Here is a 57,027-nt window from a genome sequence, read left to right as displayed (position 1 = left end):
TCAGCTTCTCGTCGGCCTTCTTGAAGAAGACGCCGCCGACGAGCGGGACCTCCTCCTCGAAGGTGCCGTCGGGGCGGACCGGGTTCACGACCGGCAGGCCGTAGGCGCGGCAGACCGCGAGGTCGTCGGCGCCGAAGGCGGGGGACTGGTGGACCAGACCGGTGCCGTCCTCGGTCGTGACGTACTCGGCGTTGACGACGTAGTGGGCGGGCTCCGGGAATTCCACGAGGGAGAACGGGCGCTCGTACGTCCAGCGCTCCATCTCCTTGCCGGTGAAGGTCCGGCCGGTGGCCTCCCAGCCCTCGCCGAGGGCCTTCTCCAGCAGCGGCTGGGCGACTACGAGGTTCTCCTCGCCGTTCGTGGCGACGACGTACGTGACCTCCGGGTGCGCGGCCACGGCCGTGTTGGAGACCAGGGTCCAGGGGGTCGTCGTCCAGACCAGGAGGGCCGCCTCGCCGGCCAGCGGGCCGGAGGTCAGCGGGAAGCGGACGAAGACCGAGGGGTCGACGACCGTCTCGTAGCCCTGGGCGAGCTCGTGGTCCGAGAGGCCGGTGCCGCAGCGCGGGCACCAGGGGGCGACGCGGTGGTCCTGGGTGAGCAGGCCCTTCTTGAAGATCTCCTTCAGCGACCACCACACGGACTCGACGTACTCGGGGTCCATGGTCCGGTAGGCGTCGTCCAGGTCGACCCAGTAGCCCATCCGGGTCGTGAGCTCGGTGAACGCGTCGGTGTGGCGGGTCACGGACTCGCGGCACTTCGCGTTGAACTCGGCGATGCCGTACGCCTCGATGTCCTGCTTGCCGTTGAAGCCGAGCTCCTTCTCGACGGCGAGCTCGACGGGCAGGCCGTGGCAGTCCCAGCCGGCCTTGCGGGCCACGTGGTAGCCGCGCATGGTGCGGAAGCGGGGGAAGACGTCCTTGAAGACGCGGGCCTCGATGTGGTGCGCGCCGGGCATGCCGTTCGCGGTCGGCGGGCCCTCGTAGAAGACCCACTCGGGGCGGCCCTCGGACTGCTCCAGGGTCTTGGCGAAGGTCTTGCTCTCGCGCCAGAAGTCGAGGACGGCGTGCTCCAGGGCAGGCAGGTCGACCTGGGCGGGGACCGGGCGGTACTGCGGCGGTGTGGTCATGAGGCTGAACTCTTCCTCCGGCGGGGTGTCACTTCCGTCCGGAGGGACGAGAGCCGACTGCTGCTCCCGCGGTACCACCCTCCTTGGCCTCCGGACGCGTCCGGTGGCCCCCTCATTGGGGTGCGAAGCCGGTTCTACTGGCCCTACGGGGACCCGTGCGGGCCCGTGCGGCTTTCTTCCGGCGGCTCCGGGGTGATCCTTCGCATCGCGCTCGCCCCCGGGCTCTCACCGTCCCCGGGTCGCTCCTGGCTGCGTCCGACGCTACTCGTCCCCATCCATGCCTCTCGCTGGGGCCAGTGTACGGGCCCGGGCGGCACGAGGCAGACCGGTTTACGGGGGCCCGTGGCGGGCCCGCCGGCCCGGCGTGGCGGGGTGCGCGGGGCGGGCGGCGCGTGACCCGGATGGTCCGATGCGCCCGTACGGAATCCAGTGGGGCGGGTGGGGCGGATTACCGGGGCTCCTGATGGGCACAACGGATGCAGGTTGGCCTCGACGGATGCGTGCCCCGTTGCCGTGGGACTGGAGTCGATTTATCGTTCCGGCACGATTCGCGAGCAATGATCACAGTATGTGAAGGGGCCGCGGCCATGGTGGCGAAGAAGACCGCCGGGAGTACTGCGCAGAAGGCCGTCAAGGCTGCCGAGAAGGGCACGCCGAGGGGCACGGCGAAGGGCGCAGCGAAGGCCGCGGGGAAGGCGCCCGGGAAGGCCACGGCGGCCGCCACGGCGGCCGCGACGGCGGCCGTGGACGCGGTTCCGGCCCCGGCCGCGGCCAAGAAGGCGACCGCTGTCGGGACAGCCGGGAAGAAGGCTGCCGCGACCAAGGCGCCGGCCAGGAAGGCGACCGCCGCGAAGGCGCCGGCCAAGAAGGCGACCGCGAGGAAGACCCCGGCCAAGAAGGCCGTGGCCGAGGGGGCGGCGCAGGCCGCGAAGAAGACGGGAGTCCGCAAAGTGGTTGCCAAGAAGAGCACCGGTACGGCGAGGAAGACGGCGGCGGCCGCCACCAGCGGGCTGCCCAAGGCGCGCGCCACGGCGGCCCTCACGCCCGGAGAACTCGCCGTACGGCCCGGAGAGGACCCCTGGACGGCCGAGGAGGTCGCGGAGGCCCGTGCGGAGCTGTCCTCGGAGGTCCTGCGGCTGCGCATGGAGCTGGACGCATCGGAGACCGCCATCACGGACCTGATGCGGGACTCCGGCGACGGCGCGGGCGACGACCAGGCCGATACGGGCACCAAGAACATCACCCGGGAGTCCGAGCTGGCCCTCGCGGCGAACGCCAGCTCGATGCTGGAGCAGACCGAGCGGGCCCTGGAACGGCTGGAGGCGGGCACGTACGGGCTCTGCGAGAACTGCGGGCAGCCCATCGGCAAGGCGCGGATGCAGGCCTTCCCGCGGGCCACGCTGTGCGTGGACTGCAAGCAGAAGCAGGAGCGCCGGCACTAGTCGGCACCGGCCGACGGCCGGCGGACATCCCTTGAACGGGGACCCTGACGTACTCTCGTGTCTCGTCAGGGTCCAGGAGGAGCCTGGTTCGAACGAGTTCGAGGGACTGACGTGGCAGAGGCGGAGCGCATCATCGGTACGCCGGAGGTCGGGGACGAAGCCCAGCCGGAGTCCGCCGAGCCCAAGGGGCATCGGCGGATCGTGGCGCTGCTCGTCGTGGCGGTCCTCGCCTACCTGCTGGACCTCGGCAGCAAGATGCTGGTCGTGGCGAAGCTGGAGCACCAGCCCCCGATCGAGATCATCGGCGATCTGCTGAAGTTCGAGGCGGTCCGCAACCCCGGCGCCGCCTTCGGCATCGGCGAGGCCTTCACGATCATCTTCACCTGCATCGCTGCCACCGTGATCGTGGTGATCGTCCGGCTCGCCCGCAAGCTCTACAGCCTGCCGTGGGCCATCGCGCTGGGCCTGCTGCTCGGCGGGGCGCTGGGCAATCTGACCGACCGGATCTTCCGCTCGCCCGGCGTGTTCCAGGGGGCGGTCGTGGACTTCATTGCGCCGGCCCACTTCGCCGTCTTCAACCTGGCCGACTCGGCGATCGTGTGCGGCGGCATCCTGATCGTCCTGCTGTCCTTCAAGGGTCTGGACCCGGACGGGACCGTCCACAAGGACTGATCGCGGACTGATCGCGGGAATGGTCTTCTGCCGAGTCCTGCATACTCGACAGGTGAGTACGATTCCCGAGATCCGCACCCTGCCCGTTCCCGATGGCCTCGAGGGCGAGCGCGTCGACGCCGCCATCGCCCGCATGTTCGGATTTTCCCGGACGAAGGCGGCCGAGATCGCGGCTGCGGGAAAGGTGACGGTCGACGGCAGCGTCGTCGGGAAGTCCGAGCGCGTCCATGGCGGTGCCTGGCTCGAGGTCGAGATGCCCGCGCCGCCGAGGCCGGTCGAGGTCGTGGCCGAGCCCGTCCCCGGCATGGAGATCGTCCATGATGACGACGACATCGTCGTCATCATGAAGCCGGTGGGCGTCGCCGCCCACCCGAGCCCCGGCTGGACCGGCACCACCGTCATCGGCGGCCTCGCCGCCGCCGGCTACCGGATCTCCACCTCCGGCGCGTCCGAGCGCCAGGGCATCGTGCACCGCCTCGACGTCGGCACGTCCGGCCTGATGGCCGTCGCGAAGTCGGAGCGCGCGTACACCTCGCTGAAGAACCAGTTCCGCGAGCGGGTCGTCGACAAGCGCTACCACGCGCTGGTGCAGGGGCACCCGGACCCGATGAGCGGCACGATCGACGCGCCGATCGGGCGCCACCCGAGCGCGGACTACAAGTGGGCCGTGACGCAGGACGGCAAGGCGTCGGTCACGCACTACGACCTGATCGAGGCCTTCCGGGCCGCCTCGCTGCTGGACATCAAGCTGGAGACCGGGCGTACGCACCAGATCCGCGTGCACATGTCCGCGCACCGCCACCCGTGCGTCGGCGACCTCACGTACGGGGCCGACCCGACGGTGGCGAAGCGGCTGGGGCTGACCCGGCAGTGGCTGCACGCGGTGCGGCTGGGCTTCGAGCACCCGGCCGACGGGCAGTGGGTGGAGTTCGAGAGCAACTACCCGGCGGACCTGCAGCACGCGCTGGACGTCATCCGGGCGGAGAGCGAGTGACGGCTCTCACCGTCACTGTGAGAGTGGCGGAGGGGGACGCCGACCGGGCGGCCTGCTTCGCGGTGCGGGCCGAGGTGTTCGTGGCCGAGCAGTCCGTGCCGGAGTCGATCGAGTACGACGCGTATGACGCGGACGCGGTGCACGTGCTGGCCGTCGGGCCGGCCGGGGCGGCGCTCGGCACGGGCCGACTGCTGCACGGCGCTGCCGCGCTGGCCAAGACGGGTTCGCCGGGCGTCGGCTCGCTGGGCCGGCTGGCCGTTCGCGCTGCCGCGCGGGGGCTGGGGGTCGGGGTGGCGCTGGTCCGCGCGATCGAGGCCGAGGCTTTGCGGCTCGGGTTGTCGGCGGTGGATCTGGGTGCGCAGACGCATGCGCTGGGCTTCTACGAGCGGCTGGGGTACCTGGCCTACGGCCCGGAGTTCCAGGACGCGGGCATTCCGCACCGGGCCATGCGGAAGCCTTTGCCGTAGCCCTGGCCTGGGTGCGGCGCCGCTGCGGGGGCTCCGCCCCCGAACCCCCGCGCCTCAAACGCCGGCGGGGCTGGGTTGTGCTGCGGCTGGGTTTGCCCCTGCGGCTTGGAGATCGGGGCGGAGCCTCGATCCTTGAGCCGCGCCGGGGTCGGGCGGAGTCCGACAGGGGGAGGTCGGCCCGTCGCCGCCGAAGCCGAGCGCAGCGGACTGGCAGGGTGGGGGAGTGGATCAGCTTGCCCTGCTGTTCGTGCTGCTGCTCGGCGCAGTCGTCACCGTGCCGCTCGGGGATCGGCTCGGGCTGCCCGCGCCCGTGTTGATGACCATCGGGGGAGTCGCGCTCGCGCTCGTTCCGGTCGTGCCGAACGTCGACATCCCGCCCGAGTACATCCTGCCGCTCGTGCTGCCGCCGCTGCTGTACGCCTCCGTGCAGCGCACCTCCTGGCGGCAGTTCGCGGCCAATGTCCGGCCGATCCTGCTGCTGGCCGTGGCGCTGGTCTTCGTGACCACCGCCGCCGTGGCCGCCGTCGCGCACGCCGTCGTGCCGGGGCTGCCGATCGCCGCCGCCGTCGCGCTCGGCGCGCTCGTCGCCCCGCCCGACCCGGTCGCCGCCACCGCCGTCGCCGGGACGCTCGGGCTGCCCCGGCGCATGGTGTCCATCCTGGAGGGCGAAGGGCTCTTCAATGACGTGACCGCCATCGTGCTCTATCACGTGGCCATCGCCGCTGCCGTCAGCGGCAGCTTTTCGCTGCCTGACGCGCTGGGGGAGTTCGTGCTGTCGGCCGTGGTGGCCGTGGCCGTCGGGCTTGCGCTGGGGTGGGCCGCCCATCGGCTCATGGGGCGGCTCGGCGATGCCACCCTGCAGATCGGGCTGACGCTGCTGGTGCCGTTCGTGGCGTACGTGGTGGCCGAGGAGCTCCGGGGGTCGGGGGTGCTGGCTGTTTTGACCACGGCTCTCTTCCTCGCCGAGTACGCGAACGACGCCGACGACGTGCTCGGGCGGCTCGCCGGGCACACCTTCTGGGAGGTCGTCGACGTGCTGGTGACGGGGGTGGCGTTCGGGCTCATCGGGCTGGAGCTCCACAACGTCTTCGGTACGGCCGCGGGGCGCGAGTGGGAGATGACCGGGTGGGCCGTGGCCGTGATCGGGGTGGTGGTGGGGGTGCGGCTGGTGTGGCTGCTGCCGGCCGGCTGGCTCGCCAAGAAGCTGCACAACCGGTGGCGCGACTTTGATGAGGAGGTCCCGCTGAGCTGGCGGGAGAGCGTGGTGATGTGGTGGGCCGGGATGCGGGGGGTCGCGTCGGTGGCGCTGGCCCTTGCCATTCCGTTTCGGACGGATTCGGGTGAGGCGTTTCCCGCGCGGGACGAGATCGTTTTTGTCGCCTTTGCCGTGATCATGGCGACGCTGGTGGTGCAGGGGCTGACGCTGCCGTGGCTGGTGCGGAGGCTGGGGGTGGAGGCGGACACGGACGCGGAGCGGGAGACCCAGCGGCAGCTTGCGATCCGCGCGGCGAAGGCCGCGAAGCGGAGGCTGAAGGAGATCGAGGAGGTGGAGGACCTTCCCGAGGATTTGGTGGAGACCCTGTACCGGCGGGCGTATGACGTGGGGGCTCGCATCAGCCCCGACATGGTGGACGAGGAGCGGCGGGAGGCGTACGCGCAGCGGGTGGAACGGATCCGGGACGTCCAGCGGATCCAGCGCGAGATGATGTCGGCCGCTCGGCACGAGGTCCTCGCGGCGCGCAGCGAACCCGGTGCCGATCCGGAGATCGTGGACCGGGTGCTGCGGTTTCTGGACGTGCGGAGTTTGCGGAGCCCGTAGGCTCCGCCGGGCCTCGCGAGTGGGGGGCCGGGGCGGGGTGGGGTGTCGTCCGGGACGGGCTTCGATGTTCGGCGCCCCCGCGGTGGTTGTGCGCCATCTGCGGGGCGGGGAACCGCTGCCGCCGCATGCCGAGGACCTCGCCGAGGAGTGCGCGGCCGCGCTGCTCTACACCGCGTAGCGGTCCGGGGCGAAGAGGTGGAGGGTTCGCCGCGATCCAGTCCGAGGTGCGGCTCAGGCCTTCGGAGAGGGAGACCTCCGGCTTCCAGCCAGCCCATTCGCGGGCGCGGGAGTTGTCCGAGAGGAGGCGGTGGACCTCGCTGCCCGAGGGGCGCAGGCGGGACTGGTCCACGACTACCTCTGCGTTCTTGCCCGAGGCCTCGATCAGGGCTTGGGCCAGGGCGCCGATGGAGATTTCCTCGCCGGTGCCGAGGTTCACCACTTCGCCCAGGGCCCGGTCGCACCCGGCTGCCGCGAGGAAGCCCGCCGCCGTGTCCGTGACGTACGTGAAGTCGCGGGTGGGGGTGGTGGAGCCGAGGCGGATCTCCCGGGAGCCCGCGTGGAGCTGGGCGAGGATCGTGGGGATGACCGCGCGCGCCGCGGCGGCGCCCTGTTCCGCCTGACGTTCTGACCGGCAGGCGCCCGGGTCAGGGGGTCGGGCGGGGGGTGGCCTCGGCCGTCGTGATGCGGGGGAGGGCGTACGGGTGGTGGGTGACCAGCCAGGTGATCAGGCGTTCGCGGACCGCGCAGCGGACCGTCCACAGGTCGTCCGCGTCCTTCGCCGTCACCGACGCCCGCACCTGCACCGTGTGCGGTGTGGTGTCCGTCACGGCCAGGCCGCCACCCCTCCCGTCCCACTCCGGGATGTCCTCCAGGATCTCCTGGAGCCGCTGCCGCATCAGGTCGATCGGCGCGCTGTGGTCCAGGTGCCAGAAGACCGTGCCGGTCATCTGGGCGCCGCCGCGCGACCAGTTCTCGTACGGCTTGCTCGTGAAGTACGACACCGGCATCGTGATGCGCCGCTCGTCCCAGGTCCGGACCGTGAGGAAGGTCAGGGTGATCTCCTCCACCCTGCCCCACTCCTGGTCGACGACCACCGTGTCGCCGATGCGGACGGTGTCGCCGAAGGCGATCTGGAGGCCCGCGAACAGGTTGCCCAGGGAGGCCTGGGCGGCGATGCCCGCCACGATGCCGAGGATCCCCGCGGAGGCCAGCATCGAGGCGCCGACCGTGCGCATCGCCGGGAAGGTCAGCAGTATGGCCGAGGCGGCGACCACGACCACCACCGCCGTGACCACCCGGTGGATCAGCGTGACCTGGGTGCGGACCCGGCGGACCCGGGCCTCGTCCTCGGTCACCGCGGCGTAGCGCGCGTAGGTGGAGTCGACGGCGGCCGTCGCGATCCGCACGGCCAGCCAGGCCGCGGAGGCGATCAGTACGAGGGTGAGGAAGCGGCCGATGGCGGAGTAGTGGTCGGGGAGGATGCGCGTCTCTCGGTAGGAGCCGCTGAGCAGCGAGGTGCACAGCACCACCTGGAACGGCACGCCGCAGCGGCGCAGCAGACCCCACAGGGGGGTCTCGGTGTGACGGGTGTCGGCCCGGCGCAGCAGCAGGTCCAGCAGCCACCCGGCGATCAGGGTGACGACCAGCGAGCCGCCGATCACGGTGACGGGGCGCAGGACGGTCTCCATCTCCATGGCAATGAACGTAACCGGAAGCAGCCCGGCGACCCCCCATATTCACCGAATGGCACGATGGGGGGCATGAACATCATGCTCTTCCATTCGACGTACGGGCTGCGGCCCGCGGTGCACGCGGCGGCCGACCGGCTGCGCGCGGCCGGGCACCAGGTCCAGGTGCCGGATCTCTTCGAGGGACGCACCTTCGAGACCGTCGAGGAGGGCATGGCCCACCGGGACGAGATCGGCCGTGACGAGCTGCTCAAGCGCGCGGTACTGGCCGCCGCCCCTTACTCCGACCAGGGCCTGGTCTACGCCGGTTTCTCCTTCGGTGGCTCCGTCGCGCAGCACCTGGCGATGGCCGACGAGAAGGCGCGCGGGCTGCTGCTCCTGCACGGGACGGCGGACCTGGAGGACGGCGTCACGGTGGACGACCTGCCCGTGCAGCTGCACATCGCCGACCCGGACCCCTTCGAGACGCACGACTGGCTGACGGCCTGGTACCTGCGGATGCAGCGGGCCGGTGCCGATGTGGAGGTCCACACCTACCCGGGGGCCGGGCACCTGTTCACCGATCCGGAGCTGGACGACTACGACGCCGAGGCCGCCGAGCAGGCCTGGAAGGTCGCGATCGGCTTCCTCGACACCCTCTAGACGGGCTTCAGGAACCGGGGCGCGGCGCCGGTTTCGGGGGCAGGGCCGGCGGCGGGCCGAAACGGCCGGTGGTCCGGGTCCGGGGTCCTGGTACGGCGTCCGCCACGGTGGGCGGCGGGGCGGCCGCCCCGCCGCGGGCGACGGCGGCGAGCCGGGCGTCCAGGTCCTCGGGGTCGGGCCGCGCCGCCGGGTCGCGGACCAGCAGGTCCGCCAGTACGGGGGCCAGGGCGCCGGCCCGCAGCGGTGGCGGGACGGGGTCCTCCAGGACGGCGGCCAGCGTGGCCAGGCCGGTGGCCCGGCGCATCGGGCTGACCCCCTCGACGCACACGTACAGCAGCACGCCCAGCGACCACAGGTCGGAGGCGGGCAGATCGGCGCCCCGCAGCCGCTCCGGCGCCAGGTATTCGGGGGTCCCGACGACGTCGCCGGGCGGGGTCAGCGCGGGGGCGTCCTGGATCGCGGCGATGCCGAAGTCGGTCAGGACGGCGGAACCGTCCTTCCGCAGCAGGACGTTGGCGGGTTTCACGTCCCGGTGGCGGATCTCGGCGGCGTGGGCGGCGCGGAGTCCGGCGAGCACCTCGCGGACGATCCGGGCCGTCTCGGCCGGGTCCAGCGGGCCCCGGTCCAGCCGGTGTTGGAGGGACTCGCCGGGGAGCAGCTCCATGACCAGCCAGGGGTGCGGGTCCTCGTCCACGATGTGGTGGATGGCCACCACGTGGGGGTGGTTGATCCGGGCCTGGGCGCGGGCCTCGCGCAGGACGCGTTCGCGCAGCAGCCGCGCGGCCCCGCCCGTCTCGTGGCCGGCTGGCGCCCGGACCTCCTTGAGGGCCACGTCGCGGTGCAGGGCACGGTCCAGCGCGCGCCAGACCGTGCCCATGCCTCCGCTGCCGAGCTTTTCGATCAGCTCGAACCGTCCGTCGATCACGTCCCCCGGCGCGCTCATGGCGCCAGGGTAGGCGAGCGGGGCCGTTCTTACCCGGTGGTTCAGCCCGCGCGGTAGGCGGTCCAGCTGCTCGTCATACGAGCGACCTGGCCGGCGGTGAACTGGTACATGCAGGAGTCGTACGTGTAGTCCATGAAGTTGTGGATCGGGTCCACGCCGGACTTGCTGGCGCAGCTGTCGCGGCCGGTCGGGCACTCGAAGGCCGCGCTCTTCTCGGCCGGGGTGTCCGAGACGTAGTCGCCGTTGCCCGTGCAGCCGCCCTGGAAGGTGTGGTAGAGCCCCATCCAGTGGCCGACCTCGTGGGTCGCGGTGTCACCCTCGTTGTAGTTGGTGGCGGCGCCGCCGGGCAGCGAGGAGTCGAGCACGACCACGCCGTCCATCTTGGGGCTGGAGGCGTAGGAGGTCGGGAAGGTCGCCCAGCCGAGGAGGCCGCCGGAGAGGTTGGCGGTGTAGAAGTTCAGCGCGCCCGGTCCGCCCTTGCGCAGCGTGTTCTTCATGTCCTTCTCGGCCTGGGAGCCGTCGGCCAGGTTGTACCAGGACGCGTTGTCCGTGTAGTCGGTCCCGGCCAGGGTGAACTGGAAGTTGGTGTTCACATTGCCGGTGCCCTGGCCGCCGTAGGCCGCGTTGAGGACCGCGATCTGCTTGCCGATGTCGGTGGACGTCAGCTTTCCGGTGGTGCCGGAGTGGATCACGTGGAAGTACACCGGGATGCTCGTGACGGCCTCGGCGGCGCGCAGGCTGCGCTGCGGCTGGTTCTTGAGGGCCTTGTCCAGCTTCGAGCCGAGGTCGCTGTCCATGGCCTTGGCCTGGGCCTCGGTGAGCTCGTTCGGCTCGGCCGCGTGCTGCTCCTGGGGGCGGGCGACACGGGCGTTGGCGGCTCCGGTGGCCCCTTCGGCGCACACCTCGGCGGGGGTCTTGGCGGCGGCGATCGTCGTGGGGGCGGTGAGCGGGGTGAACGCCAGGGTTCCGGCCAGTACTGCCGTGCCCATGAGGCGGCGGCGAAGAAGGGGGGATATGCGGGCAATCGCGCGCACGTGTGCTCCTCGCGTGGGGGGTTATCGGCCGAAGGATCTCCTCGGTTGGCGCGAAGCTTATGGGTTCATGTCATATACAGGTCAAGCATCTGACGTAAAAGATTTGTTGCTTCTGATGTCAAAGGGGCTCCTGGTCTGCACCAGGAGCCCCTTCGGACAGCAGAATTGACGGTCAATCAGCGAACCGGCTGGTAGACCCGTTCCACCTTCTGGGTGCCGTTCAGCGTGTGGTACGAGCGGGTCCACGCGGCCGTCGCGTCCTGCCGCCGCTTGTCGGACACCACGTAGTAGTCCATCTGCGAGCGCTCGGCCGTCACGTCGAGCACGCCGTAGCCGTGCGCGTCCATGTCCAGCCACTTCACGTGCCAGTTGGCGGCCTTGACGGCCGATTCGGCGACCAGCGAGGCGGTGTCGGCCGGCACGTGCAGGATGTCGTCGAGGTTGTCCGAGGTCACCGAGGTGACCACGAACTCGGTGGCCGCCGTTCCCGAGCCCGGGTACGTGGCCATGTTCACCGGGACCTCGTTGGCCCACGCCATGTGGATGTCGCCGGTCAGGAACACGGTGTTCTTGATGCCGCGGTCCTTCAGGTGTCCCAGCAGCTCCTTGCGGTCGTCCGTGTAGCCGTCCCACTGGTCCACGTTGACGGCTATGCCGCCCTCGGGCAGGCCGAGCAGCTTGGCGAGCGGGGCCAGCAGGTGCACGGGCAGCGAGGCGAAGGCCACCGGCGAGATCATCACCGAGGTGCCGACCAGCTTCCAGGTCGCGTCCGAGCCCGCGAGGCCGGACTTGAGCCAGTCCAGCTGGGCGCGCCCGGTGATGGTGCGCTCCGGGTCGTCCACCGAGCCGCTGCCGACCTTGGCCTGCTGCGAGCGGAAGGAGCGCAGGTCCAGAAGGTGCAGGTCGGCCAGGGTGCCGAAGCGCAGCCGCCGGTAGACGGTGCCCGCGATGGAGGCGCGCACGGGCATCCATTCGAAGTACGCCTGCTTGGCGGCGGCCGCGCGGGCCGCCCACTCGCCCTCGGCGCCGGGCGTGTGGTTCTCGGCGCCGCCCGCCCAGGCGTCGTTGGCGAACTCGTGGTCGTCCCAGATGGCGATGACCGGGTGCGCGTGGTGCAGGGCCTGGAGGTCGGCGTCCGTCTTGTACTTGCCGTGCCGGGTGCGGTAGTCGGCGAGCGAGACGATCTCGTGCTTCGGCTCGTGCGGGCGTACGACGTACTTCGCCTCCGGGTACCCCCCGGACTGGTACTCGTAGATGTAGTCGCCCAGGTGCAGGATCGCGTCGAGGTCGGTACGGGCCGCCAGGTGCCGGTACGCCGAGAAGTAGCCGGACTCCCAGTTGGCGCAGGAGACCACGCCGAAGCGGACCCCCGCGGTGCTCGCCTCGTGGGCCGGGGTGGTCAGGGTGCGGCCGACGGGGGAGGTGGTGGTGCCCGCCGTGAACCGGTACCAGTACGGCGTGTGTGGCTGGAGTCCGCGCACGTCCACCTTGACGGTGTGGTCGGTGGCGGCGCTCGCGGTGGCGGTGCCGCGGGCCACGATGCGGGAGAAGGCCTTGTCCCCGGCCACCTCCCAGTCCACCTGGACGACGGGGCCGATGCCGGAGCCGGGCACGGCCTCGGGGGTCGGGGTGACGCGGGTCCACAGCAGGATCCCGTCGGGCAGCGGGTCGCCGGAGGCGACGCCGTGCAGGAAGGCCGGCGCGCTGCCGGCGGCGTGGGCGGCCGAGGCGCCCAGGGCGGTCATCGGGGCGAGCGCGGCGGTGGCGGCCGCGGCCAGGACGACCGTACGGCGGCGCGGGGTCGCGGCGCGCGCCGAAGGCTGGGAGGAAGAGGAGAGATGACTGGTCACGGATGATCATATTACTGGCGGGTATGGCCGCTGGTACATCCCTCTGAAAGCAACGGGCGGGCGAACTCTGGGAGTTCGCCCGCCCGGTCGACGGCATATGGCCGGAAATCAGCCGGCGATGGCCTTGTCGATCGCCGCCGTGAACTGCTCCGGCGTCTGCGGGGTGTCGATCTTCTTGCCGTCCATCTTCAGCGTCGGCGTGCCCGTCACACCGGACTTGTTGAAGGCCTTCGACATTTCCAGCGCCCACCGGTCGTAGGTGCCGTCCTCGACGGCCTTCTTGAACTCGGCGTTGCCCTTGAGCGCCGGGACGGTGTCCGCGACCTTCAGCAGGTAGTCGTCCTTGGCGAAGCTGTCGACGGTCTCCTCGGGGTGCAGCTCCTTGGAGTACAGCGCGGCCTTGTAGTCGAGGAAGGCCTCCGGGCTGACGTTCAGGGCTGCGCCCAGCGCGCTCAGCGCGTTCTTCGAGCCCTCGCCCTTGGCGGCGTTGTCGATGAAGGTGGCGCCGAAGTACCGGAGCTTGTACTTGCCGGCGTCGACGTCCTTCTTGACCTGCCCGCCGACCGCCTGCTCGAAGCCGGCGCAGGCCGGGCAGCGCGAGTCCTCGTAGAGCTCCAGGGTCTTCTTCGCGTCGGCCTTGCCGATGACGACGGTGAGGCCGTCCTCGCCCTCGGTGTTCTTCGGCTTGACCAGCTCGGCCTTGGCGGCCTTGTCCCAGTAGGACGGCTCGTTGAGCTTCATGACCCCGTAGCCGATGCCGCCGGCGAGGGCGAGGACGGCGACGACCGCGCCGCCCACGAGCAGCTGCCGGCGGGTCTTGTCCTTCTTGGCCTGCGCCTCGCGCTCGGCGCGCAGCCGCTCGCGGGCGGCCGCCTTGTTCTGCTGGCTGTTGCGTGCGCTCATGGTGATCTCCGTGGGAGGGAAAGGAAGGTGAGGGGGACTGTCGTACGTGCGTCAGGCGCGGGCGAGCGCGCCGAGCACGGGAGGTCCCCGCCGTCCCACGGAGTGCGCGGGGAATCGCGTACGGGCCCCGGCGCCCGGAAGGACCGGCCGAAGCGCCCGCCGCACGGGCCCCGTGACGGCGGCCCCGGCGGCCACCGCCAGCAGCAGCGGCCGGAACGCGAGGGCGGCCACCGCCCGCAGCAGCCGGCCCAGTGCCCGCTCGCCGTGGCCCAGCCACGCGGCGGCGAGCAGCCCGACGCAGACGTGCGCGGAGAGCAGCAGCCAGGGCGCCCACGGCCCTTGCGCGGCCAGCAGTGCGGCCGGATCGGCGGCCGGTCCGGCCACCTCGGTCAGCGGGCCGCCCACCGGGATGCCGCCGCACAGCTCGTCCAGGCCCATCGCGCGCAGCGGGCCCGAGACCGGGCCGCCCGCCGGGCCGTAGCAGACGTGCTGCCCGGCGGTGAAGACGGTGTCGGCGGCCAGCTCCAGCGGCACGAGCAGCCCGGCGATGGGGCCGAAGCCCCGCTCGCGGCCCGCCAGCGCGAAGGAGAGGGCGAACACGGCCGCGAAGGCCCCGCCCACCAGCGCGGGCGGCAGCGGCACCCGCGACATGAGGACGTGCGAGCCGGCCGAGAGCAGCACGACGAGCGCGCTGAACAGCGCGGCCCGCAGCCCTCGAAGTCTCACCCCTGATATGTCCATCGCCGCGAGTGTGCCATGACTCCCTGTGAAGCCGGGCCCCAGGTCCCGACTATGGCGTGAGCCGGCCGTTGCGGAAGAGGTCCACGAAGATCTGGTGGTCGGCGCGGGCCCGGGCCCCGTAGGCGTGCGCGAAGTCCACGAGCAGCTCGGCGAAGCCCGCCTCGTCGGCCGCGATCGCCGCGTCGATGGCCCGCTCGGTGGAGAAGGGGACCAGCGTCTGGCCGCTCTCGTCGGCGTCCGCCGCCCCGTGCATGGTCGCGGTGGCCCGGCCCAGGTCCGCGACCACGGCCGCGATCTCCTCCGGGTCGTCCAGGTCCGACCAGTCCAGGTCCACCGCGTACGGGGAGACCTCGGCCACCAGCTGCCCGGCTCCGTCCAGCTCCGTCCAGCCGAGCCAGGGGTCGGCGTGGGCCTGGAGGGCGCGCTGGGAGATCACCGTGCGGTGCCCCTCGTGGTGGAAGTACTCCCGCACCGCCCGGTCGGTGATGTGCCGGGAGACCGCCGGGGTCTGCGCCTGCTTGAGGTAGATGACGACGTCGTTCTCCAGGGCGTCGCTGTGGCCCTCCAGCAGGATGTTGTAGGAGGGCAGGCCGGCGGAGCCTATGCCGACGCCCCGGCGGCCCACGACGTCCTTGACCCGGTAGGAGTCGGGGCGGACGAGGGACTCGTCGGGGAGGGTCTCCAGGTATCCGTCGAAGGCGGCCAGCACCTTGTAACGGGTGGCCGCGTCCAGCTCGATGGTCCCGGCGCCGGGCGCGAAGCGGCGCTCGAAGTCGCGGATCTCCGTCATCGAGTCCAGCAGCGAGAAGCGGGTGCGGGAGCGGGCGGCGCGCAGCGCGCCCAGCAGCGGCCCCTCGGCGGTCTCCAGGGTGAAGGAGGGCACCTCGTCGTTCTTCGCCCCAGTGGCCAGGGCGTGGATCCGCTCGCGGTAGGCGGCCGCGTAGACCCGCACCAGCTCGCTGATCTGGTCGTCGCTGAGCGCCTTGGTGTAGCCGATCAGGGCGACGGAGGCGGCGAACCGCTTCAGGTCCCAGGTGAAGGGGCCGACGTAGGCCTCGTCGAAGTCGTTGACGTTGAAGATCAGCCGGCCGTTGGAGTCCATGTACGTGCCGAAGTTCTCCGCGTGGAGGTCCCCGTGGATCCACACCCGGCCGGTCCGCTCGTCCAGGTACGGGCCGCCGTGCCGGTCGCGCTCCAGGTCCGCGTAGAAGAGGCAGGCCGTGCCCCGGTAGAAGGCGAAGGCCGAGGCCGCCATCTTCCGGAATTTGACCTGGAAGGCGGCGGGGTCTGCGGCGAGCAGCTCACCGAACGCGGTGTCGAACACGTCGAGTATCTGCTCGGCGCGCTGCTCGTCGGTCGTCTCGGTAACCGCCATGGCGGATGCCTCCTGGTGGTGCGGGGCCGATCTGGGGTGGATCGCTTTTCGGACAGTCGTCCTTGGTTCTGCAACGCATGACCGTACCGGTCGGTGCCCCGTTTCTGTCACCCGGCCGACGTAGGATTCGTAGCTGCCGCCCCTCTCTCCCTCCGGAGGCCCCCACCGTGACCAAGACGCCGTTCACGCACCTGCACGTCCACACCCAGTACTCGCTGCTGGACGGTGCCGCGCGGCTGAAGGACATGTTCAACGCGTGCAACGAGATGGGCATGACGCACATCGCCATGTCCGACCACGGCAACCTGCACGGTGCCTATGACTTCTTCCACACCGCCCAGAAGTCCGGCATCACGCCGATCATCGGCATCGAGGCGTACGTCGCCCCCGAGTCCCGGCGCAACAAGCGCCGCATCCAGTGGGGCCAGCCCCACCAGAAGCGCGACGACGTGTCCGGTTCCGGTGGTTACACCCACAAGACGATCTGGGCGGCGAACGCCACCGGCCTGCACAACCTCTTCCGGCTGTCCTCCGACGCGTACGCCGAGGGCTGGCTCACGAAGTGGCCGCGCATGGACAAGGAGACCATCTCCAAGTGGTCGGAGGGCCTGATCGCCTCCACCGGCTGCCCCTCCGGCGAGCTCCAGACGCGCCTTCGCCTCGGCCAGTTCGACGAGGCCCTGAAGTCGGCCTCCGAGTACCAGGACATCTTCGGCAAGGACCGCTACTTCCTGGAGCTGATGGACCACGGCATCGAGATCGAGCGCCGGGTCCGCGACGGCCTGCTGGAGATCGGCAAGAAGCTCGGCATCCCGCCGCTGGTGACGAACGACTCGCACTACACCTACGCCAGCGAGGCCGGCGCGCACGACGCCCTGCTCTGCATCCAGACCGGCAAGAACCTCTCGGACCCCGACCGCTTCCGCTTCGACGGCTCCGGCTACTACCTGAAGTCGACCGACGAGATGTACGCCATCGACTCCTCGGACGCCTGGCAGGAGGGCTGCGCCAACACGAAGCTGGTCGCGGACCAGATCGACACCGAGGGCATGTTCAAGTTCCGGAACCTGATGCCGAAGTTCGACATCCCGGACGGCTACACCGAGGTCACCTGGTTCCGCGAGGAGACCATGCGCGGCATGCACCGCCGCTTCCCCGGGGGCATCCCCGAGGACCGCATGAAGCAGGTCGAGTACGAGATGGACACGATCATCTCGATGGGCTTCCCCGGCTACTTCCTCGTGGTCGCCGACTTCATCATGTGGGCCAAGAACCAGGGCATCGCGGTCGGCCCCGGCCGAGGCTCCGCGGCCGGCTCGATCGTCGCGTACGCCATGGGCATCACCGACCTCGACCCGATCCCGCACGGCCTGATCTTCGAGCGCTTCCTGAACCCCGAGCGCGTCTCCATGCCCGATGTCGACATCGACTTCGACGAGCGCAGGCGCGTCGAGGTGATCCGGTACGTGACCGAGAAGTACGGCCAGGACAAGGTCGCCATGATCGGCACCTACGGCACCATCAAGGCCAAGAACGCGATCAAGGACTCGGCGCGCGTCCTGGGCTACCCGTACGCCATGGGCGACCGGCTCACCAAGGCCATGCCCGCCGACGTCCTCGGCAAGGGCATCCCGCTCTCCGGCATCCTCGACCCCTCGCACCCCCGCTACAGCGAGGCCGGCGAGATCCGAGGCATGTACGAGAACGAGCCGGACGTCAAGAAGGTCATCGACACCGCCCGCGGCGTGGAGGGCCTGGTCCGCCAGATGGGCGTGCACGCCGCCGGCGTGATCATGTCCAGCGAGACGATCACCGACCACGTGCCCGTCTGGGTGCGGCACACCGACGGCGTCACCATCACCCAGTGGGACTACCCGAGCTGCGAGTCGCTCGGCCTGCTGAAGATGGACTTCCTGGGCCTGCGCAACCTCACGATCATGGACGACGCCGTCAAGATGGTGAAGGCCAACAAGGGGATCGACATCGATCTCCTGGCCCTCCCGCTCGACGACCCCAAGACCTTCGAACTGCTCGGCCGCGGTGACACCCTCGGCGTCTTCCAGTTCGACGGCGGGCCCATGCGCTCCCTGCTGCGCCTGATGAAGCCCGACAACTTCGAAGACATCTCCGCCGTGTCCGCGCTCTACCGCCCGGGCCCGATGGGCATGAACTCGCACACGAACTACGCCCTGCGCAAGAACAAGCAGCAGGAGATCACCCCGATCCACCCCGAGCTGGAGAAGCCGCTCGAAGAGGTGCTCGCGGTCACCTACGGCCTGATCGTCTACCAGGAGCAGGTGCAGAAGGCCGCCCAGATCATCGCCGGGTACTCCCTCGGCGAAGCCGACATCCTCCGCCGCGTCATGGGCAAGAAGAAGCCCGAGGAACTGGCGAAGAACTTCACCATCTTCCAGGCCGGCGCCCGCAAGAACGGCTACACCGACGAGGCGATCCAGAAGCTCTGGGACGTCCTGGTCCCCTTCGCCGGCTACGCCTTCAACAAGGCCCACTCGGCCGCGTACGGGCTCGTCTCCTACTGGACCGCCTACCTCAAGGCGAACTACCCGGCCGAGTACATGGCCGGACTGCTCACCTCGGTCAAGGACGACAAGGACAAGTCCGCGATCTACCTGAACGAGTGCCGGCGCATGGGCATCAAGGTGCTCCCGCCGAACGTGAACGAGTCCGAGCCGAACTTCGCCGCCCAGGGCGACGACGTGATCCTCTTCGGCCTCACCGCGGTGCGCAACGTCGGCCAGAACGTCGTCGAGTCGATCATCAAGACCAGGAAGGCCAAGGGGAAGTTCTCCTCCTTCCCCGACTTCCTGGACAAGGTCGAGGCCGTCGTCTGCAACAAGCGGACCGTCGAGTCGCTGATCAAGGCCGGCGCCTACGACGAGATGGGCCACACCCGCAAGGGCCTGGTCGCCCATCACGAGTCGATGATCGACAACGTGGTCGCCGTCAAGCGCAAGGAGGCCGAGGGACAGTTCGACCTCTTCGGCGGAATGGGCGACGAGGGCGGCGGCGACGAGCCCGGCTTCGGCCTCGACGTCGAGTTCTCCGACGTCGAGTGGGAGAAGTCCTACCTGCTCGCCCAGGAGCGCGAGATGCTCGGGCTCTACGTCTCCGACCACCCGCTCTTCGGCCTGGAACACGTCCTGTCCGACAAGACCGACGCCGGCATCTCCCAGCTGACCGGCGGCGAGCACTCCGACGGCGCCGTCGTCACCATCGGCGGCATCATCTCCGGCCTCCAGCGCAAGATGACCAAGCAGGGCAACGCCTGGGCCATCGCCACCGTCGAGGACCTGGCCGGCTCCATCGAGTGCATGTTCTTCCCGGCCACCTACCAGCTCGTCTCCACCCAGCTGGTCGAGGACACCGTCGTCTTCGTCAAGGGCCGCCTCGACAAGCGCGAGGACGTCCCGCGTCTCGTCGCCATGGAGATGATGGTCCCCGACCTCTCCTCGGCCGGGACGAACGCGCCCGTCGTCCTCACCATCCCCACCGTCAAGGTGACCCCGCCGATGGTCACCCGGTTGGGCGAGATCCTGCGCCACCACAAGGGCAACACCGAGGTGCGGATCAAGCTCCAGGGGCCGCGGACCACCACCGTGCTGCGCCTCGACCGGCACCGCGTCCAGCCCGACCCGGCCCTCTTCGGCGACCTCAAGGTGCTGCTCGGCCCGTCCTGCCTGGCCGGATAGCGCCGGTAGGCACGCGTACCGAAGGGCCTGCCCGGCATCGCCGGGCAGGCCCTTCGGTCACTCGACGCTCCGGCGTCAGTTGTGACCGAACTTCTTCTGCTTGCTCTTGTGGGCCAGGTCCATCGGACTCGGCGCCTGCGAGGACTGTTCGGGCGAGGTGTCCGACGAGCTCCGCGACGGGTCCTGTCCGGACTGGCGGGCCTGCTGCTTCGGCTGCTTCTGCTGCTTGTTCTTGGCCATGGTGGAGCCTCCGTGAGGGTCTAGGGGCCAGGACCGCCTTCACACTCACACAACGCCAGAAACCGCGCATTTTGGATCATTACTGCGCGTAGCCGGTAGAACCAAAAGATCCGCCACGCCGATGATCGAGTTCCGGCCGTCAACACCCTTGCGGTCGGGCAGACTCGGGGGACCCGCCGCATCACACAGGATCCCCAGGGAAGAGGGTGGAACGCGTGGACCGCTGCGTCGTCCTGGTGGACGCCGGCTATCTGCTGGGCGCCGCCGCGAGCCTCCTCGCAGGGGAGCCTTCCCGCTCCCGCATCACCGTCGACCATGCCGCCCTCATCCAGGGCCTGCGCGAGCGGGCCGAGGCCGACACCGAGCAGCCCCTGCTGCGCATCTACTGGTTCGACGGCGCACCCGACCGGGTGCCCCAGCCCGAACACCGGCGGCTGCGCGTCATGCCCCGGGTCACCGTCCGCCTCGGCGCCCTGACCCGCAGCGACGGCCGCTGGGCGCAGAAGGGCGTCGACGCCGCCATGCACGCGGAACTCACCGAGCTGGCCCGCAACCGCGCCTGCTCCGACGTGGTCCTCGTGACCGGCGACGGCGACCTGCTGCCCGGCCTGATGTCCGCCAAGGAACACGGGGTCGCCGTCCACCTGTGGGCCGTCCAGGCCGCCGACGGGGACTACAACCAGTCCGAGGACCTCGTCGCGGAAGCCGACGAGCGCCGCGTCCTCGACCGCGCCTGGATCACCCGGGCCGTCCGCGCCAAGGACCTCACCGGGCTGTGCTCCCCGCCGCCCGCGCCGCGCCCCGACATCGCCGCGATCCTCTCCGCCCCGCTGCCCGAGGCCGCGCTCGCCGAGGCCGCCCGCAACGGCGCGCCCGCCGCCGGTCAGGAGGAGGGCGACGGGGTCCCCGTACCCGCTCCGGCCACCGGCGGGGGCCGCAGCGTCCCCACGCCCAAGGACCTCGCCGGCGCGCTGCGCGCCCCCGGCCAGCAGGCCGGACCGCAGCCCGCCGCGCAGAACACCGGCCAGCCCCCGGCCGGCAGCGCCCTGCGCTGGTCCTCCGACAAGGGCTGGATCGACCGGGCCGGACCGCTCGGCGAACCCGCCGAGACCGCCTCGCTGCCCACCCTCGCCCAGCTCACCAGCGCCGAGCAGCGCTGGGCCGACCGGGAAGAGGACATCACCACCGTCGGCGGGGACCCGTTCGAGGTGGGACAGGTGTTCGCCCGGCGCTGGATGGAACGGCTCCCCGAGACCGTGCACCTGCAGAAGCTGGCCACCATGTACCCGCGGATCCCGCACCGCATCGACGGCGAGCTGCTGCGCTACGCCGCCCGGTTCGGGCTGCTCGCGCACAAGGACGACCAGATCGACGAACACGACCGCTACGCCATCCGCGCCGGATTCTGGCGGGAGATCGACGTCCGGGCCGCCGCCGAACACGTGGTCGCCGTACCGGCAGCGCCGCCCGGAGCGGCGCCCCTGGCGCCCGTGGCCCCGGCCACCCCGGCGGCCGAGTAGGGGTGGGGGTACCTCCCGGCGGTAGCCGGGGGAGAAGCCGCGTAGGCTGCTCCCTCGTGAGTACGGGCACAGCACAGGCGCAGGACAGTACGGCGGCGGCCGCGGGAGCGGCTTCCGACGTCGTCTGCGAGGTGCGTGACCTGGTCAAGACGTACCCCGCCGTACGGGGCCGGCGCGGCGCCCCCGCGCTGCCCGAGACCCGCGCCAACGACGGCATCCGCCTCGACGTGCGGCGCGGCGAGATCTTCGGCCTGCTCGGCCCCAACGGCGCCGGCAAGTCCACCCTGGTCCGCCAGCTCACCGGGCTGATGCGGCCCGACGCGGGCTCCGTGACCCTGCTCGGCCACGACCTCGTACGCCACCCCGAGCGGGCGGCGCGCCTGCTGGCCTACCTCGGGCAGGAGTCCACCGCGCTGGACGAGCTCACGGTGGCGCTGGCCGCCGAGACCACCGGGCGGCTGCGCGGGCTCGGCGTACGGGAGGCTCGGGCCGCGCGCGACGCCGTACTGGAGGAGCTCGGGCTCACCGCGCTCGCCGGGCGGCCCCTGAAGAAGCTCTCGGGCGGGCAGCGCAGGCTGGCCTGCTTCGCCGCCGCGCTCGTGGGCGAGCGGCCCCTCCTGGTCCTCGACGAACCCACCACCGGCATGGACCCGGTGGCCCGGCGGGCGGTGTGGTCGGCCGTGGACCGGCGCCGCTCGCGGCACGGGGCCACCGTCCTGCTCGTCACGCACAACGTCATCGAGGCCGAGACCGTCCTCGACCGGGTCGCCGTCATCGACCAGGGCAAGGTCATCGCCTGCGACACCCCGGCCGGGCTCAAGGCCAGGGTCTCGGGCGAGGTCCGGCTGGAACTGGTGTGGCGGGAGGCCGCTCCGACGGGTGTGCCGGAGGTCGACGCGCTGCGCGCGAACGCGGTCGAGTCCGGGCGCCGATGGGTGCTGCGGATGGGACCGGGCGAGGCACGGGCGGCCGTCGCCGCGGTCACGGGCGGGCCGGCGTTCGCCGCCCTCGACGACTTCACGCTGGCCACGCCGAGCCTGGAGGACGTGTACCTCGCGCTCGGCGGCAAGACGAACGGACTGGTGAAGTCGTGACCACCGCTGCCGTGACCACCGCTGCCGTGGGCGCCGCGGGCGCCCTTGCCGTCGGCGCCGCGTGCGCTCCCGCCGAGCTGGCTCCGAAGGCGCGGTTCCTGCCCGCGCTCGCCGCCGTCTACCGGGCGCAGCTGTCCCGGGCGCGGGTGGCTCGGATCCCGCTGCTGTTCGTGGCCACCTTCCAGTCCGTCGGGATCATGATCCTCATGCGGGGGGTGGTGGACGGGGGCTCCGAGGCCCGGGCCGTCGTGGCCGGCTCCTCCGTCCTCGTCGTCGCCTTCGTCGCGCTGAACCTGCTCGCGCAGTACTTCGGGCAGCTGCGGGCGGGCGGCGGGCTCGACCACTACGCCACCCTGCCGGTGCCGCCCGCGTCGGTGGTGCTGGGCGCGGCCGCCGCGTACGCCTCCTTCACGCTGCCGGGGACGCTTGTCACGGCGGTCTTCGGGTGCGTGCTGTTCGGGCTGCCGATGGGCGGGCTGTGGATCCTGGCCGCGGTGGTGCCGCTGGCCGGGGCCGCGCTGGCCGGGCTCGGCGCGGCGCTGGGGCTGCTGGCGCCGCGGCAGGAGCTGGCCACGCTGGCCGGGCAGCTCGGCATGTCGGCCGCGCTGCTGCTGGGGGTGCTGCCGCCCGAGCGGATGCCGGAGGTGATCGTGTGGGCGCGGGACCTGCTGCCGTCCACGTACGGGGTGGAGGCCTTCGCGCGGACCTTCGCGCCGGATCCGGACTGGGCGGCCGTGGCGTTCGACCTCGGGGTGTGCGGGGCCGTCGGGGTCCTCTCGCTGGCCGTCGCGACCTGGGCGTACCGGCGGGCCGCGGTCCGCTGACGCCGCTGCCGGGCACACCTGGCACGATGTGGGGGTGACCGAAGCCGTGACCCCGCCGATCCCGCCGTCCCCCTTCGACCCTCCGGGGTCTCCGCCGGAGAGGATCACCCCCGCGGACGTCCGTGACGGGGCCGCCGTCGCGCTGGCCGTGGGCGTGGCCGGTCTGCTCCTCGGGGCACTGTGGGTGTGGCTGGCGCCGCGGGTGCAGTACGTCTCCAACGGGGAGGCGGTGTTCCTGCGCAACAGCGAGGGCGAGGCCCGGATAGGGGCCGACGGCACCTTCTTCCTGCTGGCGGTGGGGCTGGGGCTGCTGAGCGGGGTCGGCGCGTTCCTGTGGCGGCGGCGCGGTGGCGTGCCGCTGGTCATCGGGCTGGCGGTCGGGTCCGGCTTCGCCGCGCTGGTGGGGTGGCGGTTCGGGCTGTGGCTGGGGCCGTCCTCGAATCTGACGGCCGCCGCGCTGAAGGCGGGCAAGGGGGTTCCGTTCGACGCGCCGCTCCAGCTGCTGGCCCATGGAGCGCTGCTGGCCTGGCCGATGGTCGCGGTCCTGGTCCACCTCGGCCTCACGGCCCTGTGGTCCCCCCGGGACCCCGCCCCGACCAAGGAATGGCCGGGCGTCTACCCACCGCCCCACGTCCACGCCAACCCGGAACCCCCGCGTCCGTAGCCTCCGGCGGGGCTGGATTCGCCTGATGCCGCAGATGGTTATGAGCGGGCGATGGGGGCCGGCACCGCCCCGGTGAGCGCGGCCAGGTCCGCGGGGGAGAGTTCGACCTCCAGGCCCCGGCGGCCGGCCGAGACGCAGATCGTGGCGTGGGCACTGGCAGAGGCGTCCAGGACCGTGCGCAGCCGCTTGCGCTGGCCCAGGGGGGAGATGCCGCCCAGGACGTAGCCGGTGGTGCGTTCCGCGGCGGCGGGGTCCGCCATCACGGCCCGCTTGCCGCCGACCGCCGCGGCCAGGGCCTTCAGGTCCAGCGAGCCCGAGACCGGGACCACCGCCACCGTCAGGACCCCGTCCACGTCCGCGACCAGCGTCTTGAAGATCTGGGCCGGGGAGATGCCGAGGGCCTCGGCCGCCTCCTCGCCGTACGAGGGGTGCGCCGGGTCGTGCTCGTACGCGTGCGTCGAGAAGGGGACGCCCGCCGCCGTGAGGGCCACGATCGCCGGGGTTCCGGCCGCCTGCTTCGTCTTCTTCGCCATCGCCGTCAGTTCGGGCTCGTCGGGGCTCGGGTCAGGTCCACCGCCGGCAGCGACGGGAGGTGGCGGATCACCGCCGTCTCCGCGCGGAGGAGTTTCAGTTCCTCCGCCAGGCGGGTCGCCGTGTCCGGGGCTTGGAGGAGCCGCTGCTTCGACGGGATGTCCAGCACCGCCGCCGCTGCCACCAGGTAGGACACCACCGACGGCTCGTCGGGGAGCTCCGCACCCGTCAGCGAGCGTTCCCGCGCTCCGGCCAGCCGCTTCTGGTACGCACGGAAGGCGCGCAGCACCCCCTCCGCCAGGGCCCCCGCGCCCTCGCCCGCGTCCTCCGGGAGTTCCTCCAGCTCCGCCGTGAGGAAGGGCCCCGACGCGTCCACCGACAGCAGCCGGACCCGCGACGTGCCGGTCGCCAGGACCTCGAAGCTGCCGTCCTCCCGCTCCCGGATGGTCGCCGCGTCCGCGATGCAGCCCACCCGGTGGAAGGCCTGCACCGGGTCCGCGCCGAAGCCCGCGGCCGGGCCGCGCTCGGGCAGGGCCGTCTGGTCCGGCAGCCCGGGCGCCGTCGGCGCGACCTCCCGGCCGTCGCGGATGGCGACGACCGCGAAGCGGCGCGGCTCGTCCTCGCCCGACTTCAGCAGCTCGCGCATCATGGCGCGATAACGCTCCTCGAAGACGTTCAGCGGGAGGACGAGTCCCGGGAACAGCACCGAGTTCAGCGGGAAGAGGGGCAGGCGAACGGTGGTCACGAGGCACAGGGTAGTGGCCCGGCGGCCGAGCCCGTCACCCCCGCCTCAGCAGCCGCGACGCGCCCGCCGCCACCGTCGTGGCCAGGATCCATCCCAGGATCACCAGGGTCGCCGCCCCCCACTGCCAGCCGCCCTTCACCATCCACTGGTCCTCCTGGCCGAGGTCGATCACCGGCAGCAGCAGGTCCAGGGCGTACAGGGAGGCGTTCCACTGCGGGTGCTCGTCCTCCTTGATCGGCGGCGGCTCGTGCCGGGAGAACAGCAGCGCACCCGCCGCCCACAGGACCACCATCCACAGCGCCGCCCGGCCCGGCCGGTACCCGTAGACCACCGTCCAGTCCTGGAGGTAGCCCCACGCCTTGGCCGCCGGCGACAGGGTGGCCCGGCGGCGCCGCTGCTTCGCCAGGAGGACCTCCCGGGCGTCCGCGTCCTCGCCGCTGGCCCGCAGCACGGCGGCGAGCCGCTCGTACGGCTCCGGGGAGTACTCCACGGTCGCCGCCTCGACCCAGGCCAGCCGCCGCTCCAGCGGGAAGTGGCCGCGGGGCGCGAGGTTCTCGTAGACGAAGCCCTCGATCGACACCCCGCCCGGGCCCGGCCAGCTGGTGGAGGTGTCCACGAGCTTGACCACCTTGGCCCCGGACACCACGACCCGCCCCCGCTCCGGCCGCTCGCCCACGAAGCGGAACTCCGGGGTCTGGATCCGGCGCAGGGAGATCTCCTGCTCGTCGGTGAGCACGAAGCGGGCCCCGTAGAAGTCGATGGCGTCGCCGAAGCGGCCGTCGTCCAGACGCAACCCGCCCCGGCACTCGAAGCGCTGCGCCCGCTGCCCGCGCGTCGGCGTCTGGCCCAGCCCGTACGGGGGAGTGGACGAGCCCGAGCCGCCCGGGCCGTAGTCCAGCGCGATCGAGGTCAGGTACAGGGTCCGCTCGACGGTCAGCTGCGGGGCGTTCAGCGCGTGCCGGCCGTACGGGTTGCGCAGGCGGGCCCCGCGCAGGTTCATCGACACGCCGACCTTCGCCCCGCGCAGGCTCACCTCCCCGTACGTCTCCAGCAGCTCGCCCTGGAGGTCCTGGGCCACCGACATCCCGTCGGCGGCGATCGCCCGCCCCTTGGTGTCCCTCTGCACCACTGCCTGGCTGATCAGCAGGTCGGTGCCTATCTGCGCGTCGGTCAGCCGGATGCCCCGGGCCACCCGGCAGCGCGGCATGTGCAGATCGCCCTCGGTGTGCAGGCGGGCCGCCTCCAGCCGGGGTATCGCGCAGTTGATCAGGCGCAGCGTCCCGAAGCGGGTCTCGGAGAGCTGCACCTCGCTGTCGAAGCGGCAGGACTGGAGCTCCACGTACGGGCTCACCGTGCCGCCGGACAGGTCGAGCCTCCCGGTGATCCGGACGCCGCGCAGCTTGAGCGAGGCCACCCGGCCCGGCACCGGCGGCGGCCCGTGGAGCAGCAGCAGGGCCACCACGCTCGCGCGGACGCTCCGCTCGGGGCCCCAGGCGTGGTCGCCGTGCGGATCGTCCCGGTCGGCGGCGCGGAGGCTCAGGTCGCAGATGCTGCCCGTGCGGTACGCCTCCCACATGCGGTGCTCGGCGGCGGTGAGATCCGCCGGTTCCTCGCCCGGACGTGCCTCGGTCATGGCGGCCCCCCTCCGCTTCACCTATGTGTAGATCAAAGCTATCGGGGGGCTGTGACAACCGGGGCGTGTATCAGCCAGTGATACGGGCGAACGGTGGCGGTGGGCGGTCTGAGAGAATTGGGGGGTGATCTCTCGTATCGACCTGCGCGGTGACGCCCTCCCCGAGGGTGGCGCCCTGCGCGATCTGCTGCCCCGTGCCGAGTTCGACGTAGAAGCTGCCCTGGAGAAGGTGCGGCCCATCTGCGAGGACGTCCATCATCGTGGCACGGCGGCGCTGATCGAGTACGCGCAGAAGTTCGACGGGGTCGAGCTCTCCCAGGTCCGGGTGCCCGCGGAGGCCATCAAGGCCGCCCTGGAGCAGCTGGACCCGGCCGTCCGTGCCGCCCTCGAGGAGTCGATCAGGCGCGCCCGGATCGTGCACCGGAACCAGCGCCGCGGCGAGCACACCACCCAGGTGGTCCCGGGCGGCACGGTGACCGAGAAGTGGGTTCCGGTGGAGCGCGTGGGGCTTTACGCCCCGGGCGGCCGCTCGGTGTACCCGTCCTCCGTCGTGATGAACGTCGTACCGGCGCAGGAGGCGGGCGTCGAGTCGATCGCGCTCGCGTCCCCGCCGCAGAAGGAGTTCGACGGTCTGCCGCACCCGACGATCCTCGCCGCGTGCGCGCTGCTCGGCGTGGACGAGGTCTACGCGGCCGGCGGGGCCCAGGCCGTGGCGATGTTCGCGTACGGGACGGAAGAGTGCCCGCCCGCGAACATGGTGACCGGCCCCGGCAACGTCTGGGTCGCCGCCGCCAAGCGCTACTTCACCGGGAAGATCGGCATCGACACCGAGGCCGGCCCGACCGAGATCGCGGTCCTCGCGGACTCCACGGCGGACCCGGTGCACGTCGCCGCCGACCTGATCAGCCAGGCCGAGCACGACCCGCTGGCCGCCGCCGTCCTCGTCACGGATTCCGCGGAGCTCGCGGACGCCGTGGAGAAGGAGCTGGAGCCGCAGGTCGCCGCGACCAAGCACGTCGAGGACCGGATCAAGCCGGCGCTCGCGGGCAAGCAGTCCGCGATCGTGCTGGTCGACAGCCTGGAGGACGGCCTCAAGGTCGTCGACGCGTACGGCGCCGAGCACCTGGAGATCCAGACCGCCGACGCCGCCGCCTGGGCCGCCCGCGTGCGCAACGCCGGTGCGATCTTCGTCGGCCCGTGGGCCCCGGTCTCCCTCGGCGACTACTGCGCCGGGTCGAACCACGTGCTGCCCACCGGCGGATGCGCCTGCCACTCCTCCGGCCTGTCCGTGCAGTCCTTCCTGCGCGGCATCCACATCGTCGACTACACGCGCGACGCCCTCGCCGAGGTCACCCACCACGTGGTGACGCTTGCCGAGGCCGAGGACCTGCCGGCGCACGGCGCCGCCCTGAAGGCGCGCTTCGGCTGGAAGGTGCCGACCGTATGACGACCATCGGCATCGACGACCTCCCCATCCGGGACGAGCTGCGCGGCAAGACGCCGTACGGCGCCCCGCAGCTCGACGTGCCCGTCCAGCTGAACACCAACGAGAACCCGTACGAGCTCCCCGCGGAGCTCGTCGCGCGGATCGCCGAGCGCGTGGCCGAGGCCGCCCGCACCCTCAACCGCTACCCCGACCGGGACGCGGTCGAGCTGCGCACCGAGCTCGCCGCCTACCTCACCCGTACGGGCAAGCACCCGGTCGCCAAGGAGAACGTCTGGGCCGCCAACGGCTCCAACGAGGTCCTCCAGCAGCTGCTCCAGACCTTCGGCGGTCCGGGCCGCACCGCGATCGGCTTCGAGCCCTCGTACTCGATGCACGCGCTGATCGCCCGCGGCACCGGGACGGGCTGGATCTCCGGCCCGCGCCGCGAGGACTTCACGATCGACGTGGAGGCGGCGGAGCAGGCGATCGCCGAGAACGCCCCCGACGTCGTCTTCATCACCTCGCCCAACAACCCCACGGGAACCGCGGTCGAGGCGCGGACCGTCCTCGCCCTCTACGAGGCAGCGCAGGCGGCCAAGCCCTCGCTGGTGATCGTGGACGAGGCCTACGTGGAGTTCAGCCACCGGGACTCGCTGCTGCCCCTCATCGAGGGGCGGCCGAACCTGGTGATCTCCCGGACCATGTCCAAGGCCTTCGGCGCGGCCGGCCTGCGCCTGGGCTACCTGGCCGCGCACCCCGCCGTGGTCGACGCCGTCCAGCTGGTGCGCCTGCCGTACCACCTGTCGGCCGTCACCCAGGCGACCGCGCTGGCCGCCCTGGAGCACACCGACACCCTGCTCGGCTACGTCGAGCAGCTCAAGGCCGAACGCGACCGCCTCGTCATCGAGCTGCGGTCCATCGGCTACGAGGTCACCGAGTCCGACGCGAACTTCATCCAGTTCGGGAAGTTCGCGGACTCCCACACCGCTTGGCAGAAGATCCTCGACCGGGGCGTCCTGGTCCGGGACAACGGCGTACCGGGCTGGCTGCGGGTCACCGCCGGCACCCCGGCCGAGAACGACGCGTTCCTGGAAGCGGTTCGCGCACTGAAGAAGGAGCAGCACGCATGAGCCGCATCGGACGGGTCGAACGGACCACGAAGGAGACCTCGGTCCTCGTCGAGATAAACCTCGACGGCACCGGCAAGGTCGACGTCTCGACGGGCGTGGGCTTCTACGACCACATGCTCGACCAGCTCGGCCGCCACGGCCTCTTCGACCTCACGGTCAAGACGGACGGCGACCTGCACATCGACAGCCACCACACCATCGAGGACACCGCCCTCGCGCTCGGCGCCGCCTTCAAGCAGGCCCTCGGCGACAAGGTCGGCATCTACCGCTTCGGCAACTGCACCGTGCCGCTCGACGAGTCCCTCGCCCAGGTGACCGTCGACCTGTCCGGCCGCCCCTACCTCGTGCACACCGAGCCCGAGAACATGGCGCCGATGATCGGCGAGTACGACACGACGATGACCCGGCACATCTTCGAGTCCTTCGTCGCGCAGGCCCAGATCGCGCTGCACATCCACGTCCCGTACGGCCGCAACGCCCACCACATCGTGGAGTGCCAGTTCAAGGCCCTCGCCCGAGCCCTGCGGTACGCCGCGGAGTTCGACCCGCGCGCGGCCGGAATCCTTCCCTCCACGAAGGGCGCGCTCTAACCGTGACCGGTCTTTCGACCATCCTGATCGTCGTCGGCCTCTTCCTGGCCGGCGGCGTCTACTCCTTCCAGAAGCAGCAGATGCCCAAGTCGGTCGTCATCCTGCTCGCCATCGGCTCCGCGATGTGTCTGGTCGCCGGAGTCCTGCGGATCCAAGGAATCTGGGAATGAGCGCACCCACCAAGACGGTCGTCGTCTTCGACTACGGCTTCGGGAACGTCCGCTCCGCCGAGCGCGCCCTCGCACGCGTCGGCGCGGACGTCGAGATCACCTGCGACTACGACAAGGCCATGGACGCCGACGGACTCCTCGTCCCCGGCGTCGGCGCCTTCTCCGCCTGCATGAAGGGCCTCAAGGACGTCCGCGGCGACTGGATCATCGGCCGCCGGCTCTCCGGCGGACGCCCGGTCATGGGCATCTGCGTCGGCATGCAGATCCTCTTCGAGCGGGGCATCGAGCACGGAGTCGAGACCGAGGGCCTCGACGAGTGGCCCGGCACGGTCGGCCCGCTCAAGGCCCCCGTCGTCCCCCACATGGGCTGGAACACCGTCGAGGCCCCCGCCGACAGCCAGGCCTTCGCCGGCCTGGACGCCGACGCCCGGTTCTACTTCGTGCACTCCTACGCGGCGCACGACTGGAACCTGGAAGTCACCAACCCGGTCATCCGCGCCCCCAAGGTCACCTGGGCCACCCACGGCGAGCGCTTCGTCGCGGCGGTGGAGAACGGGGCCCTGTGGGCCACGCAGTTCCACCCGGAGAAGTCCGGCGACGCCGGAGCCCAGCTCCTCACCAACTGGATCGAGACCCTCTGATGACTTCGACGCAGAAGACGCTTGAGCTCCTCCCCGCGGTCGACGTCCGCGACGGGCAGGCCGTCCGCCTCGTGCACGGGGTGTCCGGCAGCGAGACCTCCTACGGCTCCCCGCTGGAGGCGGCCCTCGCCTGGCAGCGCTCCGGCGCCGAATGGCTGCACCTGGTCGACCTGGACGCCGCCTTCGGCACCGGCGACAACCGCGCCCTGGTCGCCGAGATCACCCGCGCCATGGACATCAAGGTCGAGCTGTCCGGCGGCATCCGCGACGACGCCACGCTCGCCGCGGCCCTCGCCACCGGCTGCACCCGCGTCAACCTCGGCACCGCCGCCCTGGAGACCCCCGAGTGGGCTGCCAAGGCCATCGCCGAGCACGGCGACAAGATCGCCATCGGCCTCGACGTCCGCGGCACCACCCTCAAGGGGCGCGGCTGGACCAGCGAGGGCGGCGACCTCTACGAGACCCTCGCCCGCCTCGACTCCGAGGGCTGCTCCCGCTACGTCGTCACCGACATCGGCAAGGACGGCACGCTCACCGGTCCCAACCTGGAGCTGCTGAGGAACGTCTGCGCCGCCACAGACCGGCCCGTCGTGGCCTCCGGCGGCATCTCCTCCCTCGACGACCTGCGGGCGCTGTCCGAGCTGGTCCCGCTCGGCGTCGAGGGCGCGATCGTCGGCAAGGCCCTGTACGCCAAGGCCTTCACCCTGGAAGAAGCCCTGAAGGTGGTCTCCGCATGAGCTCGTCCGACGCCGTACGCCGTATCTCCTCCGGCGGCCCCTACGAGGACGTGATCGCCTACTCCCGCGCCGTGGCCCTGCCCAACGGGCTGGTCCTCGTCTCCGGCTGCACCGCGGCCGGCGAAAGCGGCCCGTACGACCAGGCGATCACCGCCTTCGGCGTCGCCTTCAAGGCCCTGGCGCAGGCCGGTCTCGGCCCCGAGCACGTCGTCCGTACGCGGATGTACCTCACGCACGCCCGGGACGTGGACGAGGTGGGCCGCGCGCACAAGGTGCTGTTCGACGAGGTCCGCCCCGCCGCATCCATGATCATCGTCTCCGGCTTCGTCGACCCCAGCATGGTCGTCGAGGTGGAGGTCGAGGCGTACAAGGGAGACGTGGCATGACCCTCGCCGTACGCGTGATCCCCTGCCTGGACGTGGACAACGGCCGGGTCGTCAAGGGCGTCAACTTCCAGAACCTGCGCGACGCGGGCGACCCGGTGGAGATGGCCAAGCTGTACGACGCCGAGGGCGCCGACGAGCTGACCTTCCTCGACATCACCGCGTCCTCCGGGAACCGCGAGACCACGTACGACGTGGTGCGCAGGACCGCCGAGCAGGTCTTCATCCCGCTGACCGTGGGCGGCGGCGTCCGCACCGCGGACGACGTGGACAAGCTGCTGCGGGCCGGTGCGGACAAGGTGGGCGTGAACACGGCCGCCATCGCCCGCCCCGAGCTGATCCAGGAGATCGCGGAGCGGTTCGGGCGGCAGGTGCTGGTGCTGTCGGTCGACGCGCGCCGCACCGCCTCCGGGTCCTTCGAGGTCACCACGCACGGCGGCCGCCAGGGCACGGGCATCGACGCGGTCGAGTGGGCGCACCGGGCGGCCGAGCTGGGCGCGGGCGAGATCCTGCTCAACTCCATGGACGCCGACGGCACCAAGGACGGCTACGACGTGGAGATGATCGCGGCGGTGCGCAAGCACGTGACGGTGCCGGTGATCGCGTCGGGTGGTGCCGGGAAGCTGGAGCACTTCCCGCCGGCGATCGCGGCGGGCGCGGACGCGGTCCTGGCCGCCTCGGTGTTCCACTTCGGCGACCTCCGCATCTCCGAGGTCAAGAACGCGCTGAGGGAGGCGGGCCACCCGGTCCGCTGACGCTCGGCTTCCTGGGGCTCCGCCCCGGACCCCGGGTCCCCCCGCGGTAGCTGGGGGAGGGTCCGGGGGCGGAGCCCCTGGCAGGGGCGCTGCAGCGGCTAAATGCCCAGCTTCGCTGACGTCAGCTGGGCCACCGCCACCTTGTCGCCCTCCAGCGAGACATCGGCGGCGGCCTGCCGCCCGAAGCAGAACAGGGTCAGCTCGCCCGGCTCCCCGGTCACCGTCACCACCGGCGTCCCGCGATGGGCAACGGCGGTCTGGCCGTTCGGGCGGCGCAGGACCAGGCCCACCGGGGCGCGCCGGCCCGTCAGGCGGGCCAGCTTCTCCAGCCGGGACCACAGCGCGTCCGAGAACACCGGGTCCAGCTCCCGCGGGGACCAGTCCGGCTGGGCCCGCCGCACGTCCTCCGCGTGGACGTAGAACTCCACCGCGTTCGCGGCCTCGTCGATCTGCTTCAGGGAGTAGACCGACAGCTTCGGCGGGCCGGTGCGGATCAGCTGGATGAGTTCCTCGTACGGCTTGGCCGTGTACTCCTCCATCGCCTTGTCCAGCCGGGCCTTCAGCACGTTCAGCAGCAGGCCCCCCGCCGCGTCCGGGCGTCGCTCCCGGACCACCACGTGCGCCGCCAGTTCCCGGCAGGTCCAGCCGTCGCACAGCGTCGGCGCCTCCGGCCCGGCCGCCTCCAACAGGTCCGCCAGCAGCAGTCGTTCGCGCTTCGCATGGGTAGACATGCGGGCCAGCCTACGGCCGGATCACGCCGTGTGCCTGCTCATCAGGCGGACAGTGATCTCTATCCGGCATTCGCGCCCGGCACAATGGCCGCATGAGTACGTCCCCCCGCCCCGGCAACCTCGATCCCGCCATCGCCGCGCGCCTCAAGCGCTCCGCCGACGGCCTGGTACCGGCCATCGCCCAGCAGTACGACACCGGTGAGGTGCTGATGCTCGGCTGGATGGACGACGAGGCCCTGCACCGCACCCTGACCACCGGCCGCTGTACGTACTGGTCCCGCAGCCGACAGGAGTACTGGGTGAAGGGGGATACTTCCGGCCACTTCCAGCACGTGAAGTCCGTCGCCCTCGACTGTGATGCCGACACCGTGCTCGTCAAGGTCGACCAGGTCGGAGCCGCCTGCCACACCGGCGCCCGTACCTGCTTCGACGACGATGTCCTCCTCCGCGACGCCGACTAGGTAGGGTGCCACGCCATGGATCTTGAGACGTTCCGCAAGCTCGCGGCCGACCGCCGCGTCATCCCCGTGAGCCGCAAGCTGCTGGCCGACGGGGACACCCCCGTCGGGCTCTACCGCAAGCTGGCCGCCGAACGCCCCGGCACCTTCCTGCTGGAGTCCGCCGAGAACGGTCGCTCCTGGTCCCGGTACTCCTTCGTCGGCGTACGCAGCGACTCGACGCTGACCGTCAAGGACGGCCAGGCGCACTGGATCGGCACCCCGCCCGTCTGCGTACCCACCGAGGGCGACCCGCTCGACGCCCTGCGCGCCACCGTCGAGGCCCTGCACACCCCCCGCGACCTCGCGGGCGGCATGCCCCCCTTCACCGGCGGCATGGTCGGCTACCTCGGCTACGACATCGTGCGCCGCCTGGAGCGCATCGGCGACCACACCGCCGACGACCTCGAACTGCCCGAGCTGACCATGCTCCTCACCTCCGACCTGGCGGTCCTCGACCACTGGGACGGCACGGTCCAGCTCATCGCCAACGCCATCAACCACAACGACCTGGACACGGGCGTGGACGAGGCCTACGCGGACGCCGTGGCCCGCCTCGACGCCATGGAGGCCGACCTCGGGCGGCCCGCCCCGTACGCCCCGTCCGTGCTGCCCCCCTCCGAGCTGCCCCAGTTCTCCGCGCTGTGGGGCGGCGAGAAGTACCAGGCCGCCGTCGAGGACATCAAGGAGCGGATCCGGGCCGGCGAGGCCTTCCAGGTGGTGCCCTCCCAGCGGTTCGAGACCCCCTGCGAGGCCTCCGCGCTCGACGTCTACCGGGTGCTGCGGGCCACCAACCCGTCCCCGTACATGTACCTCTTCCGCTTCGAGAACGGCTTCGACGTGGTCGGCTCCAGCCCCGAGGCGCTGGTCAAGGTCGAGGACGGGCGGGCCATGGTCCACCCCATCGCCGGCACCCGGCACCGCGGCGCCACCCCGCAGGAGGACCACGACCTCGCCGAGGAGCTGCTGGCCGACCCCAAGGAGCGCGCCGAGCACCTGATGCTCGTCGACCTGGGCCGCAACGACCTCGGCCGGGTCTGCGAGCCGGGATCGGTGGAGGTCGTCGACTTCATGTCGATCGAGCGCTACTCGCACGTCATGCACATCGTGTCCACCGTCACCGGGCGGGTCGCCGAGGGCAAGACCGCCTTCGACGTGCTCACCGCCTGCTTCCCGGCCGGCACCCTCTCCGGCGCGCCCAAGCCGCGCGCCATGCAGATCATCGAGGAGCTGGAGCCCTCCCGGCGCGGCCTGTACGGCGGCTGCGTGGGCTACCTGGACTTCGCCGGGGACTCCGACACGGCCATCGCCATCCGCACCGCGCTGCTGCGCGACGGGACGGCGTACGTGCAGGCCGGAGCCGGTGTCGTCGCCGACTCGGTGCCCGAGCTGGAGGACCGGGAGTGCCGCAACAAGGCGGCCGCGGTGCTGCGCGCGGTGGGAGCCGCGAACCGCCTCCACCGCTCCTGAGGGCGTAGGGGATAGTGGGGTACGTGAGTGCCGTACCCCCGCCCCGAACCCATGCCGAAGCCCCCGAGAACAAGGGCGGCCGCCGCAGCGTGGCCGTCGCCCTGCTGCTCGGCACGCTCGGCGCCACCGTCGTCCTGCTCGCCTCCGGCCGCATCTGGGCCCGGGGCACCACCCCCTTCGGCGGCGACTCGCTCGCGCTGACCGCGGACGGGCGGGCCGTCACCGGGCTTCCCGCGGCCCTGGCCATCGTGGGGCTCGCCGCCCTGGTCGCCGTCTTCGCCGTACGCGGCAAGGGCCGGCTGCTGGTGTCCGGACTGCTGGCGATCAGCGGCCTCGGCGCGGCGCTGACCGCGCTCTTCGCCGACGACGGCCGCCGGGCCCTGGACGCGGAGGCCGCCCGTACGACGGCGGACACCGCGGCCCACGTGGCGGGGCTGACCCACACGGCGTGGCCGTACGTCACGGCCGCCGGCGCGGTCCTGATCCTGGCCGCCGGGCTGCTGGCCCTGCGCTTCGGCCGGAGCTGGCCGGCGATGGGCGGCCGCTACGAGCGCGACGGCAGCCCGCGTACCCGTAAGGCCGCGGCGGTGGATCCGGACCGGCCGGAGGATCTGTGGAAGGCTCTGGACCGGGGCGAGGACCCCACCCGCTGAGCCGACCGGCCGACCCCCGTGGACGGCAGGCTCGCCCGGTGCGGGACAATGACACCGAGCATTCGACACAGCATGTGCGACAGAGCAAAACGAGGAGCAACTCATGGCGGGCACTAGCCACGGACACACCCCGGCCGCCTGGACCGGTGTCATCATCGCCTTCATCGGTTTCTGCATCTCCGGCGCCTTCATGGTGATCGCGAACCCGTGGGGCTTCTGGGCCGGTCTCGTCGTCGTCGCGATCGGCGGTGTCGTCGGCATGGCGATGAAGGCCGCGGGCATGGGTGCGCCGAAGCCCGCCCACAAGGACCTCGCCGAGGTCATCGCCGCCTCCAAGGTCCCCGCCAAGGTCTGAGCGGTACCGAGGATCCGAAAGGCGCGGCCCCGTCGGGCTGCGCCTTTTGTCATGAGCGGAGAGAATCGCCCGGTGGACCCCTCCAGCACTCCCGATGTCGTCCCGCCGCCGGCGGTGCCCGCCTCCCGGGCCCGGCGGCTGGCCGCCCCCGCGCTCACGCTGGCCGCGGCCGTGTCCGCCTTCGCGTACGTGGGGGCCGTGGACCCCAACGAGCCGGGCCACTACCCGGTCTGCCCGCTCTTCCGACTGACCGGAATCCTGTGCCCCGGATGTGGCGGCCTGCGCAGCGCGCACGCGTTCGCCCACGGCGATCTGATCGCAGCTTTCGGGGCAAATGCCCTCGCCGTCGTCGGCTACTTCGTCTTCGCCGGTTTCATGGCACTGTGCCTTGTTCGGGCCTTCCGGGGCGGGCCCGCCCCCCGGTTCGTCCTGAAGGCGCCGTACTGGTGGGCGATCGGCGCCGTGGCCCTGGTTTTCGCCGTTGTCCGGAATCTTTCTTTCGGCTCCGCACTGGCCCCCTGAGGCCCGTATCCAGGCCGAATGAAGCCCTGATTCCGAATGTCCAGTTACTGGGACGGCGTCAATCGCGTGCGGAGTGCAAGGCCACCTGCGGATACCATTTGATTGCTGACCTTGCAGTTGTACGTGTCTGCAAGGCGGCCGACCGTCATCGACCCGGAAGGGGGCCGCTCGCGTGAGTGTGCTCGACGAGATCATCGAAGGGGTCCGCGAAGACCTTGCCGAACGGCAGGCCCGCGTGAGCCTCGACGAGCTCAAGGAGCGTGCCGCCAAGGCGCCCCAGGCCAAGGACGGCGTCGCCGCCCTGCGCGGCGACAGCGTCAAGGTGATCTGCGAGGTCAAGCGCTCCAGCCCGTCCAAGGGCGCGCTGGCCGCGATCGCCGATCCGGCCGGGCTCGCCGCCGACTACGAGGCGGGCGGTGCGGCGGTCATCTCCGTCCTCACCGAACAGCGCCGCTTCGGTGGCTCGCTGGCCGACCTGGAGGCCGTCCGCGCACGCGTGGACATCCCGATCCTGCGCAAGGACTTCATCGTCACGGCGTACCAGCTCTGGGAGGCCCGCGCCTACGGCGCCGACCTCGCGCTGCTGATCGTCGCGGCCCTGGAACAGGAGGCCCTCGTCTCCCTCATCGAGCGGGCCGAGTCCATCGGGCTGACCCCGCTCGTCGAGGTCCACGACGAGGAGGAGATCGAGCGGGCCGTCGCCGCCGGCGCCAAGATCATCGGCGTCAACGCCCGCAACCTCAAGGACCTCAAGGTCGACCGCTCCACCTTCGAGCGGATCGTCGGCGAGATCCCGCCCCACATCGTCAAGGTCGCCGAGTCCGGCATCCGCGGGCCGCACGACCTGATCGCCTACGCCAACGAGGGCGCCGACGCCGTCCTGGTAGGGGAGTCCCTGGTCACCGGCCGCGACCCGAAGGCGGCCGTGGCCGACCTCGTCGCCGCCGGCGCCCACCCCGCCCTGCGCCACGGGCGGAGCTGACCCGTCCCCATGGCCCACGACCGCCCCTCCGTCCGCACCCGACCCGGCCGCCCCGGCCCGGTCGGCGTGCCGACGGCGCACGCGCCCCTGGCGCGCGGCTGCCGCCCCCGCGGCTGCCGCGCCCCGGCCCGGCGCGTGCACGGGCGGCGGGTCCGGTACGTGATCGGCTCCGAGCCCGGTCAGGTCAACGGCATGCGATGGCGCCGCGGAGGCGCGCTGTAACGAGGAGTCCCGCGCGGCGGCTGTGCCGCGCCGTGCTCCCGTATGGCCTGACGCCCGGGCCGACAGGCTCGGGGCGCGGGCCGACCCGTACCTGTACGCGCGGCATGCCCCAGCGGGGTGTGCGCTCGTCTTGCGGGCGGCGCAATACGGTGAATCCACCCGGCCGTACATCGCACCTGTAGGAGCACTGGACATGTCCAGCGAGTTCTTCATTCCGGACCCGGAGGGTCACGTTCCGAACGCCGAGGGTTACTTCGGCGACTTCGGAGGCAAGTTCATCCCGGAGGCGCTCGTCGCCGCCGTGGACGAGGTCGCCGTCGAGTACGAGAAGGCCAAGGGCGACCCCGCCTTCGCGGCCGAGCTGAACGACCTCATGGTCAACTACACCGGCCGGCCCAGTGCCCTCACCGAGGTTCCCCGGTTCGCCGAGCACGCCGGCGGCGCGCGGATCTTCCTCAAGCGCGAGGACCTCAACCACACCGGCTCGCACAAGATCAACAACGTGCTGGGCCAGGCGCTGCTCACCAAGCGCATGGGCAAGACCCGCGTCATCGCCGAGACCGGCGCCGGCCAGCACGGTGTCGCCACCGCCACCGCCTGCGCCCTCTTCGGCCTCGAGTGCGTCATCTACATGGGCGAGATCGACACCCAGCGCCAGGCGCTGAACGTCGCCCGCATGCGCATGCTGGGCGCCGAGGTCATCGCGGTGAAGTCCGGCTCCCGGACGCTGAAGGACGCCATCAACGAGGCGTTCCGCGACTGGGTCGCCAACGTGGACCGCACCCACTACCTCTTCGGCACCGTCGCGGGACCGCACCCCTTCCCGGCCATGGTCCGCGACTTCCACCGCGTCATCGGCGTCGAGGCCCGCCGCCAGATCCTGGAGCGCGCCGGCCGGCTGCCCGACGCCGTCGCGGCCTGCGTCGGCGGCGGCTCCAACGCCATCGGCCTCTTCCACGCCTTCATCCCGGACACCGACGTCCGCCTGGTCGGCTTCGAGCCCGCCGGGCACGGCGTCGAGACCGGCGAGCACGCGGCCACGCTGACCGCCGGCGAGCCCGGGATCCTGCACGGCTCCCGCTCCTACGTCCTGCAGGACGAGGAGGGCCAGATCACCGAGCCGTACTCCATCTCGGCCGGTCTGGACTACCCGGGCATCGGCCCGGAGCACTCCTACCTGAAGGACAGCGGCCGCGGCGAGTACCGCGCGGTCACCGACGACGCCGCGATGCAGGCCCTGCGCCTGCTCTCCCGTACGGAGGGCATCATCCCGGCGATCGAGTCGGCGCACGCCCTCGCCGGCGCGCTCGACCTGGGCAAGGAGCTGGGCAAGGACGGCCTGCTGGTCGTCAACCTGTCCGGCCGCGGTGACAAGGACATGGACACGGCCGCCCGCTACTTCGGGCTGTACGACACCGAAGGGGAGTCGAAGTGAGCAAGGCCGGCGAAAAGACTGGGCGTATCCAGCTGCTGAGCGACACCCTCGCCAAGGCGAAGTCCGAGGACCGCGCGGCCCTCGTCGCCTACCTCCCCGCGGGCTTCCCGACCGTCGACGGCGGCATCGAGGCGGTCAAGGCCGTCATCGCGGGCGGCGCGGACGTGGTCGAGGTCGGCCTCCCGCACAGCGACCCGGTCCTGGACGGCGCGATCATCCAGACCGCCGACGACATCGCCCTGCGCGGCGGCGTCAAGATCGCCGACGTGATGCGCACGGTCCGCGAGGCGCACGAGGCGACCGGGGCCCCGGTCCTGGTGATGACGTACTGGAACCCCATCGACCGCTACGGCGTCGAGCGGTTCACCGCCGAGCTGGCGGCGGCGGGCGGCGCGGGCTGCATCCTGCCCGACCTGCCGGTCCAGGAGTCCGCGCTGTGGCGCGAGCACGCGGACAAGCACGGTCTGGCGACCGTCTTCGTCGTGGCCCCCAGCAGCAAGGACGAGCGCCTGGCCACCATCACGGCGGCCGGCTCCGGCTTCGTCTACGCGGCCTCCCTCATGGGCGTCACCGGCACCCGCGAGTCGGTGGGCAACGAGGCCCAGGCACTGGTCGGACGCACCCGCGCCACCACGGACCTCCCGGTCTGCGTCGGCCTCGGGGTCTCCAACGCCGCCCAGGCCAAGGAGGTCGCGGGCTTCGCCGACGGCGTGATCGTCGGCTCCGCCTTCGTGAAGCTCCTGCTGGACGCGCCGGACCTGCCCGCGGGGCTGGCCGCCGTGCGGGCGCTGGCGGGCGAGCTTGCGGAAGGCGTACGCAGGTCCTGACGCCGGACGGGTCCCGGTAGGGGTTCTGTAGCCCGATCGGGTGGAAGTGGGAGCAGGGGGGCACGCGAGTGCCTCCCTGCTTCGTTTGGCCGAACGTGAGCGAGAAGAACGACGGTGCGAACCGCGAAGCGAAACGATCGGCCCGCGAGCGACTTGCTGTGGAGCGGGAGCGGCAGAAGTCCCGGGAGAAGCGACGGAGGACCCTCCTCGTGGCGTCGGCGGTGGTCGGCGTCCTCGGCCTGGCCACCATCGTCGGCGTGATCGCGGCCAACACCGGCAAGGGCGACAAGTCCGCCAAGGAGGGCCCGGTGGTCGCGCCCTCCGGGGCCACCGGCAAGGACGCCCTCGCCATCCGGACGGGCAAGGACGAGGCCAAGTCCACCCTGACCGTGTGGGAGGACTTCCGCTGCCCCGCCTGCAAGGCCTTCGAGGACAACTACCGGACCACCATCCACGACCTGGAGGCCAAGGGGCTGCTCAAGGTCGACTACCACCTGGTCACGCTCATCGACGGCAACATGGGCGGCAGCGGATCGCTGAAGGGCGCGAACGCGGCGGCCTGCGCGCAGGACGCCGGCAAGTTCTCCGCGTACCACGACGTCCTCTTCCAGAACCAGCCGCAGGAGGTCGACGACGCCTACGGCAAGAACGCCAGGATGCTGGAACTGGCCGGCAAGGTGGAAGGGCTCGACACCCCGGCGTTCCGCTCGTGCGTCGAGGACGGCACCCACAACAGCTGGGTGGCCAAATCGCACGAGGCCTTCCGCGCCGGCAAGTTCCGGGGCACGCCGAGTGTGCTGCTCGACGGCAAGGACATCTTCTCCGACCAGGCCAATCCGCTGACCCCGCAGAAGCTGAAGGAGCAGGTGGAGGGCGCGGCCAAGGGCGCCTCCGGCGCCCCGGTGGCCAAGGCCCCGGCGTCGGCCACGCCGTCCGCCTCGCCTTCTGCGCGGGCGACGAGGTCACCGTCGAAGAGCGGATCGACGAGCGGATCGGCGGGCGCGGGGCAGGGCTGAGAGCCCTCCGGGCGCTTGCGTCCATGTGTGGATTTGGTTGCGGCTTGCCGGGCGGGTTGCGGTCTGTACCGCCCGGCAGGGTAGCGTCGGGTCTGCCATGGACATTGCTTACATCCCCAGTCCGTCGACCGGCGTGATCCATCTCGGACCGATCCCGCTCCGCGGCTACGCGTTCTGCATCATCATCGGCGTCTTCGTCGCAGTCTGGCTCGGCAACAAGCGCTGGATCGCGCGCGGCGGAAAGCCGGGCACGGTCGCGGACATCGCCGTGTGGGCGGTGCCGTTCGGCCTTGTCGGCGGTCGCCTCTACCACGTGATCACCGACTACCAGCTCTACTTCGGCGAGGGCCGCAACTGGGTCGACGCCTTCAAGATCTGGGAGGGCGGCCTCGGCATCTGGGGCGCCATCGCGCTCGGCGCGGTGGGCGCCTGGATCGGCTGCAGGCTCCGGGGCATTCCGCTCCCGGCCTGGGCGGACGCCCTGGCCCCCGGCATCGCGCTGGCCCAGGCCTGCGGGCGCTGGGGCAACTGGTTCAACCAGGAGCTGTACGGGCGGCCCACCGACCTGCCGTGGGCGCTGGAGATCAGCGAGGGCCCGAACCGGGTCGCGGGCACCTACCACCCGACCTTCCTGTACGAGTCGCTGTGGTGCGTCGGCGTCGCGCTGCTGGTCATCTGGGCCGACCGCCGCTTCAAGCTCGGGCACGGGCGGGCGTTCGCGCTGTACGTGGCCGGGTACTGCCTGGGCCGCGGCTGGATCGAGTACATGCGGGTCGACGAGGCGCACCATGTCCTGGGGCTGCGGCTGAACGTGTGGACCGCGATCGTGGTCTTCGTGCTGGCGGTGGTCTACCTGGTGCTGTCGGCGAAGCTGAGGCCGGGGCGCGAGGAGGTCGTGGAACCGGACCGGGACCCGGCCGCTTCCGCCGAGGGCAAGCCCTCGGACCCCGCTGCCGGTGCGGATGCGGAGGCCAAGGGCAGCGAGCCCGACGCGGAGGAGCCGGCTGACGCGGCGGAGCCCGTGGACGAGGCGAAGACGCCGGTCCTGGCCAAGGCCGAGCCGAAGGACGCGGCCAAGCCGGATGCGGCCGACGCCGCCCCGGAGCCGGAAGGCACCGAGGCCCCGGAGCCCAAGAAGCTCTGACCCCAAGGGTCCGCAAGGGGGTGCCGCCCAGCAGCGGCACCCCCTTTCGCATGCTCGCCGCCCCTGCCGGGGGCCGGCCCCCGGACCCCGCGCCTCAAACGCCGGCGAGGCTGAAGGGCGCCACCGGGTAATCCAGCCCGCCTGGGCGCAGGTTGCGCTACGCGCATCTGCAGGCCGAGGCGGGCAAAATCCAGCCCCTCCGGCGTTTGAGGAGCGGGGTACGGGGCGGAACCCCGATCTTGTAGCCGCACATGAACACTCAGGTGGGCCAGACCCCGCCTCGCCGACCGGCAGCGGTGGGGCCGGTCAGCGTTTCGCGGCTCGGGCCGACAGGGCAAGGGTGCGGTGGGCCGCGGCGACGACCGCGGGGTCGACGAAGCGGCCGTCCGGGAGGGCCAGCGCGCCCGGGGTTGCCCGGGCGGCGCTCAGGACCTCCTCGGCGGCCGTGACCTCCTCCGGCGCCGGGAGATAGGCCCGCTCGATCACCGGCAGCTGGCGCGGGTGGATCGCCGCCCGGCCGAGGAAGCCGAGCGAGCGGCCCCGCGCGCAGGACACCGCCAGCGCCTCCAGGTCCCGGATGTCCGGGAAGACGGACTGGGCCGGTGGAGCCAGCCCCGCCGCGCGGGCCGCCACCACCACCCGCGAGCGGCACCAGTCCAGGCCCGCCTCCGCGCTGACCGCCAGGTCGGCCCGTAGATCCGCCTCCCCGAGCGACAGCCCGCGCAGGGCCGGGTGCGCGCGGGCGATCTCGTACGCGCGCTCCACCCCCACCGCCGACTCCAGCAGCGCGTGCAGGCACACCCCGCCCGTGCGGTCGGCGGCGGCGACCACCTGCTCCGGCGCGCTGATCTTGGGCAGCCGCAGTCCGGCGAGGCCGTGCAGCCCCCCGAGGGCGGTGAGGTCGGCGCCGCCCCAGGGGGAGTCGAGCGCGTTGACGCGTACGTGGACGGGGACCGGCGGCCGCTCGCCGAGCAGCTCGGCCGTGGCGGCGCGGGCGTACTCCTTGCGGGAGACCGGAACCGCGTCCTCCAGGTCCACGATGACGGCGTCCGCCCCGCAGCCGATGGCCTTGGCGACCACCGCCGGGCGGTCGCCCGGTGCGTACAGCCAGGTCAGGATCACAGCGCCCCCTCCCGCCGCAGGGCGGTGATCTCGGCCTCGGTCAGGCCGAGTTCCGTCAGGACCTCGTCGGTGTCCGCGCCGTGCGGGCGGCCCGCCCAGCGGATCCCGCCGGGGGTCTCGGAAAGCCGGAAGAGGACGTTCTGCATCCGCAGCGGGCCGAGCTCCGGGTCCTCGACCTCGGTGACCGTGTCCAGGGCCGCGAACTGGGGGTCGGCCATCACGTCCCGGACGTCGTACACCTGGGCGACGGCCGCCTCGGCGTCCTCGAAGGCCGCGACGACCTCCTCCGCCTTGTGGCGGGCGATCCAGCCGCCGACGGCCTCGTCCAGGACGTGCGCGTGCGCCGCCCGCCCGGATCCCGTCGCGAACCAGGGCTCCGCGATCAGCTCGGGGCGGCCCACCAGCCGCACGACCCGCTCGGCGATGGACTGGGCGGAGGTGGACACCGCCAGCCAGCGGCCGTCGGCGCTGCGGTAGGTGTTGCGGGGGGCGTTGTTGGTGGAGCGGTTGCCGGTGCGGGGCTGGACGTAGCCGAGCTGGTCGTACCAGAGCGGGTGCGGGCCGAGCACCGTGAGGATCGGCTCGATGATGGCCAGGTCCACGACCTGGCCGTGCCCGGTGCGGTCGCGGCCCGCGAGCGCGGTCATCACCGCGTAGGCGGTGGTCAGCGCGGCGATGGAGTCCGCGAGCCCGAAGGGCGGCAGGGTCGGAGGCCCGTCCGGCTCCCCGGTGATCGCGGCGAAGCCGCTCATGGCCTCGGCGAGGGTGCCGAAGCCGGGGCGGTGGGCGTACGGGCCCTGCTGGCCGAAGGCCGTGACGCGGGTCAGGATCAGCCGCGGGTTGGCGGCGGACAGCTCGGGCCAGCCCAGACCCCACTTCTCCAGGGTGCCGGGGCGGAAGTTCTCGATGACCACGTCGGCGGTGGCGGCGAGGCGCAGCAGGGTGTCCCGGCCGCCGGGGGTGGACAGGTCGAGGGTCATCGTCCGCTTGTTCCGGCCCAGCAGCTTCCACCACAGACCGACGCCGTCCTTGGCGGGGCCGTGCCCGCGCGAGGGGTCGGGCCGCCCGGGATGCTCGACCTTGACCACCTCGGCACCGAAGTCCCCGAGCAGGGTGGCGGCCAGCGGCCCGGCGAACAGCGTGGCGAGGTCGAGGACGCGCATCCCTTGCAGGGGGCCCTGCCCTTGCCCTGGCCGGGCGTCGGCGGTCCCGGTGCCGGACCGGAGGCCGGGGGCCGGGGCGGGCGGGGGACCGGTTGGGGTGCCGGGCCGGGCTCCCCGGCCGGGGAGCCCGCGTGGCCGGGGAGCCGGGTCCGGCGCGGTCGGCCTCACGAGGCGGCTCCGGGTGCGGACTCGGGGGTGACCCCGGGCGCGCGGTCCGGGGTGCCGGGCCCCGGGGCCTGCCCGGATTCCGCATCCCGCCCGGCCAGGGCAAAGGCGTCGGTCTCCGACCGGCTCGGCATCGAGTCCTGGGCTCCCGGGCGTTGGACGGACAGGGCGGCGGCGCAGGAGGCCCAGGCGAGGGCGGCGGGCATCGGGCGGCCTTCGCCCAGGGCCACCGCGAGGGCGCCGACGAAGGTGTCGCCGGCCGCGGTGGTGTCCACGGCGCGGACCCGGGGCGCGTGCACCGTCAGCGGCTCCCTGCCGCGGGCCGCGTACAGGGCCCCGGCCGCGCCGAGGGTGATCACCACCTCGGGGACGTCCTGGAGGAGGGCCTCGGCCGCCTGGCGGGGGTCGGTGAGCCCGGTGAGGGCGGCGGCCTCGTGCTCGTTCGGCACCAACAGGTCGGTGACGGCGAGGAGTTCGGCCGGTAGCGGCTGCGCGGGGGCCGGGGTGAGGACCGTACGGACGCCGTGCGCGCGGGCGGCCAGGGCTCCGGCGAGGACGGCCTCCAGGGGGAGTTCGAGCTGGAGGAGAAGCGCGTCGCAGCCGGCGATCCGGGAGGCGTCGCCCGCCTCCAGGCCGGTGACGTGGGCGTTGGCGCCGGGGATGACGATGATGCTGTTGCCGCCCTCGTCGTCCACCGTGATGTGGGCGGTGCCGCTGGGGCCCTCGACGGTGCGCAGGGCCGCCGTGTCGACCCCGGCCGAGGTGAGCGCGGAGCGCAGCCGTAGGCCGAACTCGTCGGCGCCGACCGCGCCGATCATCACCACCTTCCCGCCGAGGCGGGCCGCGGCGACGGCCTGGTTGGCGCCCTTGCCGCCGGGGACCGTGCGGAAGGCGCGGCCGGTGACGGTCTCCCCGAGGCGGGGGGCCTTGGGGACGTAGGCGACGAGGTCCATGTTCGTACTGCCGAGCACGGCGATGGCCGTCATGAGCGTGCTGCCTCCTGTGCGGTGAGCTGGGCGAGGGTGTCGAAGCCGATGCCGTCGAAGCCGGGGACGGTGGTGGCGAGGCGGTTCTTCAGGGGTGCCGTCCAGCGGTGCGGGATGTTCCGCGGCGCCCCGGCCAGGATCCCGGCGAGGGCGCCGGCGGTGGCCCCGTTGGAGTCGGTGTCCCAACCGCCGGACACCGCACGGCAGATGGAGCCGGTGAAGTCCCCGTCGGCGTGGGTGAGGGCGGCGGCGATCAGGGCGGTGTTGGGGACGGCGTGGACCCAGTGGTGGCGGCCGTAGCACGCGTGCAGCCGGTCCGCGACGCGGTCGAAGCCGGCCTCCCGCTCCGCCGTCGCGATCCCGAAGCGGACGGCCTCGGCGAGGCGGGAGCGGGGCGGTACGACGGCCAGGCCGGCCCGGAGCGCGGTGTGGACGTCCGCCCGGCCGGCGGCGGCCTCGGCGGTGGCGGCGGCGACGAAGAGCGCGGCGTAGACGCCGTTGGCGGTGTGGGTGAGGACGGCGTCGCGGTGGGCCTGGGCCGCGGCGGCGGCCGGGTCGCCCGGGTTGGTCCAGCCGTGGACGTCGGCCCGGATGAGGGCGCCGATCCACTCGCGGAAGGGGTTGTGGTGGGTGGCGGTGAGCGGGGGCTCCAGGCCGAGGAGGAGGTTGCGGTAGGCGACGCGCTCGGCGGTGAAGGTCCGGCCGGCGGGGAGCTCGTCGAGCCAGAGGCGGCCGAGGTCGGCGGTGGTGAAGCGTTTGCCGTGCCGCTGGAGGAGGAGCAGGCCGAGGAGGGGGTGGTTGAGGTCGTCGTCCTCGGGCATGCCGTCGATGTTCTCGGCGAGGGAGGTGGCGGCGGAGCGGCGGTTCCAGGGGTGCGCGGCCAGTACCTCCGGTGGGACGCCGCGTGCGGTGAACCAGTCGTCCAGCGGCCAGTTCCCGGCGGCCCGGGCCAGGGCCCGGATCCCGTCGAGCGGCAGCTTCTCGACGGGCTTGCCGAGCAGGCACCCGACGGCCCGCCCGAGCCAGGCGGCTTCCAGCCGGGTCGGCAGGTCGGGGTCGGGCCCGGCCCCGGCGCCGGTCGCGGCGGTGCGGCAGGTGCGGGGCGGGGCGGGCTCCTGGTGGGCGGGGTCGCGCTCCGCGATGCGGGGCGGGCCGGGGGCGGGCCTGGCTCCGGTTGTGGTGGTGCGGGCTGCGCCCGGCAGCGCGGCCTCCGTGCGGGCGGCGTCCGTGGTGCGGGCTGTGCACGGCGGGGCGGGCTCCGGGTGGGCGGGGGCGCGCTCCGCGATGCGGGCCGGGCCGGGGGCGGGGGTGGTGGCCCCGGGCCCTGTGGGGGCGGGCGTGGCGCTTGAGCCCGGGGCGCTGCCGGATCCCGGCTGCCAGGTGGCGCGGACGGCCTCCCACGGCGTGGGCTCGGCAGCGGCCAGGGGGCAGGGGAGTCGGGCCAGTTCGTCCAGGAGGCGGGTCGCGAGGGTGCGGAGTTCCGGGGAAGCCGGGGTGGGGGAGGCGCCGGCCCGTTCCGGGGCCGGGCGGCCGCCCGCGGCCAGCCAGGCCCGCCGGACGGCCTCCGCGTCCCGGCCGTCCTCGGCCGCCTGCCGCAGCTCGTGCCCGATCAGGTCCTCGGGCTGCACCCAGGTGACCCGCAGCAGTCCGCCGGGTGGCGGGGTCATCGGGGGCCCGTGAGGGTGGTGAAGGCGGCTTCGTGGGTGCGGCGGCGGGTGTGGTCGAGGGCGAAGACCTCGCGGGCCACCGCCGCCAGCGCCGCGGCCGGGGCGTGCAGGTCCAGGCGGCTGGCCTCGGCGACCTGCTTCGCCCAGGCGGCAGGGATCGCCGCTTCGCCGCCCAGGGCTCCGGCGATCGCACCCGCCATGGTGGCGATGGAGTCGCAGTCCCGGCCGTAGTTGACGGCACCGAGCACGGAGCTCTCGTACGAGCCGTCCGCGATCAGCAGCATGCCGAGGGCGATCGGGAGCTCCTCGATGGAGTGCAGGCGCGAGGGGCGGCGGGCGCCGAGCGAGGGGGTGCGGTAGTCCGGGCCGACCGAGTCGTACGGGGCCACCGCCGCGCGGAGCGGGGCGAGGGCCGACTCGAAGTCCCGGTGGCGGGAGGCTGTTTCACGTACCGCCGCGATGGCGGCGCGGGTGCCGTCCTTGGCCAGCGACAGGGCCGTGTCCACCACCGAGGCGGCCGTCGCCCCCGGCACGCACGCCGCCGCGACCGCCGCCGCGAACACGCCCGCCGCCTCCCGCCCGTAGGAGGACTGGTGCGCCCCGGCGACGTCCAGCGCCTCCGCGTACGCGCCCGCCGGGTTGGCCGCGTTGACGATCCCGACCGGCGCCATGTACATCGCCGCACCGCAGTTGACGATGTTGCCGTTGCCGGCCTCGCGGGGGTCCGCGTGCGCGTAATGGAGGCGGGTCACGATCCACTTCTCGGCGAGGAAGATCCGCTGCAAGGGGAGGGCCTCCACCTCCAGTTCCGGGATCCAGCGGGGGTTCGTCATCAGGTCGGGGACCAGGTGGTCGGCGACGGCGTAGGCGTCGAGGTGGTCCCGTACGGCCTCGTAGACCCGTACCAGCGCGTGCGTCATCAGGGTGTCGTCGGTGACGTGGCCGTCGCCCTTGTGGTACGGGGCGATGGGGCGGGCGGTACGCCACTCCTCGTGCCACGGGCCGACGATGCCGTGCACCCGGCCGCCGTGCCGTTCCACGATCTGGTCCGGGGTCCAGCCCTCCACCGGGCCGCCGAGCGCGTCCCCGACGGCGGCTCCGACGAGAGCGCCGCAGGCCCGGTCCTCCAACGTGAGCGTCATGTCCGAATCATCCCTTGGGGTGAGGTGAGTTCCGTGCGAGCGAGGAGCGTGGCGAGCTCCACGAGATCGGTTCCGGCGAGGCGGGGGAGGGAGCAGCCGGAGAGGGTGCGGCAGGCCTCGCGCCAGGCGGCGGGGATCGCGTCTCCGCCGCCGAGGGCGCCGGTGAGCGCGCCGGCGAGGGCGGGGGCGGAGTCCGCGACGCGGGACAGGCAGGCCGCGGCGGGGACGGCCTCGGTCACCTGGCCGCGGGCGGCGGTCGCGAGGGCGAGGGCCACGGGGACGGTCTCGGCTGCGGCGATCCCGTAGCTGTAGACGTGGTCCACGATCTCGTGTTCGAGGGTGGGGACGATGGCGAAGGCGCCGCCGTCCGTGTGGGCGCGGGCCAGCTTGACGGCGTGGCGGGCGTTGCGGCCGATCTCGGTGGCCTCGGGGAGCTGGGCGAGCGCGGCGTCGACGGCGGCGTCCACTCGGGGGGTGGCCAGCGCGGTCGCGATGGCGGCGGCCATGGCGCGGGCGCCGTGGACACCGTCGCCGTCCTGGGTGTAGCGGGCGTCGAACTCGGCGAGGTCCGCCGCCGCGCGGGGGTCGCCGGGGTGGACGACGGCCAGGACGCAGGCGCGGACGCAGGCGGCGTCGTCGAAGTAGTGCGGGTTGTCGTGGCCGGTGGCGGGCGGGCGCAGGCCGGCGGCGAGGTTGCCGAGGCCGGCGCGGACGGAGATGCGCGCGCGGAGGGGGAGGACGGCGGATTCCACTTCGGGCGCGCGGTCCGCCGCCGCGGCGATCTCGGAGGCGAGGGCGTTCCAGGCGAGGTCGATGGCGGCACGCATGCGGCGGGAGCGGGAGAGGTCGCTGAGCAGGACCCCGGCGGCGGTGAGGACGGACTCGGCGGCGAAGGCGGCCCACTCGGCGTCGTCGCTGGGGCCGAGGCGGAGGGGTTCGGGGGGCTGGTTGAGGGCGATGGGGACGGGGAGGGTGGTGGTGGCGTTCTGCTCGGCGAAGGTGTCGAGCTCGCGGGTGAGGCGGCGGGTCCACTCGGGCATGCGGCTCGCGCGGTGGCGGGCGGCGGGCCACCCGGCCGCGTCACCGGCGGCGAGCCCGAGCAGAAGCCCCTCAATCCGCCGACCGCCGCCGTCGCCGCGCCCGCCGTCGCCGCGCCCGCCGTCGCCGCGCCCGCCGCTGCCGTGGGCGCCGTCGCCGTCGGTGTGCCCGCTGCCGGCCGTACGGGCCTGTGCCGCGGCGGCGGTACGGGGCTTCGCGCCCGCGGAGCCGGGCGGGCCGGCCGGGGCTCCCGCGGGGGCGGAGGAGTCCCCCACCCCGCCCCTTCCCGAAACCGGGGGCAGGCCCCCGGCCCCCCGTGCTGCCTGGGCGGATGCGGCCGCGGGCTGTGCTGTGCGCCGTTGGTCCTCCGGGTCCGGGTGTGGTGCCCCCGCACCTGGGTCGGAGACCGGGGGCAGGCCCCCGGCCCCCCAGCCGGCCCGGGAGGCCGCAGCCGGGGGCGGCGCTGCGAGCGGCCGGTCCCCCGGACCGGGGCGTGGGGCCCCCGCCCCCCGGTCGGGGGCTCCGCCCCCGTGGTCTGGGGCGCCCGCCCCCCGGTGCGGGGCTGTGGCCCGGGGTGCGGTGGGGTCCGGGGAAGGGGTTGCCGGGGTCATCTGGGGGCCTCGTATTCCGGGGTGAGGAGGTCCGCGATGTCCAGGACGTGGTAGCCCCGCATCGAGGGCAGGCAGCTGCCGCGGACCGGGCCGATGGCCGAGGACCAGGGGAGGGGGATGGCCGCCGCGCCGGAGAGGGCGCCGGAGAGGGCGCCCGCCACGGCCGCCGTGGTGTCGGCGTCGCGGCCCATGTTCACCGCGGTCAGGACCGAGGAGGGGAAATCGCCCCGGCATGCCGCGAAGGCGCCGAAGGCCAGGCCGACCGCCTCGGGGGCCAGGTCCGTCCAGGGGTAGCCGCCGATGACCACCGCCGAGCGCACCGCCCGCTCCCCGCGCGGGGCCGCGGTGACGGCCCGGCGCAGGGAGCGGGCCGTCCAGGAGTCGGAGGGGATGACCGACAGGGCCGCCGAGACCACCGATGCCGGACTGCCGCCGGCCATCGCCGCGGCGACCCCCGCCGCCACCGCCTGGCCGCCGTAGATGCCCTCGCCGTCGTGGCTGACGCAGCCGTCGATGGCGACCAGCCGGGCCGCCTCCGCGGGGCGGCCCGCCGCGAAGACCCCGAAGGGGGCCGCCCGCATGGCCAGACCGTCCGACCAGGCGTGGCGGTGTTGCGCCGAGATGGGGGCCGCCAGGCCACGGCGGAGGTTCTCCAGGGTGCCGCGCTCCGAGAAGCCCGCCCCGCGGAAGGGGCCCTCGTCCAGGTCCGCGATCCAGTGGTGCCACGCGCGCTCGACGTGCGCGACGGTGAGCGCCGATCCGTGGCGGGCCAGCAGCAGGCCCGAGAAGATCGCGTACTCCGTGTCGTCCGTGCCCGCCGGGTCCTCCGAGACGAAGCCCTCGATGCGGCCCCACTTCGCGCGGATCTGCGACGGCTTCATGTTCTCGGCGGGGGCGCCCAGCGCGTCACCCACCGCGAGGCCCAGAAGAGCGCCCCTGGCCCGTTCGAGGAGGACCTGCGGATTGCATGCAATCAGCTCCATGGCGCGCCTCTCCACTTGATGGGGCCCATATTGAGCCCTTGGGGGATTTGTGCCATGGCATGTGGTTTGTCGCTCGTCGCGAAACACCCCGCGAACACCCCCGTCACCCGGTCGCCGACCCGCAAAACCGCAGGTAAGTACGGCCTACCTTGCTGGCGGGCGGCGGAAATCGTGCGTAGTTTCGAGGTGGTCAGGGGGAGCGGGGTGTCTCGCGGCACCCGTTCGCACAAATGGGGAGATATCCGTATGTCCATCATCGACATCGAAGCACCGCTGCACACCGCGCACCGGGACAACCACACCCACCGCGACGTCAACGGCGGATGGCTGCGCCCGGCCGTCTTCGGTGCCATGGACGGACTCGTCTCCAACCTCGCGCTCATGACCGGCGTGGCCGGCGGCGCCGTCGCCCCGCACACCATCGTGATCACCGGGCTCGCGGGCCTCGCGGCCGGCGCCTTCTCGATGGCGGCCGGCGAGTACACCTCCGTCGCCTCGCAGCGCGAGCTGGTCCTCGCCGAACTGGACATAGAGCGGCAGCAGTTGCGCAAGCACCCCGTCGACGAGATGGAGGAGCTCGCCGAGCTCTACGTCTCCCGGGGCGTCGAGCCGGCACTCGCCCGCGAGGTCGCCATGCAGCTGTCCCGCGACCCCGAGCAGGCGCTGGAGATCCACGCCCGCGAGGAGCTCGGGATCGACCCCGACGACCTGCCCTCGCCGCTCGTCGCCGCCGTCTCGTCGTTCGGCTCGTTCGCGCTGGGCGCGCTGCTCCCCGTACTGCCGTACCTGCTCGGAGCCACGTCCCTGTGGCCCGCGGTGCTGCTGGCGCTGGTCGGTCTCTTCGCCTGCGGCGCGGTCGTCTCCCGGGTCACCGCGCGGTCCTGGTGGTACAGCGGGCTGCGCCAGCTGGTCCTGGGTGGCGCGGCCGCCGGTGTGACGTACATCCTGGGAACCTGGATCGGCGGAGCCGTAGGCTGACCGGGCATGGAGTGAGACACTATGCAGAGCACAACATAAGTAGTCCGTTACCTGGCGGTTTCGATCCCGTGTCCGCCGGGCATCAGACCAGGGCGCTCGGGCAATGATGCCCGCCCCGCGCCGGGACCTTCGTCCCCGTGAAGCTTTCTGAGACGTCCCCGAAGGTCCCCTCTTTTCTGCCTCGCGCAGTGTCCGCATGCTGGAATGCAATATCCGCTTCTCGGGATTGCCGTCATCATGTAACCTGCACGAAATTTCGCAGAGGGCCAACGTCGTCCCTCGGCTATGCACATATGCCACGACGACGACGGGAGAGCCGATGCGTTCCGCATCCACGCACTCCGCGACCGGCCTCAGCAGCACGGCCTGGTCGCCCATGGACGGTCGCCCCGCCCAGCAGGGCATGTACGACCCGCGCAACGAGAAGGACGCCTGCGGCGTCGGTTTCGTGGCGAACCTCACCGGCGAGGCCACCCACACCCTCGTTGAGCAGGCCCTGACCGTACTGCGGAACCTCGAGCACCGCGGCGCCACCGGCTCCGAGCCGGACTCCGGCGACGGCGCGGGAATCCTCTCCCAGGTGCCGGACGCGTTCCTGCGCGAGGTCGCGGGCTTCGATCTCCCCGAGGCCGGCGCGTACGCCGTCGGCATCGCCTTCCTCCCCGCCGACGGCACCGCACAGGCCGTCGCCGTGGAGCAGATCGAGGCCATCGCCGCCGAGGAGAACCTGACGGTCCTGGGCTGGCGCGAGGTTCCGGTCACGCCGGACCTGCTCGGCAACGGCGCCCGCACCACCATGCCGGCCTTCTCCCAGCTGTTCGTGAGCAACGGGACGTCCGGCATCGAGCTGGACCGCAAGGCATTCGTCCTGCGCAAGCGCGCCGAGCGCGAGGCCGGGGTCTACTTCCCGTCGCTCTCCGCCCGCACCATCGTCTACAAGGGCATGCTGACCACCGGCCAGCTGGAGCCCTTCTTCCCGGACCTCTCCGACCGCCGTTTCGCCTCGGCCGTCGCCCTGGTCCACTCCCGGTTCTCGACGAACACCTTCCCGTCCTGGCCGCTCGCCCACCCGTACCGCTTCGTCGCGCACAACGGCGAGATCAACACGGTCAAGGGCAACCGCAACTGGATGAAGGCCCGCGAGTCCCAGCTGGCGTCCGACGTCTTCGGCGACGGCGCGCTGGACCGGATCTTCCCGATCTGCACCCCGGACGCCTCCGACTCGGCCTCCTTCGACGAGGTCCTGGAGCTGCTCCACCTCGGTGGCCGCTCGCTCCCGCACAGCGTGCTGATGATGATCCCCGAGGCGTGGGAGAACCACACCTCGATGGACCCGGCCCGCCGCGCGTTCTACCAGTACCACTCCACGATGATGGAGCCCTGGGACGGCCCGGCCTGCGTCACCTTCACCGACGGCACCCAGGTCGGCGCGGTCCTCGACCGCAACGGTCTGCGCCCCGGCCGCTACTGGGTCACCGACGACGGCCTCGTCGTCCTCGGCTCCGAGGTCGGCGTGCTCGACATCGACCCGGCCAAGGTCGTCCGCAAGGGCCGCCTGCAGCCCGGCAAGATGTTCCTCGTCGACACCGCCCAGAAGCGGATCATCGAGGACGACGAGATCAAGAACGAGCTGGCCGCCGCCGCCCCCTACGCGGACTGGCTGGAGACCGGCGAGATCGAGCTGTCGGACCTGCCCGAGCGCGAGCACATCGTGCACACCCACGCCTCGGTCACCCGCCGCCAGCAGACCTTCGGCTACACCGAGGAAGAGCTCCGCGTCATCCTCGCGCCGATGGCCCGCACCGGCGGCGAGCCGCTCGGCTCCATGGGCACGGACTCCCCGATCGCGGCCCTGTCCGAGCGCCCCCGGCTGCTCTTCGACTACTTCACCCAGCTCTTCGCGCAGGTCACCAACCCGCCGCTGGACGCCATCCGCGAGGAGCTCGTCACCTCGCTGCTGTCCTCGATCGGCCCGGAGTCCAACCTCCTGGAGCCGACCGCCGCGTCCTGCCGCAGCGTCACGCTGCCGTTCCCGGTGATCGACAACGACGAGCTGGCCAAGCTCATCCACATCAACGCCGACGGCGACATGCCGGGCATGAAGGCCGCCACCCTCTCGGGCCTCTACCGGGTCTCGGGCGGCGCCGACGCGCTGGCCGCCCGGATCGCGGAGATCCGTACCGAGGCCGACGCCGCCATCGCGGCCGGCGCCCGCCTGATCGTCCTCTCGGACCGCCACTCGGACGCCGAGCACGCGCCGATCCCGTCGCTGCTGCTCACCTCCGCCGTGCACCACCACCTCATCGCGACCAAGCAGCGCACCCAGGTGGGCCTGCTCGTCGAGGCCGGTGACGTCCGCGAGGTCCACCACGTCGCACTGCTCATCGGCTACGGCGCCGCCGCGGTCAACCCGTACCTCGCCATGGAGTCCGTCGAGGACCTGCTGCGCGCCGGTACCTTCCTGTCCGGCCTGGAGCCGGAGAAGGCCATCAAGAACCTGATCTACGCGCTCGGCAAGGGCGTCCTGAAGGTCATGTCCAAGATGGGCATCTCCACCGTCGCCTCCTACCGCGGCGCCCAGGTCTTCGAGGCCATCGGCCTGAACCAGGAGTTCGTCGACAGCTACTTCGGCGGCACCGCCACCAAGATCGGCGGCGCCGGCCTGGACGTCGTCGCCAAGGAGGTGGCCGCCCGCCACGCCAAGGCGTACCCCGCCTCCGGCATCCCGGCCACGCACCGCGCGCTGGAGATCGGCGGCGAGTACCAGTGGCGCCGCGAGGGCGAGCCGCACCTGTTCGACCCGGAGACGGTCTTCCGCCTCCAGCACGCCACCCGCAACCGCCGGTACGACATCTTCCGGCAGTACACGGACCGCGTGAACGAGCAGTCCGAGCGCCTGATGACGCTCCGCGGCCTGTTCGGCTTCAAGTCCGACCGCCCGTCGATCTCCATCGACGAGGTCGAGCCGGTCTCCGAGATCGTCAAGCGCTTCTCCACCGGCGCCATGTCGTACGGCTCCATCTCCAAGGAGGCGCACGAGACCCTCGCCATCGCCATGAACCAGCTGGGCGGCAAGTCCAACACCGGTGAGGGCGGCGAGGACCCGGAGCGCCTGTACGACCCGGCGCGGCGTTCGTCGATCAAGCAGGTCGCCTCCGGCCGCTTCGGCGTCACCTCCGAGTACCTGGTCAACGCGGACGACATCCAGATCAAGATGGCGCAGGGCGCCAAGCCCGGCGAGGGCGGCCAGCTGCCCGGCCACAAGGTCTACCCGTGGGTCGCCAAGACGCGTCACTCCACCCCGGGTGTCGGCCTGATCTCCCCGCCGCCGCACCACGACATCTACTCCATCGAGGACCTGGCTCAGCTGATCCACGACCTCAAGAACGCCAACCCCGCCGCGCGCATCCACGTGAAGCTCGTGTCCGAGGTCGGTGTCGGTACGGTCGCGGCCGGTGTCTCCAAGGCCCACGCGGACGTCGTGCTCATCTCCGGCCACGACGGCGGTACGGGTGCCTCCCCGCTCACCTCGCTGAAGCACGCGGGCGGTCCCTGGGAGCTCGGCCTCGCCGAGACCCAGCAGACCCTGCTGCTCAACGGGCTGCGCGACCGGATCGTCGTCCAGACCGACGGCCAGCTCAAGACCGGCCGCGACGTCATCATCGCCGCGCTGCTCGGCGCCGAGGAGTTCGGTTTCGCGACCGCGCCGCTCGTCGTCTCCGGCTGCGTCATGATGCGCGTCTGCCACCTGGACACCTGCCCGGTCGGCATCGCCACGCAGAACCCGGTCCTGCGCGACCGCTTCTCCGGCAAGCCGGAGTTCGTCGTCAACTTCTTCGAGTTCATCGCGGAGGAGGTGCGCGAGCTCCTCGCCGAGCTGGGCTTCCGCACGATCGAGGAGGCCGTCGGCCACGCCGAGCTCCTCGACACCACGAAGGCCGTCACGCACTGGAAGGCCCAGGGCCTGGACCTCGAGCCCCTCTTCTACGTGCCCGAGCTGCCCGAGGGCGCGGTCCGCCACGCCCTGATCGAGCAGGACCACGGTCTGGAGAAGGCCCTCGACAACGAGCTGATCGAGCTCGCGGCCGACGCGCTGAACGCCGACACCGCGGAGGCGGCCCTGCCGGTCCGCGCCCAGGTCGCGATCCGCAACATCAACCGGACCGTCGGCACCATGCTCGGCCACCAGGTCACCAAGAAGTTCGGTGGCGCGGGCCTGCCCGACAACACCATCGACCTGACCTTCACAGGTTCGGCCGGTCAGTCCTTCGGCGCCTTCGTGCCGAAGGGCGTCACCCTCCGCCTGGAGGGCGACGCCAACGACTACGTCGGCAAGGGCCTGTCGGGCGGCCGCGTGATCGTCCGTCCCGACCGGGGCGCCGACCACCTCGCCGAGTACTCCACCATCGCCGGCAACACCATCGGCTACGGCGCCACCGGCGGCGAGATGTTCCTGCGCGGCCGCACCGGCGAGCGCTTCTGCGTCCGCAACTCCGGCGCCCTGGTCGTCTCGGAGGGCGTGGGCGACCACGGCTGCGAGTACATGACCGGCGGCCAGGCCGTCGTCCTGGGCGAGACGGGCCGCAACTTCGCGGCCGGCATGTCGGGCGGCGTCGCGTACGTCGTCGACCTCGCCAAGGAGAACGTCAACGTCGGCAACGTCGAGGCCATCGAGACCGGCCTCTCCGACGCCGACAAGCAGTGGCTGCACGATGTGGTGCGCCGCCACGAGGAGGAGACCGGCTCGACCGTGGCCGCGAAGCTCCTGGCTGACTGGGACGCCTCGGTGGCCCGCTTCAGCAAGATCATCCCGACCACGTACAAGGCAG

51 protein-coding genes and 2 pseudogenes (2 of these 53 only partly in view) are annotated in these 57,027 nt (G+C 72.3%); 32 read left to right on the top strand and 21 right to left on the bottom strand.

The genetic code is table 11. The annotated features are described in order from the left end of the window. On the bottom strand, positions 1–1,126 hold the start of the coding sequence (gene ileS, locus ACGFYU_RS17375; protein ID WP_393828140.1) for an isoleucine--tRNA ligase. It extends 2,021 nt beyond the left edge of the window; only the first 1,126 of its 3,147 coding nucleotides appear in the window; its start codon is at positions 1,124–1,126; its stop codon lies beyond the left edge, outside the window. 557 nt (positions 1,127–1,683) lie between these two features. On the opposite strand from ileS, the gene ACGFYU_RS17370 reads away from it, so the two are divergent. The 5 genes from ACGFYU_RS17370 to ACGFYU_RS17350 all read left to right on the top strand — a co-directional run bounded on the left by ACGFYU_RS17370 (position 1,684) and on the right by ACGFYU_RS17350 (position 6,520). Then, positions 1,684–2,568 carry a TraR/DksA family transcriptional regulator gene (locus tag ACGFYU_RS17370; RefSeq protein ID WP_393828139.1) on the top strand — a complete coding sequence of 295 codons (885 nt, stop codon included), beginning with the start codon at positions 1,684–1,686 and terminating at the stop codon, positions 2,566–2,568. Between the two features lie 111 nt (positions 2,569–2,679). Then, complete coding sequence (gene lspA, locus ACGFYU_RS17365; RefSeq protein ID WP_393828138.1) at positions 2,680–3,240, top strand: signal peptidase II; 561 nt, start codon at positions 2,680–2,682, stop codon at positions 3,238–3,240. Between the two features lie 52 nt (positions 3,241–3,292). Continuing rightward, positions 3,293–4,234 carry an RluA family pseudouridine synthase gene (locus ACGFYU_RS17360; protein ID WP_393828137.1) on the top strand — a complete coding sequence of 314 codons (942 nt, stop codon included), beginning with the start codon at positions 3,293–3,295 and terminating at the stop codon, positions 4,232–4,234. A gap of 17 nt (positions 4,235–4,251) precedes the next feature. After that, the gene (locus ACGFYU_RS17355; RefSeq protein ID WP_393828268.1) at positions 4,252–4,701 is read left to right on the top strand and encodes a GNAT family N-acetyltransferase; all 450 of its coding nucleotides are present in this window, start codon (positions 4,252–4,254) and stop codon (positions 4,699–4,701) included. A 223-nt stretch (positions 4,702–4,924) separates the two neighbouring features. Further along, positions 4,925–6,520 (top strand): Na+/H+ antiporter, encoded by a 1,596-nt coding sequence (locus ACGFYU_RS17350; protein WP_393828136.1) that lies wholly within the window; start codon positions 4,925–4,927, stop codon positions 6,518–6,520. Positions 6,521–6,685: 165 nt separating this feature from the next. Here the strand turns inward: ACGFYU_RS17350 and ACGFYU_RS17345 are convergent. Together ACGFYU_RS17345 and ACGFYU_RS17340 are read right to left on the bottom strand one after the other, a co-directional pair. Next, positions 6,686–7,118: pseudogene (locus tag ACGFYU_RS17345) on the bottom strand (GDP-mannose 4,6-dehydratase); the annotation flags it as partial. Positions 7,119–7,164: 46 nt separating this feature from the next. After that, complete coding sequence (locus ACGFYU_RS17340) at positions 7,165–8,208, bottom strand: mechanosensitive ion channel family protein (RefSeq protein ID WP_393828267.1); 1,044 nt, start codon at positions 8,206–8,208, stop codon at positions 7,165–7,167. 63 nt (positions 8,209–8,271) lie between these two features. Between ACGFYU_RS17340 and ACGFYU_RS17335 the strand changes: the two genes are divergently transcribed. Continuing rightward, positions 8,272–8,850 carry a dienelactone hydrolase family protein gene (locus tag ACGFYU_RS17335; RefSeq protein ID WP_393828135.1) on the top strand — a complete coding sequence of 193 codons (579 nt, stop codon included), beginning with the start codon at positions 8,272–8,274 and terminating at the stop codon, positions 8,848–8,850. A gap of 22 nt (positions 8,851–8,872) precedes the next feature. Here the strand turns inward: ACGFYU_RS17335 and ACGFYU_RS17330 are convergent. The 6 genes and pseudogenes from ACGFYU_RS17330 to ACGFYU_RS17305 all read right to left on the bottom strand — a co-directional run. Further along, positions 8,873–9,793: pseudogene (locus ACGFYU_RS17330) on the bottom strand (serine/threonine-protein kinase); the annotation flags it as partial. A gap of 41 nt (positions 9,794–9,834) precedes the next feature. Next, a complete protein-coding gene (locus tag ACGFYU_RS17325; RefSeq protein WP_393828266.1) occupies positions 9,835–10,782 on the bottom strand; it encodes a zinc metalloprotease in 948 nt (315 codons plus the stop codon). A gap of 221 nt (positions 10,783–11,003) precedes the next feature. Then, positions 11,004–12,677, bottom strand: a complete 1,674-nt coding sequence (locus ACGFYU_RS17320; protein WP_393828134.1) for an alkaline phosphatase D family protein — start codon at positions 12,675–12,677, stop codon at positions 11,004–11,006. A gap of 108 nt (positions 12,678–12,785) precedes the next feature. Then, entirely contained in the window at positions 12,786–13,580 is a 795-nt protein-coding gene (locus tag ACGFYU_RS17315) for a DsbA family protein (protein ID WP_393828133.1), read from the bottom strand. 51 nt (positions 13,581–13,631) lie between these two features. Beyond that, entirely contained in the window at positions 13,632–14,321 is a 690-nt protein-coding gene (locus ACGFYU_RS17310; protein ID WP_393828132.1) for a hypothetical protein, read from the bottom strand. A gap of 49 nt (positions 14,322–14,370) precedes the next feature. Then, positions 14,371–15,696 carry a DUF2252 domain-containing protein gene (locus tag ACGFYU_RS17305; protein WP_393828131.1) on the bottom strand — a complete coding sequence of 442 codons (1,326 nt, stop codon included), beginning with the start codon at positions 15,694–15,696 and terminating at the stop codon, positions 14,371–14,373. A gap of 167 nt (positions 15,697–15,863) precedes the next feature. Between ACGFYU_RS17305 and dnaE the strand changes: the two genes are divergently transcribed. After that, the gene (dnaE, locus tag ACGFYU_RS17300) at positions 15,864–19,406 is read left to right on the top strand and encodes a DNA polymerase III subunit alpha (RefSeq protein WP_393828130.1); all 3,543 of its coding nucleotides are present in this window, start codon (positions 15,864–15,866) and stop codon (positions 19,404–19,406) included. 75 nt (positions 19,407–19,481) lie between these two features. Here dnaE and ACGFYU_RS17295 read toward each other — a convergent pair whose 3' ends face one another. Continuing rightward, positions 19,482–19,646 carry a hypothetical protein gene (locus ACGFYU_RS17295; protein ID WP_393828129.1) on the bottom strand — a complete coding sequence of 55 codons (165 nt, stop codon included), beginning with the start codon at positions 19,644–19,646 and terminating at the stop codon, positions 19,482–19,484. A 206-nt stretch (positions 19,647–19,852) separates the two neighbouring features. Between ACGFYU_RS17295 and ACGFYU_RS17290 the strand changes: the two genes are divergently transcribed. Genes ACGFYU_RS17290 through ACGFYU_RS17275 form a run of 4 tightly spaced genes read left to right on the top strand, consistent with a single transcriptional unit; the run spans position 19,853 to position 23,748 of the window. After that, on the top strand, positions 19,853–21,166 hold the full coding sequence (locus tag ACGFYU_RS17290; protein ID WP_393828128.1) for an NYN domain-containing protein: 1,314 nt from the start codon (positions 19,853–19,855) through the stop codon (positions 21,164–21,166). A 56-nt stretch (positions 21,167–21,222) separates the two neighbouring features. Beyond that, the gene (locus ACGFYU_RS17285) at positions 21,223–22,260 is read left to right on the top strand and encodes an ABC transporter ATP-binding protein (RefSeq protein WP_393828127.1); all 1,038 of its coding nucleotides are present in this window, start codon (positions 21,223–21,225) and stop codon (positions 22,258–22,260) included. Further along, positions 22,257–23,084, top strand: a complete 828-nt coding sequence (locus ACGFYU_RS17280) for an ABC transporter permease (protein ID WP_393828126.1) — start codon at positions 22,257–22,259, stop codon at positions 23,082–23,084. Before ACGFYU_RS17285 ends, ACGFYU_RS17280 begins: the two co-directional genes overlap by 4 nt. Positions 23,085–23,118: 34 nt before the next feature. Then, positions 23,119–23,748, top strand: a complete 630-nt coding sequence (locus tag ACGFYU_RS17275) for a hypothetical protein (protein ID WP_393828125.1) — start codon at positions 23,119–23,121, stop codon at positions 23,746–23,748. Between the two features lie 38 nt (positions 23,749–23,786). Here ACGFYU_RS17275 and ybaK read toward each other — a convergent pair whose 3' ends face one another. Genes ybaK through ACGFYU_RS17260 form a run of 3 tightly spaced genes read right to left on the bottom strand, consistent with a single transcriptional unit; the run spans position 23,787 to position 26,657 of the window. Continuing rightward, entirely contained in the window at positions 23,787–24,281 is a 495-nt protein-coding gene (ybaK, locus tag ACGFYU_RS17270; protein WP_393828124.1) for a Cys-tRNA(Pro) deacylase, read from the bottom strand. A gap of 5 nt (positions 24,282–24,286) precedes the next feature. Further along, positions 24,287–25,024, bottom strand: a complete 738-nt coding sequence (locus tag ACGFYU_RS17265) for an LON peptidase substrate-binding domain-containing protein (RefSeq protein WP_393828123.1) — start codon at positions 25,022–25,024, stop codon at positions 24,287–24,289. Positions 25,025–25,058: 34 nt separating this feature from the next. Next, positions 25,059–26,657 (bottom strand): oxidoreductase, encoded by a 1,599-nt coding sequence (locus ACGFYU_RS17260; RefSeq protein WP_393828122.1) that lies wholly within the window; start codon positions 26,655–26,657, stop codon positions 25,059–25,061. A 124-nt stretch (positions 26,658–26,781) separates the two neighbouring features. Here ACGFYU_RS17260 and hisD point away from each other — a divergent pair, with 124 nt between their 5' ends. Genes hisD through hisF form a run of 8 tightly spaced genes read left to right on the top strand, consistent with a single transcriptional unit; the run spans position 26,782 to position 32,489 of the window. Further along, on the top strand, positions 26,782–28,104 hold the full coding sequence (gene hisD / locus ACGFYU_RS17255; protein WP_393828121.1) for a histidinol dehydrogenase: 1,323 nt from the start codon (positions 26,782–26,784) through the stop codon (positions 28,102–28,104). After that, entirely contained in the window at positions 28,101–29,213 is a 1,113-nt protein-coding gene (locus ACGFYU_RS17250) for a histidinol-phosphate transaminase (protein ID WP_393828120.1), read from the top strand. The genes hisD and ACGFYU_RS17250 overlap by 4 nt, the downstream gene beginning before the upstream one ends. Continuing rightward, on the top strand, positions 29,210–29,803 hold the full coding sequence (gene hisB / locus ACGFYU_RS17245; protein WP_030155936.1) for an imidazoleglycerol-phosphate dehydratase HisB: 594 nt from the start codon (positions 29,210–29,212) through the stop codon (positions 29,801–29,803). Before ACGFYU_RS17250 ends, hisB begins: the two co-directional genes overlap by 4 nt. 2 nt (positions 29,804–29,805) lie before the next feature. After that, the gene (locus ACGFYU_RS17240; RefSeq protein WP_393828119.1) at positions 29,806–29,973 is read left to right on the top strand and encodes a hypothetical protein; all 168 of its coding nucleotides are present in this window, start codon (positions 29,806–29,808) and stop codon (positions 29,971–29,973) included. Further along, a complete protein-coding gene (hisH, locus tag ACGFYU_RS17235) occupies positions 29,970–30,614 on the top strand; it encodes an imidazole glycerol phosphate synthase subunit HisH (protein ID WP_393828118.1) in 645 nt (214 codons plus the stop codon). Before ACGFYU_RS17240 ends, hisH begins: the two co-directional genes overlap by 4 nt. Next, positions 30,614–31,351 (top strand): bifunctional 1-(5-phosphoribosyl)-5-((5-phosphoribosylamino)methylideneamino)imidazole-4-carboxamide isomerase/phosphoribosylanthranilate isomerase PriA, encoded by a 738-nt coding sequence (gene priA / locus ACGFYU_RS17230; RefSeq protein WP_393828117.1) that lies wholly within the window; start codon positions 30,614–30,616, stop codon positions 31,349–31,351. Before hisH ends, priA begins: the two co-directional genes overlap by 1 nt. After that, positions 31,348–31,737: a Rid family hydrolase gene (locus tag ACGFYU_RS17225; protein WP_393828116.1), complete on the top strand. Its 390-nt coding sequence runs from the start codon at positions 31,348–31,350 to the stop codon at positions 31,735–31,737. The genes priA and ACGFYU_RS17225 overlap by 4 nt, the downstream gene beginning before the upstream one ends. Then, entirely contained in the window at positions 31,734–32,489 is a 756-nt protein-coding gene (gene hisF / locus ACGFYU_RS17220) for an imidazole glycerol phosphate synthase subunit HisF (protein WP_393828115.1), read from the top strand. The genes ACGFYU_RS17225 and hisF overlap by 4 nt, the downstream gene beginning before the upstream one ends. Positions 32,490–32,587: 98 nt before the next feature. Here hisF and ACGFYU_RS17215 read toward each other — a convergent pair whose 3' ends face one another. Further along, a complete protein-coding gene (locus ACGFYU_RS17215; RefSeq protein WP_393828114.1) occupies positions 32,588–33,220 on the bottom strand; it encodes a TIGR03085 family metal-binding protein in 633 nt (210 codons plus the stop codon). 92 nt (positions 33,221–33,312) lie between these two features. Between ACGFYU_RS17215 and hisI the strand changes: the two genes are divergently transcribed. From hisI to lgt, 11 genes are all read left to right on the top strand, one after another. Next, on the top strand, positions 33,313–33,681 hold the full coding sequence (gene hisI / locus ACGFYU_RS17210) for a phosphoribosyl-AMP cyclohydrolase (RefSeq protein WP_362390244.1): 369 nt from the start codon (positions 33,313–33,315) through the stop codon (positions 33,679–33,681). A 15-nt stretch (positions 33,682–33,696) separates the two neighbouring features. Further along, positions 33,697–35,187, top strand: a complete 1,491-nt coding sequence (locus ACGFYU_RS17205; RefSeq protein ID WP_393828113.1) for an anthranilate synthase component I — start codon at positions 33,697–33,699, stop codon at positions 35,185–35,187. Between the two features lie 14 nt (positions 35,188–35,201). Continuing rightward, positions 35,202–35,840, top strand: coding sequence for a TIGR02234 family membrane protein (locus ACGFYU_RS17200; protein ID WP_393828112.1), 639 nt, complete (start codon positions 35,202–35,204; stop codon positions 35,838–35,840). 103 nt (positions 35,841–35,943) lie between these two features. Beyond that, a complete protein-coding gene (locus ACGFYU_RS17195; protein WP_393828111.1) occupies positions 35,944–36,195 on the top strand; it encodes an HGxxPAAW family protein in 252 nt (83 codons plus the stop codon). Between the two features lie 51 nt (positions 36,196–36,246). Continuing rightward, positions 36,247–36,717, top strand: a complete 471-nt coding sequence (locus ACGFYU_RS17190) for a DUF2752 domain-containing protein (protein ID WP_393828110.1) — start codon at positions 36,247–36,249, stop codon at positions 36,715–36,717. 172 nt (positions 36,718–36,889) lie between these two features. Further along, on the top strand, positions 36,890–37,699 hold the full coding sequence (gene trpC, locus ACGFYU_RS17185) for an indole-3-glycerol phosphate synthase TrpC (RefSeq protein WP_267089202.1): 810 nt from the start codon (positions 36,890–36,892) through the stop codon (positions 37,697–37,699). 9 nt (positions 37,700–37,708) lie between these two features. Continuing rightward, on the top strand, positions 37,709–37,921 hold the full coding sequence (trpM, locus tag ACGFYU_RS17180) for a tryptophan biosynthesis modulator TrpM (protein WP_393828109.1): 213 nt from the start codon (positions 37,709–37,711) through the stop codon (positions 37,919–37,921). A gap of 193 nt (positions 37,922–38,114) precedes the next feature. Next, positions 38,115–39,356, top strand: coding sequence for a tryptophan synthase subunit beta (trpB, locus tag ACGFYU_RS17175; RefSeq protein WP_393828108.1), 1,242 nt, complete (start codon positions 38,115–38,117; stop codon positions 39,354–39,356). Continuing rightward, positions 39,353–40,183: a tryptophan synthase subunit alpha gene (gene trpA / locus ACGFYU_RS17170; RefSeq protein ID WP_393828107.1), complete on the top strand. Its 831-nt coding sequence runs from the start codon at positions 39,353–39,355 to the stop codon at positions 40,181–40,183. The genes trpB and trpA overlap by 4 nt, the downstream gene beginning before the upstream one ends. Positions 40,184–40,278: 95 nt before the next feature. After that, positions 40,279–41,199, top strand: a complete 921-nt coding sequence (locus tag ACGFYU_RS17165) for a thioredoxin domain-containing protein (protein ID WP_393828106.1) — start codon at positions 40,279–40,281, stop codon at positions 41,197–41,199. A gap of 97 nt (positions 41,200–41,296) precedes the next feature. Then, a complete protein-coding gene (gene lgt / locus ACGFYU_RS17160) occupies positions 41,297–42,343 on the top strand; it encodes a prolipoprotein diacylglyceryl transferase (RefSeq protein WP_393828105.1) in 1,047 nt (348 codons plus the stop codon). Between the two features lie 306 nt (positions 42,344–42,649). On the opposite strand, the gene ACGFYU_RS17155 is transcribed toward lgt, so the two are convergent. The 7 genes from ACGFYU_RS17155 to ACGFYU_RS17125 form a co-directional block, all read right to left on the bottom strand. Beyond that, positions 42,650–43,465 carry an HpcH/HpaI aldolase/citrate lyase family protein gene (locus ACGFYU_RS17155; RefSeq protein ID WP_393828104.1) on the bottom strand — a complete coding sequence of 272 codons (816 nt, stop codon included), beginning with the start codon at positions 43,463–43,465 and terminating at the stop codon, positions 42,650–42,652. Beyond that, on the bottom strand, positions 43,462–44,628 hold the full coding sequence (locus ACGFYU_RS17150; RefSeq protein ID WP_393828103.1) for a CaiB/BaiF CoA transferase family protein: 1,167 nt from the start codon (positions 44,626–44,628) through the stop codon (positions 43,462–43,464). The genes ACGFYU_RS17155 and ACGFYU_RS17150 overlap by 4 nt, the downstream gene beginning before the upstream one ends. A 164-nt stretch (positions 44,629–44,792) precedes the next feature. After that, on the bottom strand, positions 44,793–45,779 hold the full coding sequence (gene rbsK, locus ACGFYU_RS17145; protein WP_393828102.1) for a ribokinase: 987 nt from the start codon (positions 45,777–45,779) through the stop codon (positions 44,793–44,795). After that, a complete protein-coding gene (locus tag ACGFYU_RS17140) occupies positions 45,776–47,446 on the bottom strand; it encodes an ADP-ribosylglycohydrolase family protein (RefSeq protein WP_393828101.1) in 1,671 nt (556 codons plus the stop codon). Before ACGFYU_RS17140 ends, rbsK begins: the two co-directional genes overlap by 4 nt. Then, positions 47,443–48,588: an ADP-ribosylglycohydrolase family protein gene (locus tag ACGFYU_RS17135; protein WP_393828100.1), complete on the bottom strand. Its 1,146-nt coding sequence runs from the start codon at positions 48,586–48,588 to the stop codon at positions 47,443–47,445. Before ACGFYU_RS17135 ends, ACGFYU_RS17140 begins: the two co-directional genes overlap by 4 nt. Further along, entirely contained in the window at positions 48,585–49,901 is a 1,317-nt protein-coding gene (locus tag ACGFYU_RS17130; RefSeq protein WP_393828099.1) for an ADP-ribosylglycohydrolase family protein, read from the bottom strand. The genes ACGFYU_RS17135 and ACGFYU_RS17130 overlap by 4 nt, the downstream gene beginning before the upstream one ends. 332 nt (positions 49,902–50,233) lie before the next feature. Next, on the bottom strand, positions 50,234–51,220 hold the full coding sequence (locus ACGFYU_RS17125; protein WP_393828098.1) for an ADP-ribosylglycohydrolase family protein: 987 nt from the start codon (positions 51,218–51,220) through the stop codon (positions 50,234–50,236). Positions 51,221–51,466: 246 nt separating this feature from the next. On the opposite strand from ACGFYU_RS17125, the gene ACGFYU_RS17120 reads away from it, so the two are divergent. Together ACGFYU_RS17120 and gltB are read left to right on the top strand one after the other, a co-directional pair. Continuing rightward, positions 51,467–52,198, top strand: coding sequence for a VIT1/CCC1 transporter family protein (locus tag ACGFYU_RS17120; protein ID WP_382648357.1), 732 nt, complete (start codon positions 51,467–51,469; stop codon positions 52,196–52,198). Positions 52,199–52,574: 376 nt separating this feature from the next. Further along, positions 52,575–57,027, top strand: the 5' portion of a protein-coding gene (gene gltB, locus ACGFYU_RS17115; protein ID WP_393828265.1) for a glutamate synthase large subunit. The gene runs 89 nt beyond the window's last position; 4,453 of the gene's 4,542 nt are visible here — the first part of the coding sequence; it begins with the start codon at positions 52,575–52,577; the stop codon falls past the right edge of the window.

Source organism: Streptomyces sp. NPDC048337, assembly GCF_043201175.1.
Lineage (GTDB): Bacteria > Actinomycetota > Actinomycetes > Streptomycetales > Streptomycetaceae > Streptomyces.
The sequence above is the reverse complement of the archived record's forward strand: the minus strand, read 5'-3'. Positions and strand labels throughout refer to the sequence as shown.

Coding starts and splice junctions, on each gene's coding strand:
- ACGFYU_RS17250 (WP_393828120.1), top strand. CDS start 28,101: ATGACGACCATCGGCATCGACGACCTCCCCATCCGGGACGAGCTGCGC.
- ACGFYU_RS17190 (WP_393828110.1), top strand. CDS start 36,247: ATGAGCGGAGAGAATCGCCCGGTGGACCCCTCCAGCACTCCCGATGTC.
- ACGFYU_RS17315 (WP_393828133.1), bottom strand. CDS start 13,580: ATGAGCGCACGCAACAGCCAGCAGAACAAGGCGGCCGCCCGCGAGCGG.
- ACGFYU_RS17205 (WP_393828113.1), top strand. CDS start 33,697: ATGGATCTTGAGACGTTCCGCAAGCTCGCGGCCGACCGCCGCGTCATC.
- trpB (WP_393828108.1), top strand. CDS start 38,115: ATGTCCAGCGAGTTCTTCATTCCGGACCCGGAGGGTCACGTTCCGAAC.
- ACGFYU_RS17125 (WP_393828098.1), bottom strand. CDS start 51,220: ATGGAGCTGATTGCATGCAATCCGCAGGTCCTCCTCGAACGGGCCAGG.
- ACGFYU_RS17305 (WP_393828131.1), bottom strand. CDS start 15,696: ATGGCGGTTACCGAGACGACCGACGAGCAGCGCGCCGAGCAGATACTC.
- ACGFYU_RS17310 (WP_393828132.1), bottom strand. CDS start 14,321: ATGGACATATCAGGGGTGAGACTTCGAGGGCTGCGGGCCGCGCTGTTC.
- ACGFYU_RS17325 (WP_393828266.1), bottom strand. CDS start 10,782: ATGGGCACGGCAGTACTGGCCGGAACCCTGGCGTTCACCCCGCTCACC.
- ACGFYU_RS17215 (WP_393828114.1), bottom strand. CDS start 33,220: ATGTCTACCCATGCGAAGCGCGAACGACTGCTGCTGGCGGACCTGTTG.
- ACGFYU_RS17120 (WP_382648357.1), top strand. CDS start 51,467: ATGTCCATCATCGACATCGAAGCACCGCTGCACACCGCGCACCGGGAC.
- ACGFYU_RS17370 (WP_393828139.1), top strand. CDS start 1,684: ATGATCACAGTATGTGAAGGGGCCGCGGCCATGGTGGCGAAGAAGACC.
- hisF (WP_393828115.1), top strand. CDS start 31,734: ATGACCCTCGCCGTACGCGTGATCCCCTGCCTGGACGTGGACAACGGC.
- hisI (WP_362390244.1), top strand. CDS start 33,313: ATGAGTACGTCCCCCCGCCCCGGCAACCTCGATCCCGCCATCGCCGCG.
- hisB (WP_030155936.1), top strand. CDS start 29,210: ATGAGCCGCATCGGACGGGTCGAACGGACCACGAAGGAGACCTCGGTC.
- ACGFYU_RS17260 (WP_393828122.1), bottom strand. CDS start 26,657: ATGACCGAGGCACGTCCGGGCGAGGAACCGGCGGATCTCACCGCCGCC.
- ACGFYU_RS17335 (WP_393828135.1), top strand. CDS start 8,272: ATGGGGGGCATGAACATCATGCTCTTCCATTCGACGTACGGGCTGCGG.
- trpM (WP_393828109.1), top strand. CDS start 37,709: ATGGCCCACGACCGCCCCTCCGTCCGCACCCGACCCGGCCGCCCCGGC.
- ACGFYU_RS17140 (WP_393828101.1), bottom strand. CDS start 47,446: ATGACCCCGCCACCCGGCGGACTGCTGCGGGTCACCTGGGTGCAGCCC.
- ACGFYU_RS17295 (WP_393828129.1), bottom strand. CDS start 19,646: ATGGCCAAGAACAAGCAGCAGAAGCAGCCGAAGCAGCAGGCCCGCCAG.
- ACGFYU_RS17340 (WP_393828267.1), bottom strand. CDS start 8,208: ATGGAGACCGTCCTGCGCCCCGTCACCGTGATCGGCGGCTCGCTGGTC.
- lgt (WP_393828105.1), top strand. CDS start 41,297: ATGGACATTGCTTACATCCCCAGTCCGTCGACCGGCGTGATCCATCTC.
- hisH (WP_393828118.1), top strand. CDS start 29,970: ATGAGCGCACCCACCAAGACGGTCGTCGTCTTCGACTACGGCTTCGGG.
- ybaK (WP_393828124.1), bottom strand. CDS start 24,281: ATGGCGAAGAAGACGAAGCAGGCGGCCGGAACCCCGGCGATCGTGGCC.
- ACGFYU_RS17135 (WP_393828100.1), bottom strand. CDS start 48,588: ATGACGCTCACGTTGGAGGACCGGGCCTGCGGCGCTCTCGTCGGAGCC.
- ACGFYU_RS17150 (WP_393828103.1), bottom strand. CDS start 44,628: ATGCGCGTCCTCGACCTCGCCACGCTGTTCGCCGGGCCGCTGGCCGCC.
- ACGFYU_RS17225 (WP_393828116.1), top strand. CDS start 31,348: ATGAGCTCGTCCGACGCCGTACGCCGTATCTCCTCCGGCGGCCCCTAC.
- rbsK (WP_393828102.1), bottom strand. CDS start 45,779: ATGACGGCCATCGCCGTGCTCGGCAGTACGAACATGGACCTCGTCGCC.
- ACGFYU_RS17195 (WP_393828111.1), top strand. CDS start 35,944: ATGGCGGGCACTAGCCACGGACACACCCCGGCCGCCTGGACCGGTGTC.
- priA (WP_393828117.1), top strand. CDS start 30,614: ATGACTTCGACGCAGAAGACGCTTGAGCTCCTCCCCGCGGTCGACGTC.